The organism is Streptomyces sp. NPDC044064 (assembly GCF_056434245.1).
Map to the genome: position 1 here is coordinate 113978 of NZ_JBWKFN010000013.1, position 57671 is coordinate 171648.

Sequence of the window (57671 nt, forward strand, 5' to 3'; positions counted from 1 at the left end):
ATGACGGCGACGACGTGGCTGTCCCGCTTCTTCAGCTGGTTGGCCTTGGCGATGCCGTCGGCCCAGCCGAGCACGGTGGACGCGTGGCTGTTCTCGATGACGTCGTGCTCGGACTCGGCCTGCGCGGGGTAGCCGGACAGACCGCCCTTCATCTTCAGCCGGGAGAAGTCCTGCCGACCCGTGAGGAGCTTGTGCACGTAGGACTGGTGGCCCGTGTCCCACAGCACCTTGTCCTTCGGGGACTCGAAGACGCGGTGCAGGGCGATGGTGAGCTCGACCACACCGAGGTTGGGGCCGAGGTGGCCGCCTGTCTTGGAGACGGCGTCGACGAGGAAGGTCCGGATCTCCCCTGCCAGCTGGTCCAGCTCCTCCAGGCTGAGCCGGTCCAGATCGCGCGGTCCCCTGATGCGGGTCAGCAGCGGCACCCGTGCCTCCTTGCAAGTAGAGCTGATCGAGCTGTTGCCGGGCTTGACGAGTCTAATGTTCCGGCTTTGTAGGACACGACAGTGCCCGGCACCTTTGAGGCACCGGGCAACTGTCCGACTCTAAGGCGCGCTACGCGCGACCCGCGGTCTTCTGTGTCTTCCGGGTGATGGAGTCGATGACCACGGTGGTCAGCAGAACCGCGGCGGTGATCATGTACTTCACCGGCTCCGCGATGGACTCCAGCTGAAGACCGTACTGGATCGACACGATCACCAGCACACCCAGGAGGGCGTTCCAGGTACGACCCCGGCCACCGAAGAGCGAGGTACCACCGATGACGGCCGCGGCGATCGCGTTCATCAGCAGGTCACCCGTACCGGCGCTCTGGTTGGCGGAGGCGATCTTCGAGGCCAGGAAGAGACCGCCGATCGCCGCGAACCCGCCGGAGATGGCGAACACGGAGATGCGCACCGCGGTGACGTTGATACCGGCACGGCGCGAGGCCTCGACGCTGCCACCGAGCGCGAAGATCTTGCGGCCGTAGGCGGTGCGCCGCAGGAGGAAGTCGGTGGCGACCAGGAACGCGAGGAAGATCACGGTGGCCAGCGGCAGGCCCTTGTACTGGTTGTACATGTAGGCACCGGCGAAGGAGACCACGGCCAGCAGGGCGGTGCGCAGGATCGTGTCGCTGAGCGGCCGGGACGGGACACCCGCGGCCTCCCGGCGGCGGTTGCCCAGGAAGGAGCTGATGAAGAACAGCGCGACCACGACGACCGCGAGCCCGTAGGCGGCGGCCACGTCCTCGAAGGTGTACGTGGTGAGCTTGCCGATCAGACCGTCGCTGTCGAGGTTGATCGTGCCGTCCTCGCCCAGCACCTTGAGCATGAAGCCGAGCCAGAACAGCAGACCGGCCAGGGTCACCGCGAAGGCGGGCGCGCCGAGCACCGCGAAGAAGAAGCCGTGCAGCGAGCCGATGGCGGCACCGACGGCGATGGCGACGAGCACGGCGAGCCACTCGGGCCAGCCCTGGTTGACGGTGAGGACGGCCGCGAGGGCGCTGGCCGCGCCGCTGACCGAGCCGACCGACAGGTCGATCTCACCGAGCAGCAGCACGAAGACGATGCCCACGGAGATCATGCCCGTGCCGACCATCGTGACCGTGATGTTGCTGATGTTCTGCGCCGAGAGGAACTCGGAGTTCAGGACCTGGAAGATGATGCAGATGATCGCGAGGCCCAGGACGACCGGGAGGGAACCCAGCTCACCGGCCTTCATCTTGCGCTTGAACTCGGTCCAGTAGCCGAGCAGTCCCTGCTCGCGGACCAGCAGGCGCGGGTCGACCGCGGTGACCGCGGCGGCCGCGGCCTCGGGGTTCACGACGGGCGCGTCCGCGCCGGCGTCGCTCTTGTCCACGTTCGCGGAGGTCTTGTCGATGCTCACTTGGAAACCTCCCCGGACGTGCGCGCCGCACGGCGGGTCACGGCGTTGTCGGTGGCGCCGGTGATGGCGGAGATGATCTCCTCCTGCGAGGTCGACTTGACCTCGAAGACGCCGTTGTTGCGGCCGAGGCGCAGAACGGCGACCTTGTCGGCCACCGCCTTCACGTCCGCCATGTTGTGGCTGATGAGGATGACGGCGTGACCGCGCTCGCGCAGGCGCTCCACGAGGTCGAGGACCTGGGCGGTCTGCTCGACACCGAGGGCGGCGGTGGGCTCGTCCAGGATGACCAGCTTGGGGTCGCCGAGCATCGAACGGGCGATGGCCACGGTCTGGCGCTGACCGCCGGAGAGCGAGGCGATCGGGATGCGGACGCTCGGGATGCGGATCGAGAGCGTGGTGAGCAGCTCGCGGGCGCGGCGCTCCATCTCCACCTCGTCCAGGACGCCCCACTTCCTCAGCTCGCGGCCGAGGAACAGGTTGCCGACGACGTCGATGTTGTCGCACAGCGCGAGGTCCTGGTACACCGTCGCGATGCCCAGGGCCTGGGCGTCGTGCGGCCTGCTGATCGAAACAGGCTTGCCGTCCCATTCGATGACGCCCTCATCGATGGGGTGCACGCCGGCGATCGTCTTGACCAGCGTGGACTTTCCGGCACCGTTGTCGCCGACAAGGGCGACCACCTCACCGGCGTGGATCTCAAGCTCTACGTCGGTGAGCGCCTGGACGGCACCGAATCGCTTGGAGACCCCGCGCAACGCCAGCACGGGCGTAGCGGACACGTGAACCATCTCCTTCGCCGCCTGACCCGGCGGGAGGTTGTGCAGAAGTTTGGGGGAATTCCGTCCGGCGCCCCGCGCCGAGCTTGCGGGGCTGTCCGATGCGCGGGGCGCCGGAGGAGCCTGAGTCAGTCCGTCCGGTCCCGGACGGGCGCTCGGGGTGCGAACGCCCGTGACCGGGAAGGGACTTGGGGACTGCTTAGTTGATGCCGAGCTTGTCGCAGGCGGACTTGTACTTGCCCGTGCAGATGTCGGCGGCCGTGTAGACGCCGTCCTTGATGACGGTGTCCTTGATGTTGTCCTTGGTCAGCGAGGTGACCGGGACCAGGACCGAAGCGACGTCCTTGGCGGAGCCGGAGGAGACCTTGTCCTTGGCGACCGAGTCGAGCGACTTGCCCTGGGCGAGGTACACGGCCATCGTGGCGGCGGCGTCGGCCTCGGGGGCGTACGGCTTGTAGACGCTCATGTACTGCTCACCGGAGACGATGCGCTGCACACCGGCCAGCTCGGCGTCCTGGCCGGTGACCGGGACGGAGAGGCCCGCGGCCTTCAGGGCGGTGATGATACCGCCGGCCATGCCGTCGTTCGCGGAGTAGACACCCGCGATCTTGCCCTTGCCGACCGCGGAGATCGCCGACTCCATCTCGGAGTTGGCGTTGTCCGGCGACCACTCCTTGGTGTCGTACTCCTTGGCGATGGTCACCTTGCCGTCGAGGACGGAGTGCGCGCCCTTCTTGAACATGGCGGCGTTCGGGTCCGTCACCGAGCCGTTGACCATGACGATCTTGGAGGACTTGGTGGCCTTGCTGCCCAGCGCCTTCAGCAGGGCCGCGCCCTGGGTCTTGCCGACCTCCTCGTTGTCGAACGAGGTGTAGGCGCTGATCGGGCCCTCGGCGAGGCGGTCGTACGCGACGACCTTGATGCCGGCGTCCACGGCCTTCTGGACGGAGTTCTGGATGGCCTTGGCGTCCACCGCGTCCAGGATCAGGACGTCCACCTTGTTGGTGATCATGGTGTCGACCTGCTGCGCCTGCAGGTTCGCGTCCTGACGGGCGTTGTTGTACTGGAAGTCCGCCTTGTTGTTCGTCAGCTCCATGATCTTCTTCTCGATCAGCGGCTTGTCGAACTTCTCGTAGCGGGCGGTCTTGTTCTCCGGAAGCAGGAGACCGACCTTGATGTTGTCGCCCTTCTTGGCGGACGCCGAGGAAGAGCTGTCGCCGCCCTTGGACTCCTTGGCACTGCCACAGGCGGCCAGCGAAACGGCCATGGCACCAGCAGCAACGGCGAAGGCCGCACGACGCATACGCATGTTCACTCTCTGAAACCTCCCTGACGAGGCCGCGTCGTTGCGGCCGAGGTGGCTGGAAGTCAACTCGGCCACACGTGCGACGTCAAGAAGTAAATCCTTAACGAGATGGCAACGGTGCCATCCGTTCTCTAAGTGAAGGCAGGCGCGGCCGCGGACAGCGAGCCGTTCACGGAGCCATCCAAAAGGGTCGAATCGCCCATCTCGCTGAGCGCGAGAGCGAGCGCCCCGAGCACCTCCGCACGGCCTCCAAGTGCCCCCGGGAGAACGGACAGTTGGCGCGCCGCACTGGGGATGGCATAGCGGCCGACAGACTCCCTGATGGGCCCGAGAACGAGCTCCCCGGCCTCGGCGAGATCACCGCCCAGGACCACCCGGCTCGGGTTCAGAAGGTTGCAGAGATTGGCCACTCCACTGCCGATATGGCGGCCGACGTCGGCGATCACCCGACGACAGCCCGGGTCTCCGTCCCTGGCGAGCCGTACGACGCCTTCCATCGTCAGGTCGGTGCCGTGACTGGACTGGAGCAGCGGGAGCACGTACCGCGCGGCCGCAAAGGTCTCCAGGCAGCCGCGGTTGCCGCAGCGGCAGACCGGGCCGGATTCATCGAGTGTAATATGTCCGATTTCACCTGCGGTGCCGCCCGGGCCGCGATAGATCTGCCCGTTGATCACCAGACCGGCGCCGACACCGCTCGCGACCTTGATGTAGGCGAGGTCGCGCACGCCCTTGCCGCTGCCCCAGACCAGCTCGCCCAGGGCGCCGAGGTTGGCGTCGTTGTCCACGTGCACGGGCACGCCGAGGCGCCCGCGCATCTCCTCGGCGGGCTTGGTGCCGCCCCAGCCGGGCAGGATCGCGGTGGACCCCAGAGTCCCCGACTCGACGTCGATCGGGCCGGGCACGCCCAGCCCCACTCCCGCCACCTTGGACCGATCCACGCCGGTTGCCGCGATCAGGCGATTGACCAGCTCTTCCGCACGGTCGAAGCCCTGGGTGGCGGAGGCGTCGACGTCCAGCGGCTCGGACTCCTCGGCCAGCACCTGGTGCGCGAGGTTCCCGATCGCGACGCGCAGGTGTGTGTGCCCGAAGTCGATGCCGATCACGATGCCGGCGTCCCCGCTCAGCGAGACGCTGCGGGCCCGTCGCCCGCCCGCCGACGTGGGCGTGACCTCTACCGTCCCGCCGTCCTTCAGCTCCCGCACGATGTTGGAGACCGTCGCCGCGGACAGGCCGGTCGTACGCGCGATCTCCGCCTGCGTGAGCGACCCGGCCAGCCGTACGGCCCGCACGACTCGTTCCAGGTTGGCTCGGTGCAGCGACGACTGCGACCCCGGAGTCTCCATCGACCCATCCACTCCCGCCATCGGCCGGGCGGCCCCTGTGCCGCCCGTGGCCCAGGTCACATCTGCGGAACCGGGCCACTTACAAGTTATGAACTCCAAGCTCGGCTGTAGGGGTTACCGCAGTCAAGTACTTGACGGAAATCGCTGTCACTTCCGTGGGCCGCCCCGGACACCTCGCGGACACGTGAATGCCACCCTGAGCAGGGCGGGAGACCATCCGCACAGGGTTACGGGACAGGGTGCGAGGCACACCACTCGACCCCCGCACCGAACCGGCCGGGTCGTTCGGCCCCGGAATCCGGAAGCGGTCCGTAACCGAACCGTGACCGTAGCCGGATGGACCACAAGCGAATAGCAACCGCGAACGCACGCTGCCGCCCGGCCCTGCCCGGTCCGGCCCACCGGATGGCTCGGTGGGGCGGCAGGCTCGGCGACACCGGTACCGGCAGCGAGACAGCGAGACTCCTGAGAGCTGCAGCCCGCATCGGCCGCGAGGCCGACAGCAACGTAGGACTCGGGGTCGTGGCGGCGAGACTGAGGCGGCGGCAAGGCGGCAGGGCCGGGAGACCGGGGGTCGAGGCGCAGCGGTGGCAGTCCGCAAGAGCTGAGGGTTGCCGGCACGGCGGTCGCGTAGGGATCGGGGGGGAGCGGGCCGCAGGGCCGTGACGGTGGCGGACTCGAGCTCAGCGGTGGCGAGACTGCGGCCGGCGGCAAGACGGCAGGCCGACGACCCGCACGCCGAGGGCCGGTGGCGGCAGATTGTGAGAGCTCGGGGCCGTCAGGGCAGGGGCCGCGTGGGGATCTGGGCCGAGAGGCCGGGCGGCCCAGGCCGAGGTTCGGTGACGGCGGATCGTGAGAACTCAGGGCCGGCCGTCAAGCCGACGGACGCGTCGGGAGCGCCGCACGGCCGTGGCAGTGGCGGGCTCGAGGTCAGCGGCGGCGAGACAGCCGCCAGGCCACAGGCCGCCAGGCCACAGGCCGCCAGGCCACAGGCCGCCAGGCCACAGGCCGCCAGGCGGAGCGTGAGGGCTCCGGGAGTGGCTCGGGCGGCAGCCCCCGGCGGCAGCCCCTGGCGGCAGCAGCACGGGGTTCGAGGGGTGGGGCCTGTGTGCGGCAGGATGGGGCGGTGCTTCCGGATCGACTGCTGTGGTGCGACCCGCGGCCCCTGCCCCGGTTCAACCGGCAGGTGCCGGTGACCGTGATCGTTCGTGATCCCGGGTTCCACGAGCCGGGGGACGAGGACGACTGTGCGAGGTTCCGGTACGTCTGCCGGGCGCACGGGCGGACTTATCTGCACGAGGCCTGCGGGGAGGGCCCCACCTGATCGCGCTGCACTGCGCGGAGCACGGGCCCGAGAAGCTGTGGCCGGACCCGCGCATGCTGATGTTTCCGGACGGCTTCACTCCCCCCGCTGAGCGAGGCCCGGCTGAGCTGGGCCCGCTCGTGAGGATGCGCCCTACTTCAGCGCGCCCGCGGTCAGGCCCGCGACCACCTGGCGCTGGAAGACGATGTAGGCCGCCAGGACGGGCAGCATCGCCATGACCAGGCCCGCGAAGAGGCCGGACCAGTCGCCCTTGTACCCCTGGCTGACCGCCAGCTGCACCAGCCCCTGGGTGAGGACGCGCTTGTCGGGGTCGGTGTTGAGGACCGTGGGGAGCATGTACTGGTTCCACTGGCCCAGGAAGTTGAAGATCCCCACGCTGATCAGGCCCGGCTTGGCCATCGGCAGCATGATCTGGAAGAACGTACGGGTGTGCGAGGCGCCGTCCACGAAGGCCGCTTCCGCCACCGAGGTCGGCAGCGTGCGGAAGAAGGCGGTCAGGAAGAACACCGTGAACGGCAGCGAGTACGCGATGTAGACCAGGATCAGGCCGTGGATCGTGTTCAGCAGCCCCATGTTGTTCACGACGTAGAACAGCGGGACCAGCGCCAGCATGATCGGGAAGCTCATGCCGCCGACGAAGAGGTAGTAGATGAAGCGGTTCCCGGGGAAGTCGAAACGGGCCAGTACGTAGGCCGCCATCGAGCCGAGCACCAGGGTGCCGATCAGCGAGCCGCCGACCACCAGGATGGTGTTCAGGAAGTAGTCGCTCATGTTGGCCTGGGTCCAGGCACGCGACCAGTTGTCGAAGTGCAGCTTGGTCGGCAGGGACCAGGGCGAGCCGAAGATGGCGCTGTCGTCCTTGAAGGAGGTCATCACCGCCCACAGCAGCGGCAGGACCACCATGATCGCCCACAGGATCAGCATGCCGTGGGAGAAGACGTTGAGGACGCTGCCCTCTTTCTTCCCGGCGGCCGGCTTCGCCGACGGCACGTCGACCTTGGAGACGGTCGCGCCGGACTCGGCCGGCAGCGGAGCGGAGGTCTCGGTCGTCTTCATCGCTTCAGTACTCCAGCCGCTCGCGACGGCCCAGCCGCATCACGATCGCGGCGAACGCGAGCGTGACGACGAGCAGGGCGACGCCGATGGTGGTGGCGTAGGCGGCCTGACCGTCCCGGAACGCCTTCTGGTACACGTACAGGACCATCACGGTGGTCGAGTAGTCGGGACCGCCCGGCCCGGTCGTCATGATCTGCACGACCGCGAACGACTCGGCGCCGAGCGCGAGGATGCCCATGTAGACCCAGCCGGACTGCACCGTGTCCCACAGCAGCGGCAGGGTGACGCGGAAGAACGTGGTGGCGCGGCTCGCGCCGTCCAGCAGCGCCGCCTCGTACAGCTCGGCCGGGATCGACGCCATGCCCGCCGAGAACAGGACCACGAAGAAGCCGACCGTGGACCACACGAGCACCGCCATCACGCACCACAGTGCGAGGCTCGGGTCGCCGAGCCACAGCGGCTGGACGCTGTCGAGGCCGATGCCGCGCAGGAGTGAGTTGATCGCGCCGCTGTCCGGGTTGTACGCGAAGGCGAACAACAGCGACACGATCGCGATCGACAGGACCTGCGGGAAGAAATAGACGATCTTGTAGAAGGAGGAGCCCCGGACACCCGTGATCACGGGGCCGCCCCTTCTCCGCCGTCCGCCCACATTGATCATGAAGGCGAAGAACAGCGCCAGACCGAGTGTCACCAGTGGCAGCACCAGAGCGAAGATCAGGCTGTGCTGCAACGACTTCCAGAAGATGTCGTCGTGGAACATCCTCTCGTAGTTGTCGAAGCCGACCATCTTGAATTCGGGGCTGAGGCCGGTCCAGTCCGTGAACGAGTAGTAGATGGACTGGATGAACGGCCACACCACGAAGAGCGCGTACAGTCCCAGGGGCAGTGCCAGAAACCCCACGATGAACCGGTACTTGCCGTGCTGCATCGCCACTCCGGTGCGGTAAAGGTGCTGGTTACTGGTGCTTGTAGTGCTTGATGGAGCTGTCCTTGGCCGCCTCGTCGGCAAAGCCCTGGATCTTCTTGATGGCCTCCGCCGGGGTGAGCCGGCCGGCCATCATCTCGCCGAGACCGGCCACACCGATCTTCTCCTTCTGCAGCTGCACGTACCAGTCCTGCAGCCGCGGGTTCACCACGTTGGATCCGGCCTTGTCCAGCGCCGCCACACCCGACTTCAGACCCGGGGTGAGGCTGATGCCGCTGGTGCCGCCGTTGTACGCGGTCAGCGACTTCACCTTGGCGGTGAAGTTCTTCGAGGACGCCTCGGAGAGCATGATGCGCAGCTGCTCCATGCCGCCCTCGGCGTTGGCCGCCTTGGCGGGCACGACGAAGGGCTCACCGCCGGAGGCCCAGATGGTGCCGAACGGCATCTTGTCCGAACCGTCGATGCCGGTGGGCGCGGAGACCGCGAGGTTGAAGTCGGACGGGATGACGTTGGCCGACTCGTTCTCCACCCAGGAGCCGTTCGGGATGAACAGCGCCTTGCCCTTGGCCCAGGCGGTCTGCGACTGGATGTGGTCCAGGCCCGGGGTGCCCTTGAGGATGTAGCCCTTCTTGTAGAGCTCGTAGTAGGCCTCGAAGCACGCCTTGACCGCCGGGTGCTTCCAGGCGTTCGGCTCCAGGTTGTCGATGGCGTCGAGCACCTCGCGGCCGCCGACCTTGCCGATCATCGGGTACAGCGAGAAGGGGAGGTAGTACGGGTACTTGCCCGCGTACGTCCAGCCCGCCATGCCCTTCTTCTTGGCCTTCTCGCACACCGCGAGCATCTGGTCCCAGGTCTCGGGGTACTCCGCGTCGAGGGAGTCCAGCGCCTTCTGCGAGTACCAGACGCCGTAGACGGTGTAGGCGTAGTACAGGATCCAGACCGGCTTGCCGTCGAACTGGCCCATCTCCACGATGCCCGGGCGCAGCGTGTCTCGGACCTTCTTGCCCGGGTCGTCGTACGACGGCGCGTCCAGCAGCGGGGTGAGGTCCGCCAGCTGGTTCTTGCCGACGAGGACGCCCATGTCCATCTGCTCGGCGCCGGAGTTGTCGATGAGGTCCGGCGGGTTGCCCTGGTTGAAGCGGGGCTGCAGGGTGGACTGGATCTTCTGGGTGGCGGAGAACTTCACCGTCGCCTTGGGGAAGTCCTTCTGGTAGATCTTCACGGCGTCCTGGGCGTACTCCTTGCCGAAGCCGCCGTCGAACAGGACGAATTCCATCTTCGCCGTCTCGTTGACGCCGAGCGGGTTCTTCGCGGTCTTCTTGCCCGCCTTCGCCTTGTCCTGGCCGTCGCCGCCGCTGCTCGCGCAGGCGGACAGCAGACCCATACCGGGGGCGGCCACCAGACCTAGCGCGGCCGAACGCTTGATCAGATCGCGGCGGCCGACGCCTTCGCCACCGTGGTGCGCAGTGGATCCCATGCTCAAGTCCTCGCCTTCTCCAGGACTCAGGCGGTGAACCGGATCCTCCCCGGCACCGCTGTCGGGTCGTGCAGGGTCATGCGGGAAACGCCGACAGGTATAGTCCACTTCCCGCCAGCAGAGCAAGATCGAATGCAAGGTCGGCGATGGGTCTTTTCCGAGTTGAGACCTCTCGGAAATATGAGCGACCTGTGGGTGACGCGGCGGAAAAATTGGCGACATAGGCCCCTGAATGCCACACCCAACACCCTTGACATCAAGGGCCACTTGACCACCTACTGGTTCCTGCGCATCGAAGTTGACAACGTTGTCCAGAGCGGGCGCAGGAGGGGAATCCGTAGATGCAGCGCAAGAGGCAGCGGAGAACTCGGCACAGATACGGTCCGGCGGTCGTCCTCACGGCCGCCTTTGTCATGGCCGTCGGCGCGCAGGGCGCCGCGGTCGCCCAGCCGGCCAGGGCCGCGGCCGCCGACCAGGAGTTCGCATCCTCGTTCGAGGCCGGTGACCCGGCGCCGGACTGGCTGAACACCGTCGACACAGCGCCGGACGGAAGCAAGCGCTCCGCGGGCGTGGACGGCGGCTACAGCACGGGCATTCCGGGCAATGTCACCGACCATGTGACCGAGGTCCGGGCCAGCGGCGAGAACGACGGCGCGGGCGAGGTGAAGGAGAACCTCGTCGACGGCGAGCCCGGCACCAAGTGGCTGACCTTCCAGCCCACCGGCTGGGTCGAGTTCGACCTGGACAAGCCCATCAAGCTGGTGACGTACGCGCTCACCTCTGCCAACGACTTCGACGAGCGCGACCCGAAGGACTGGACGCTCAGGGGCTCGACGGACGGCAAGGACTGGAAGACCCTCGACACCCGTTCCGGCGAGTCCTTCTCGGAGCGCTTCCAGACGAAGTCGTACGAGCTGGCCGAGCCTGCCGAGTACCAGTTCTTCCGGCTGGACGTGACGAAGAACAACGGCGCCTCGGACATCCTGCAGCTCGCCGACATGCAGTTCTCGACCGGCGGCGGGGGCGGCCCGGTGCCGCAGGACATGCTGTCGCTGGTCGACAAGGGCCCCAGCGGCTCGCCGACGGCCAAGGCCCGGGCCGGCTTCACCGGCAAGCGGGCCCTGCGCTACGCCGGGCGGCACACGGCGGCCGGCCGGGCGTACTCGTACAACAAGGTCTTCGACGTGAACGTGAAGGTCGCGGCCGACACACAGCTGTCGTACCGCATCTTCCCGTCGATGGCCGACGGCGACCGCGACTACGACGCCACCAACGTCTCCGTGGACCTGGCCTTCATCGACGGCACCTACCTGAGCGACCTGGGCGCGCTGGACCAGCACGGCTTCCCGCTGTCGCCGCGCGGACAGGGCACGGCGAAGGCGCTGTACGTCAACCAGTGGAACAACGTGCTCTCGCGGATCGGTTCGGTCGCGGCCGGCAAGACCGTCGACCGGATCCTGGTGGGCTACGACTCCCCGGGCGGCCCGGCGAAATTCCGGGGCTGGATAGACGACGTGGCGCTCAGGCCGGTGGCTCCCGAGAAGCCGAAGGCGCATCTGTCGGACTACGCGCTGACCACGCGTGGCACCAACTCCAGCGGAAGCTTCTCGCGCGGCAACGACTTCCCGGCCACGGCTCTCCCCCACGGCTTCAACTTCTGGACGCCGGTGACCAACGCGTCCTCGCTGAGCTGGCTGTACGAGTACGCACGTGCGAACAACGACGACAACCTGCCGACGATCCAGGCGTTCAGCGCGAGCCACGAACCGAGCCCGTGGATGGGCGACCGGCAGACCTTCCAGCTGATGCCGTCCGCCGTGCCCGGCACCCCGGACACCGGCCGTGAGACGCGGGAGCTGGCCTTCCGGCACGAGAACGAGACCGCGCGGCCGTACTACTACGGCGTCAGGTTCGAGAACGGCCTGAAGGCGGAGATAACGCCGACCGACCACGCGGCCGCGCTGCGCTTCACCTACCCCGGCGACGACGCGAGCGTGCTGTTCGACAACGTCACCGAGCAGGCGGGCCTGACCCTGGACAAGGAACACGGGGTCGTCACCGGCTACTCGGACGTGAAGTCGGGCCTCTCCACCGGCGCCACCCGGCTGTTCGTGTACGGCGTCTTCGACAAGCCGGTGACGGACGGCTCCGCCAGTGGGGTCAAGGGCTATCTGCGCTTCGACGCGGGCGCCGACCGCACGGTCACCCTGCGCCTGGCCACGTCCCTGATCAGCATCGACCAGGCGAAGGACAACCTGCGCCAGGAGATCCCCGACGGCACGTCCTTCGACACCGTGAAGAAGCAGGCCCAGCGGGCCTGGGACGGGCTGCTCGGCAAGGTCGAGGTGGAGGGCGCGACCCCGGACCAGCTGACCACGCTGTACTCCAGCATGTACCGGCTGTACCTGTACCCGAACTCCGGCTTCGAGAAGGTCGGCGGCAAGGACCAGTACGCCTCGCCCTTCTCCCCCATGCCGGGTCCGGACACCCCGACGCACACCGGCGCGAAGATCGTCGACGGCAAGGTGTACGTCAACAACGGCTTCTGGGACACCTACCGGACCACCTGGCCGGCGTACTCCTTCCTGACACCTTCTCAGGCGGGCGAGATGGTCGACGGGTTCGTGCAGCAGTACAAGGACGGCGGCTGGACCTCGCGCTGGTCCTCCCCCGGTTACGCCGACCTCATGACCGGCACCTCCTCGGACGTGGCGTTCGCCGACGCGTACGTCAAGGGCGTGAACTTCGACGCGAAGGCGGCGTACGACGCTGCGGTCAAGAACGCGACGGTCGTCCCGCCGTCCTCGGGCGTGGGCCGCAAGGGCATGAGCACCTCGCCGTTCCTCGGGTACACCAGCACCGACACGCACGAGGGTCTGTCCTGGGCGATGGAGGGCTACGTCAACGACTACGGCATCGCGAAGATGGGCGAGGCCCTCTACAAGAAGACCGGCGAGAAGCGCTACCAGGAGGAGTCGCAGTACTTCCTCAACCGCGCCCGGGACTACGTGAACCTCTTCGACCCCAAGGCGGGCTTCTTCCAGGGCCGGGACGCCAAGGGGGCCTGGCGCGTGGACTCCTCGAAGTACGACCCGCGCGTGTGGGGCTACGACTACACGGAGACCAACGGCTGGGGCTACGCCTTCACCGCCCCGCAGGACAGCCGGGGCCTGGCCAACCTGTACGGCGGCCGCACCGGCCTCGCGGACAAGCTCGACGACTACTTCGGCACCCCGGAGACCGCCTCGCCGGACTTCGTCGGCTCCTACGGCGGTGTCATCCACGAGATGACCGAGGCCCGGGACGTCCGGATGGGCATGTACGGCCACTCCAACCAGGTCGCGCACCACGTGATCTACATGTACGACGCGGCCGCCGAGCCCTGGAAGGCGCAGGCGAACGTCCGCGAGGCGCTGTCCCGGCTCTACACCGGCAGCGAGATCGGGCAGGGCTACCACGGCGACGAGGACAACGGCGAGCAGTCGGCCTGGTACCTGTTCTCCTCGCTGGGCTTCTACCCGCTGGTCATGGGCAGCGGCGAGTACGCCATCGGCTCCCCGCTGTTCACGAAGGCGACCGTGCATCTGGAGAACGGCCGGGACCTGGTGATCAAGGCACCGCGCAACAGCGCGCGGAACGTGTACGTGCAGGGTCTGAAGGTCAACGGCCGTCCCTGGACGTCGACCTCGCTCCCCCATTCGCTGCTGGCCAAGGGCGGCGTGCTGGAGTTCTTCATGGGGTCCAGGCCCTCGACCTGGGGCACGGGCAAGAACGCGGCGCCGGTGTCCATCACCCAGGACGACAAGGTGCCGACGCCCCGCGCGGACGTGCTCAAGGGGGACGGCGCGCTGTTCGACGACACGTCGGCGACGAGCGCCACGGTCACCTCGGTGGAGCTGCCGGTCGGCGCCGCCACCCGGGCCGTCCAGTACACCCTGACCTCGTCGGCCGACCACACCAAGGCACCGACCGGCTGGACCCTGGAGGGGTCCGCGGACGGCACGACCTGGAAGACCCTGGACCACCGCTCGGGCGAGTCGTTCACCTGGGACCGCCAGACCCGGGCGTTCACGGTCGCCGCACCGGGCTCGTACGCGAAGTACCGTCTGGTCCTCGACGGCGAGTCGACGCTGGCGGAGGTGGAGCTGCTGGCCTGACCGCGGCACGGCGAAGGGGGCGGACCCGCTCGGGTCCGCCCCCCTGTCGTGTGTGCGCTCAGCCGGTGGCGAGGGTGAACACGTGCAGGTCCGTGTTCTCCGGCAGCCGGACGCTCCTGACGGTCCGGCCGGCCGGCGCCGCGAACGGCTTGGTGGCGAAGACGTACGTCGCCACCGGGTCCTTGTCGGCGCCCGCGACGTTGCGGTACGCGGTCCTGGCGACGACCTCGTTGCCGTACTGGACGGTGCCGCCTCCGCCGCCGACGGTCCAGTCGGTGAAGGAGAGGTCGACGGTGTCGGTGGTGCCGTCGGTGTAGGTCACGGTCGCCTTGCTCTGCTGGTTGCCGTTGACCGCGCTGCCGATGAACGACAACTGGGTCGCGGGTTTGCCGAGTTCGACGGTCTGGCCGGTGGCCGAGGCGTTGTCCGGGCGGGCAGCGGGCGAGTTCGGCCAGGTGAAGGTCAGGCCGTCGACCGTGCCCTGCCCGCCCGGGGTGAGGCCGGCCGCGGCGAGGGCCTGGCGGGAGTAGCTCCAGCCGCCACCGTCGTAGTCGCCCTCGTCGTGCTCGCCCTCGTCGTCGGAGACGCCGGTGTTGTTGTAGGCGGCGAGAAGGGTGCCCGGTGCGGCCACGGTGAGGGAGACCGGCTGCTCGTAGGAGGTGTCGCCGGAGGTCACCTTCACGTTGACGGCGTAGAAGCCCTGGGTGGCGTCCTCGGCCGCGGCCAGGGTGATCTCCTGGGAGCCGTCCGTGACCGTGCCCTCGGCGGGCGTGGCAGTGACACCGGAGGGGGTCTCGACCCGGAAGCGCACCTGTGGGCCGGTGCCGCCGCCGAGTGCGAGGGCGCGGATGCCGATCTTCGTGCGCTCCCCTGGTGCGACCGTGGCGGCGGTGGGGCCGACGCCGATCTGGTACGGCTGCTCGCCCTCCCGGAAGGACGGCGGCGGGGAGGCCGCACCCCAGGTGCGGTCCGGGGTGGTGGAGAGGGTGTAGTCGAGGCGGCCGCCGTCGCGCACGAAGGAGGCCGGCAGCCAGGGCCGGTCAGCGGCCCGCCCGTCGACCTTCAGGGACCGGATGTACGGTGCGTCCGCCGCCGCCCCGGTCGCGTGCACGGAGATGTCGTTGCCCTGCGGGCGGTCGATCTCGATGCGCTCGAACAGCGGTGAGGCGAGGACGAGTTCGGCCCGGGAGGGCACCTGCGGGTACATGCCGAGCGCGGAGAAGACGTACCAGGACGACATCGCGCCGAGGTCGTCGTTGCCGGGGATGCCGCCGGGCTCGGTCGACCAGAGCTGCCGCATGGCCGCGCGGACGGTCTCCTGCGCCTTGTAGGGGGCGCCCGCGTAGTCGTACAGGTAGGGCACGTTCACGGACGGCTCGTTGTCCAGCTCGGACTTGGTGCCGCCCTGGCCGGTGAAGGCCCAGCCGCCGTCGCTCGTGTGGAAGAAGTCGTCGAGCCGGGCCAGCGCCTTGTCCGTGCCGCCCATCGCCGCGAACAGGCCCGCCGGGTCGTGCTGGACCATCCAGGTGTACTGGGCGGCCGTGCCCTCCACGAAACCGTTGCCGGTGTCGGGGGTGAAGCCGGTGACCCAGCTGCCGTCGGCCTTGCGGTTGGCGATGTAGCCACCGCTCTTGTCCGCCGCGATGTTGAAGTTGTTCTGCCACCACTGGGCGCGGCGGGCGAAGGCCGCCGCCGTGTCCTTCTCCCCGGCCGCCGTGGCGAGTTGGGCGAGGGAGAAGTCCGCGGTGGACATCTCCAGGGTCTCGGCGGCGCCGCCCCAGGCGTTGGAGACGCTGGGCATGTAGTGCAGCTTGAGGTACTTGTCGAGCGACGGGCGCTGGCCCACCGACAGCACCGGCTTGCCGGCCGCGGACAGGTCCTGCTGCGTGGGTACGGTCGCCGCCCGGACCAGCGAGTCCAGGGCGCCCCTCAGGTCGAAGCCGGTGCCGCCGAAGGCGTGGATGCCGGCCAGCGCGGTGGGCGACGGGTCTCCGTTCATGACGTGGGTGCCGCTCGCGCCGTGCAGCCAGCGGTCCCAGACCCCGCCGTTCTGCCCGGCGAGCTCGTACAGCGACTGGGCGATGTCCGACCCGGTGCGCGGGTCGAGGAGGGTGAGCAGCTGCACCTGGTCGCGGTAGACGTCCCAGCCGGAGAAGGTGCCGTACTGCGCGTGATGGCGACGGTCGACGGTGTGCGGCCGGCCGTCCGCACCACGGTATCTGCGGTCGGCGTCGCTGATGACGTTCGGATGCAGCAGGGAGTGGTACAGCGCCGTGTAGAAGGTGGCGCGTTCGGCGTCGGTCCCGCCGCCGACCCGGACCGCGCCCAGCCGGTCGCGCCAGGCCCGGCGCGCCGCGTCCGCGACGGCGTCGAAGGAGCGGCCCGCCGGGTTCTCCGCGGCGAGGTTCGCCTCGGCGCCCGCCTGGCTGACGTAGGAGATGCCGACCTTGACGTTCACCGGGCCGGTGCCCTGCGCGAACTGCACATACGCTCCGGAGCCCTTGCCCGCGACCGGCCGGCCCCCGTGCGAGAAGCCGCCCGTGCCGCCGGAGGCCTGCCGGGAGCCGGGGCTCAGCCTGTCGTCCTGCCAGGTGCCGGTGGCCGTGAAGGCCCGGTCGAAGCGGGCGGTGAAGTACAGGGTGTAGTAGGAGCGCCGGCCCTCGGGGTCGAGGTAGCCGCAGAAGTTCCCGGAGGTGACGGAGCCGGACACGGTGCGGGTGGCCGGGTCGACGGTGACCGTCGAGTCGGCCGAGCCCACCTCGGAGTTGGCGGTGCGCACCAGCAGCGAGGCGGGCTTGTCCGCCGGGTAGGTGAAGCGGGCCGAGCCGGTACGGGTGGTCGCGGTGAGGTCGGCGGTGACGCCGGAGGCGAGGCCCACCTTGTAGTGGCCGGGCTCGGCGGTCTCGTCGGAGTGGCGGAAGTCCGACGCGTAGACGGCGTCCTTGGTGTCGCTCGCCGGGGAGGACGTGACCTCGCCCGCGTACGGGAAGAGCGGGATGTCACCGCTGCCGCCCGCGCAGCCGGTGCCGGACATGTGCGTCAGGCTGAAGCCGCGGATGCGGGTGGCGTCGTACTGGTAGCCGCCGGGCGCGGCGGTGCGGACGGCGTCGCCTCTGGTGTTCTCCGGGCTGAAGGAGAACATGCCGAACGGGACGACGGCGCCCGGGAAGACGTTCCCGCCGTTCCTGGTGCCGATCAGCGGATCTACGTAGGGGGTCGGGTCCTTGACGAGACCGGGGGGAGCTGCGGTCGCCGCGAGGGCGGGGGTGGCGCCGCCGGTCGCGAGCACCGCGGCCAGCAGCAGGGACGTGGGAGTGAATCGCATGACGCGGCCCTTCCTCCAAACGGACGGGTCGCGCACCACAGGTCGCACAAGCCGCAGGGACAGTAACGTGCGCCACCGGTAACACGGAAGACCGCGTACGCCCGGCAGGCACACGCCTGGATCACTCGGTCGGGCTACCTCAAGTACCTTGACATCGTTGTCGGTTGAGGCGGTAAAGTCATGTACAGACCATAAGACAACGTTGTCGCGCCCCACCCGGCAGAGGCCCGCCCACGGTCTCGCCGCCACAAGCCAGCACCACCCGGGCAGGGATCACCCCCCTCGCCTGCCCGGCTCGCGGACCCGGTGTGCACGGCCACCGGGTCCGCCCAGAGCCGTTCAGGAGGGAGGCTCCGCCACGGACGGGTGCGGCGATCGCTCGCACTTCGGGAGGCCGGCATCGATTTGTCGCAGGCGTGCGCATCTACCTATGGGTGGTCTCGGACGTACCGTAGGAAGGCAGGGCGGGAGCGTCCGCGCGATCCGGGCGGGTTTCCGGTCCACCCGGGCCGCGCCAGGGCCTTCGGGACCTATGGGAGCGCTCCCACCCCTGTGCGTGAAGCAACCGCGCACGGCGTCGGGTGCAGCTGCCCGCCGCCGGCGCCGTGACACACGGACCGGCATACCGGCCGGAATGTGACGTCCATCGCTTGGACCAGCCGTAGTCACCCGGAAAGGCCGGTGCTAGAAATATCGCATGTGGGACCTTTTGGCCCGATTCAGGCACCTCTCAAGGCGTGCGGTGGTCGGCAAGAGCCCCCGTAGCGTCGCCGGGCAGGTCTTCGTCCTCCAGGTGGCGCTGGTGGTGGTGCTTGTGGTCTGTGCCGTCTTCGCCCTTGTCCTGCAGTCGGAGCGTGACACCAGCACGGAGGCCAAGCGGCGGTCCATCGCCGTCGCGCAGACCTTCGCGCACTCGCCTGGCGTCCTCCAGGCCCTGCAGACCACCGATCCGTCGAAGGTGCTCCAGCCGCTCACCGAGGCGGGGCGCAAGAGCGCGGGCGTCGACTTCATCGTCGTCATGGACACCAAGGGAATCCGCTACACACATCCGATTCCGAGCAAGATCGGCCATCGGTTCGTGGGCGAGATCGCACCGTCCCTGGCCGGGAAGGTCTACACCGAGAGCGTCCACGGCCCGCTCGGCCACGAGGTGCAGGCGACCGTGCCGATAAAGGACGACCACGGCAAGGTGGTCGCCCTCGTCTCCGCCGGTCTGAAGGTCAAGAACGTGACCAGCGAGGTGAACCGGCAGCTGCCGATCATCCTGGCCGCCGGGGCCGGAGCACTTCTGGTGTCGACCGGCGGGACGGCCCTGGTGGGCAGACGGCTGCGGCGGCAGACCCACGCCCTGGCTCCGGCCGAGATGACCCGGATGTACGAGCACCACGACACGGTGCTGCACTCGGTGCGGGAAGGCGTGCTCATCGTCGCCGAGGGCGGGCATCTGCTGCTGGCCAACGACGAGGCCAGGCGGCTGCTGGAGCTGCCCCCCGAGGCCGAGGGGCGCAATGTGCGGGAGCTGTCGGTCCTCGACCCGGAAATGGTGGAGCTGCTGGTCTCCGGGCGCGAGGCCACCGACGAGGTGCACTTCGCCGGGGGGCGGCTGCTGGCGGTCAACCAGCGCCCGACGGACCGCGCGGGAGGCCCCGGGGGAACCGTGGTGACGCTCCGGGACTCCACCGAGCTGCAGGCGGTGTCCGGCCGGGCGGAGGCCGCCCGGGAGCGGCTGGAGCTGCTGTACGACGCGGGACTGGGCGTCGGCACCACCCTCGACGTGGTCCGCACGGCCGAGGAGCTGGCGCAGCTCGCCGTCCCGCGCTTCGCCGACTTCGTCACCGTGGACGTGGCCGACGCCGTGCTGCACGGAGAGGAGCCGGCCCGCACGGCGACGGACATGCGGCGCGTCGCCGTGAACGGCATCCGGGACGACCACCCGCTCTACGAGAAGGGCCGGCTGATCGACTTCCTGCCCTCCACCCCGCAGGCGCGCGGCTACGGCGCCGGCCGCTCCGAGCTGGTGACCGACCTGTCGTCCGCGGTGGGCTGGCAGGCGCAGGACCCGCAACGGGCCCAGAAGATCATCGACTTCGGCATCCACACGCTCATCGCCGCCCCGATCAAGGCCCGCGGTTCCGTGCTGGGCATGGTCAACTTCTGGCGGTCCAAGCGGGACGCCTTCGACGAGGAGGAGCTGTCGCTCGCCGAGGAGCTGGTGGCTCGGGCCGCGGTCAGCATCGACAACGCCCGCCGGTACACCCGCGAGCACGCGCTGGCGGTCACGCTCCAGCGCAGCCTGCTGCCGCGGGCGCTGCCCGAGCAGAGCGCCCTGGAGGTCGGCTACCGCTACCTCCCGGCCCAGTCGGGTGTGAGCGGCGACTGGTTCGACGTGATCCCGCTGCCGGGGAGCCGGGTGGCGCTGGCCGTCGGAGACGTGGTCGGGCACGGTCTGCACGCGGCCGCGACGATGGGCCGGCTGCGGACCGCGGTGCACAACTTCTCCACGCTCGACCTGCCGCCCGACGAGCTGCTCAGCCATCTGGACGACCTGGTGGGCCGCATCGACCAGGACGAGTCGTCGTGCGCGGAGTCGGCCGGGGAGATCGTCGGCGCCACCTGTCTGTACGCGATCTACGACCCGGTGACACGCCGCTGTGTCATGTCGCGGGCCGGGCACCCGGCGCCCGCGCTGGTCCACCCCGACGGCAGCGTCACCTACCCCGACCTGCCGGGCGGTCCGCCGCTGGGCCTGGGCGGCATGCCGTTCCGGACGGCCGAGCTGGAGCTGGCCGAGGGCACCGAGCTCGTCCTCTACACCGACGGGCTCATCGAGGACCGCAGGCGCGACCTGGATGTGGGTATGGAGCTGCTGCGCCAGGCGCTGGCGGGGCATCCCGACCGGACGCCGGAGGACAGCTGCCAGGCGGTGCTGGACGAGCTGCTGCCCGAGCGACCCAAGGACGACGTCGCCCTGCTCATCGCCCGCACCCGGGCGCTGCCGCCCGAGAACGTGGCCGACTGGGACGTGCCGCGCGATCCGGCCGCCGTCTCGGGGATGCGTGGCGCCGTGTCCGAGAAGCTGGAGGAGTGGGGCCTGGCCGAGCTGGGCTTCGGCATGGAACTGGTGCTGAGCGAGCTGATCACCAACGCCATCCGCTACGGCTCCGACCCGATCCACGTCCGGCTGATCCGTGACCGCACCCTGGTCTGCGAGGTGGCCGACGGCAGCAGCACCTCGCCGCATCTGCGCTATGCCGCGACCACCGACGAGGGCGGCCGGGGCCTGTTCCTGGTCTCGCAGATGACCGAGCGCTGGGGCACCCGGTACACGCCCCAGGGCAAGGTGATCTGGGCCGAGGTGGCGCTGCCGGACTTCACTGAGCTCTTTGCGGAGTGAGGGGCTCTCGGCGCAGCGGCCGAGCGGCCGCGGGGAGATCGACCGTGAACTCGGTCCGGCCCGGGGCGCTGGTCACGCCGATGCCGCCGCCGTGTGCCGCCGTGATCCCCGCGGCGATCGCGAGCCCGAGGCCGGAACCGCCCTGGGAACCCGGCGCCCGGGAGCGTGAGGTGTCGGCGCGGGTGAAGCGTTCGAAGACGGTCGGCAGCAGGTCGGGCGGGATTCCGGGGCCGTCGTCGCGCACGCGGATCCGGTGGCGGCCCGCGGTGGACTCGACGGCGGCGGTGACCGTCGTACCGGGCGGGGTGTGCGTGCGCGCGTTGGCCAGCAGGTGGGCCACCGCCTGGTGCAGCCGGGCCGCGTCCCCGGTGACCGGTGCCGGGGTGTCCGGGCGCAGTTCCAGCCGCCAGATGTGATCGGCGCCGGCCGCCCGGGCGTCCCACACGGCCTCGGCGACGACTGCGGCGAGGTCCACCTCGGCGCTCTGCAGTGGGCGTCCCTCGTCGAGGCGGGCGAGCAGCAGCAGGTTCTCGACCAGGTCCGTCATGCGGGCCGACTCGGCGAGGACGCGGCGCCAGGCGAGGTCGGGGGCGACGCGGTTCATCAGCTCCGCGTACCCGGCGATGGAGGTGAGCGGGGTGCGCAGTTCGTGCCCGGCGTCGGCGACGAAGCGGCGCATGCGTTCCTCGCCGCGTCGGCGCTCGGCGAGCGAGCCCTCGACGTGGTCGATCATCCGGTTGAGGGCGGCGCCGACCTGGCCGGCCTCGCTGCCGGGGTCGGTGTCGCGTTCGGGCACCCGCGGCAGCGCGGTGACGTGGCCGTGTCCGAGCGTGACCCGGGAGACCTCCACGGCGGTGGCGGCGACCCGGTCGAGCGGGCGCAGCTGCCTGCGGATGACGGCCGCGCAGACGCCGCCGGCGAGCACGAGTCCGGCGGCCCCGACGATCGCCTCGATCTCGACCAGCCGGCCCAGCGTGGCCCGGACGTCGTCCATGGGCAGGCCGGTGAGGACGCGGATGCCGCTCGCGTCGAGGGTGGTGACGCGGTAGGTGCCGAGTCCGGGCACCGTCCGGGTGTGCACCGAGCCATCGGCCCGGATGCCGCTGAGGGCGGCGCGCTGGGCGGGGGTGAGGGTGCGCGGGGCCGCGTCCCGGGTGACGACCGCTGCGGAGACGAGGTGGCCGGCGGCGTCCGGCCGGGCGGCGAGCAGCCCCTCGGTGTGGCCGCCCTCACGGAGGAAGGCGAGGCCGGCGGGGAGTTCGGGGTGGAGTGCGGCCCCGTCCACGCTGTGTTCGGCCGCGGCGTTCACGCGGTCGTCCAGGGTGGCCATGAGATAGGCGCGCTGGGCGAGGACGGTGGTGAGGGCGAGCGCGGCGCACACACCCACGAGGGTGACGGTGACGAGGACCAGCAGGCGTGTGCGCAGCGAGCGGGCCCACGGGCGGCGGCTCATGTATCGATCCTGTCCCGGTCCGCTGGGGGAAGCCTGTGTTCCGTCTGAGGGTGGGTGATGACCTTCGCGACGCCCTTCGTGACGCCTCGCGCGATGCCCTTCGCCGTGCCCGGCCCGGACACGGCGAAGGGCCGCACCCCCGTCACCGGGGATGCGGCCCTGTACCGCTGTGCGCTGCCGCTTACTTGCGGATCAGGTTGCGCAGCACGTACTGCATGATGCCGCCGTTGCGGTAGTAGTCGGCCTCACCGGGGGTGTCGATGCGGACGACCGCGTCGAACTCGACGCCCGTGTCGGTGGTGACCTTGACCGTGCGCGGGGTGGTGCCGTTGTTGAGCTCCTCGACACCGGTGAAGGAGAAGGACTCCTCGCCGGTCAGGCCGAGGGACTCGGCGGACTGGCCCTCCGGGAACTGCAGCGGGAGGACGCCCATGCCGATGAGGTTCGAGCGGTGGATGCGCTCGTACGACTCGGCGATGACGGCCTTGACGCCGAGCAGCGCGGTGCCCTTGGCGGCCCAGTCGCGGGACGAGCCGGAGCCGTACTCCTTGCCGGCCAGGATGGCCAGCGGGATGCCCTGCTCGATGTAGTTGCGGGAGGCGTCGTAGATGAACGACACCGGAGCCCCTCCTTCACCTTCGGCGGACCGGGTGAAGTCGCGGGTGTAGCCGCCCTCGGTGCCCGGCGCGATCTGGTTGCGCAGGCGGATGTTGGCGAACGTACCGCGGATCATGACCTCGTGGTTGCCTCGGCGGGAGCCGTAGGAGTTGAAGTCACGACGCTCGACACCGTGCTCGGTCAGGTACTTGCCCGCCGGGGTGTCGGCCTTGATGGCGCCGGCCGGGGAGATGTGGTCGGTGGTGACCGAGTCGCCCAGCTTGGCGAGCACGCGGGCACCGGTGATGTCGGTGACCGGGGCCGGCTCCATGCCCATGCCCTCGAAGTACGGGGGCTTGCGGACGTAGGTCGACTCGGCGTCCCACTCGAAGGTGTTGCCGGTCGGGACCGGGAGGGACTGCCACTGGGCGTCGCCCGCGAACACGTCCTGGTAGGACTTGTTGAACATGTCCTCGCCGATGGCGTTGGCCACGACGTCGTTGACCTCGGCCTCGGTCGGCCAGATGTCGGTCAGGTAGACCGGGTTGCCGTCCTGGTCGGTGCCGAGGGCGTCCTTGGTGATGTCCACCTTCATGGAGCCCGCGATGGCGTACGCGACGACCAGCGGCGGGGAGGCCAGGTAGTTCATCTTGACGTCGGGGTTGATCCGGCCCTCGAAGTTCCGGTTGCCGGAGAGGACCGAGGTGACCGCGAGGTCGTGGTCGTTGACGGCCTTGGAGACCTCCTCCGGCAGCGGGCCGGAGTTGCCGATGCAGGTGGTGCAGCCGTAGCCGACGAGGTTGAAGCCGACCTTGTCGAGGTACGGGGTGAGGCCCGCCTTGTCGAAGTAGTCGGTGACGACCTTCGAGCCCGGGGCGAGGGTGGTCTTGACCCAGGGCTTGCGGGTCAGGCCCTTCTCGACCGCCTTCTTGGCCACCAGGGCGGCGGCGACCATGACGTACGGGTTCGAGGTGTTGGTGCAGGAGGTGATGGCCGCGACCGTCACCGCACCGTGGTCGATGGTGTAGGTCGTGCCGTCGGGGGCGGTGACCTGGACCGGGTTGGACGGCGCGCCGTTCGGGTGGACGGCCGGGGCGTCGGAGGCCGGGAAGGACTCCTGGCCCGCCTCGTCGGCGGTAGAGACGTAGTTGAGGACGTCCGTCTTGAACTGCTCGGCGGCGTTCGCGAGGACGATGCGGTCCTGCGGGCGCTTCGGGCCGGCGATCGACGGGACGACCGTCGAGAGGTCCAGCTCCAGCTTCTCGGAGAAGTCCGGCTCGGCCGTCGGGTCCAGCCAGAGGCCCTGCTCCTTGGCGTACGCCTCGACGAGCGCGACCTGCTGCTCGGAGCGGCCGGTCAGCTTGAGGTAGTTCAGGGTCTCGCCGTCGATCGGGAAGATGGCGGCGGTGGAGCCGAACTCCGGCGACATGTTGCCGATGGTGGCGCGGTTGGCGAGCGAGGTGGCGGCGACGCCCTCGCCGTAGAACTCGACGAACTTGCCGACGACACCGTGCTTGCGGAGCATCTCGGTGATGGTGAGCACGAGGTCGGTGGCGGTGGTGCCGGGCTTGAGCTCACCGGTCAGCTTGAAGCCGACGACGCGCGGGATGAGCATGGAGACCGGCTGGCCGAGCATGGCGGCCTCGGCCTCGATGCCGCCGACGCCCCAGCCCAGCACACCGAGGCCGTTGACCATCGTGGTGTGCGAGTCGGTGCCGACCAGGGTGTCCGGGTAGGCCTGGCCGCCTCGGACCATCACCGTGCGGGCCAGGTGCTCGATGTTCACCTGGTGGACGATGCCGGTGCCCGGGGGGACGACCTTGAAGTCGTCGAACGCGGTCTGGCCCCAGCGCAGGAACTGGTAGCGCTCCTTGTTGCGGCCGTACTCCAGCTCGACGTTCTGCTTGAAGGCGTCGTTCGTGCCGAACTTGTCCGCGATGACGGAGTGGTCGATGACCATCTCGGCCGGGGAGAGCGGGTTGATCTTCGCCGGGTCGCCGCCGAGCGCCGCGACGGCCTCACGCATGGTCGCGAGGTCCACGACACAGGGAACGCCGGTGAAGTCCTGCATGATCACGCGGGCCGGCGTGAACTGGATCTCCTGCGAGGGCTGGGCCTGCGAGTCCCAGCCGCCGAGGGCGCGGATGTGGTCGGCGGTGATGTTCGCGCCGTCCTCCGTGCGGAGCAGGTTCTCCAGCAGGACCTTCAGGCTGTAGGGAAGGCGGGCGGAGCCCTCGACCTTGTCCAGCCGGAAGATCTCGTACGACTCGTCGCCCACCTGCAGCGTGCTGCGGGCGTCGAAGCTGTTCGCCGACACGACAGTCTCCTTCATTGATGTGCGCGTACCACCGCAATCCTGCCGCCACGTCGTCTTGGCCGATCCGCTAAGGTAAGGCTAAGTTAGGTAACCCTTACTTGGGTGGCGGCTGCGGTGCGCCTCGGCAGATATCTCGATGTCGAGATAACTCTAGTACATGGGGGCTGAGAGGTCATGTCCGGCCGGGCCCGGCCCTGCCGTTTTTCGGTGGCGTCGGCCACAGGGCGATGGGCGAAGATCGCCACATGCCACTCGATACCGCACTGATCGGCCACTGGGACAGCTCCCCCTTCGACTACGGAGTGATGGAGGCGTCGGAGCTGGCGTTCCTCGACGACGGGCGGGGCACCGGCACACTGGCCAACGCCCTGGGCGAGGACGTCACGGAGTTCGCGTGGCACTGCCCCGAGCCGGGAGTGCTGGAGGTGCGCGACGAGCACGGCGGCGTCGAACGGGTCCGCTACACCGTCGCGCCCGCCCTGCCGGCGTACGCGACGGATCCCATGCCGGCGGTCCGCTTCGAGCCGGCACTCTTCTTCGCCCACGAGTACGCGAGGATTTGCACTGCAACCGTGTGATTGTTTGCGAAACCGGAACAGTGGACGAGTATCGGGCAAATCCTCTGCATCATCCCATATCGCGCCCATCTTCGCTGGTCATTGACGTCCCGTCACCCGAATGGACCCCCCAACAGGCGCCATCTCATATCTGAGATAACCTCAACCTCATGGCAGACGACTACCTCGTACGCATCGGCAAGCTCATCCGTGACGCCCGGCAACACCGTGGCTGGACACAGACGCAGCTCGCGGAGGCGCTCGGCACCAGCCAGAGCGCCGTCAATCGCATCGAGCGCGGGAACCAGAACATCAGCCTTGAGATGATCGCCCGCATCGGTGAGGCCCTCGACAGCGAGATCGTGTCCCTGGGCTACGCGGGTCCGATGCATCTGCGGGTGGTCGGCGGCCGTCGGCTCTCCGGCGCCATCGACGTGAAGACCAGCAAGAACGCGTGCGTCGCCCTGCTGTGCGCCTCGCTGCTGAACAAGGGGCGCACGGTGCTGCGCCGGGTGGCCCGGATCGAGGAGGTCTACCGCCTGCTGGAGGTGCTCAACTCCATCGGCGTGCGCACCCGCTGGATCAACGACGGGGTCGACCTGGAACTGGTGCCGCCGGCCGAGCTGGAGATGGCGGCGATCGACGCGGAGGCGGCCGTCCGCACCCGCTCGATCATCATGTTCCTGGGCCCGCTGCTGCACCGCATGGACGCCTTCAAGCTGCCGTACGCCGGTGGTTGCGACCTCGGCACGCGGACCATCGAGCCGCACATGATCGCGCTGCGCCGGTTCGGGCTGGACATCGCGGCGACCGAGGGCCAGTACCACGCGCAGGTCGACCGGACGGTCCGCCCCGACCGTCCGATCGTGCTGACCGAGCGCGGCGACACCGTGACCGAGAACGCGCTGCTGGCCGCCGCCCGGCACGACGGTGTGACGGTCATCCGCAACGCCTCCTCCAACTACATGGTCCAGGACCTCTGCTTCTTCCTGGAGGCGCTGGGCGTCAAGGTCGAGGGCATCGGCACCACCACGCTCACCGTCCACGGCGTGCCGAACATCGACGTCGACGTCGACTACTCCCCCTCCGAGGACCCGGTCGAGGCGATGAGCCTGCTGGCCGCCGCGGTCGTCACGGAGTCGGAACTGACCGTCCGCCGCGTCCCCATCGAGTTCCTGGAGATCGAGCTGGCGGTCCTGGAGGAGATGGGCCTCGACCACGACCGCAGCCCCGAGTACTTCGCGGACAACGGCCGTACGCGCCTGGTGGACCTCACGGTCCGGCCCTCCAAGCTGGAGGCGCCCATCGACAAGATCCACCCCATGCCCTTCCCGGGCCTGAACATCGACAACGTCCCCTTCTTCGCGGCCATCGCCGCGGTCGCGCAGGGCCAGACGCTGATCCACGACTGGGTCTACGACAACCGCGCGATCTACCTGACCGACCTCAACCGCCTCGGCGGCCGCCTCCAGCTCCTGGACCCGCACCGCGTCCTGGTCGAGGGCCCGACCCGCTGGCGCGCCGCCGAGATGATGTGCCCGCCCGCGCTGCGCCCCGCCGTGGTCGTCCTGCTGGCGATGATGGCGGCCGAGGGCACGTCGGTGCTGCGCAACGTGTATGTCATCAACCGGGGTTACGAGGACCTCGCGGAGCGTCTGAACTCGATCGGGGCGCAGATCGAGATCTTCCGGGACATCTGAGTTCGCTTCGACGGAACGTCGCATCGCGCCTCCCGGCCATCATGAATTCGGGTCGGGAGGCGGTGCGACGCTCGGCGCGACCATCGCCGAGGGCCTGGGCCACGTACACAAGCAGGGGCTGCTGCACCGTGACCTGGAGTGGCTCCGCAGGTGGTGGTGCGCCGTCCCCGCGGTGCCGGCACTCGCCGCGCTGCTGCGGCTGACCCTGTTGGGGCCCGGTCTCTGACTGATCATCATGGCCGCTCCCCGGCGGACTCCGCTGTTCAGCCGAATCACGCAGCGGAGTCCAGCGGAGCTTCAAGGGGCCTGCGCCTGCACCGGGCACCTTGCCGCGCACCAGGACCCGTCGTGAGCGCGACGGGCCCCGGAGCGCGTCGCGCAGCGATCCGGGGCCCGGGTGCTCACGGACTTTCAGATGACGTACGTGCCAGCCGCAGGACGGCCCGGTGGATGTCGAGGGCCGCTGTCGACCTGTTGAGCGTGATGTAGTGCAGGCCCGGTGCGCCCTCCGCGAGCAGGCGTTCGGCCATGGTGGTGGCGTACTCGACGCCGATCCGGTGGCCCGCCGCCGGGGTGTCGCGGGCCGCTTCCAGGTGGCGGGCCAGGCTCTCCGGGAAGGCGGCGCCGCTCAGTTCGGCGAAACGGCGGATCTGGCGTACGTCGGTCGCGGGCATGATCGCCGGGATGACGGGGGTGTGGCAGCCGAGCGCCGTGACCCGGTCCCGCAGTCGCAGGTAGTCCTCCACGTGGAAGAACATCTGGGTGACGGCGTAGTCCGCGCCGGCCCGGCACTTGGCCACGAAGTGCCGGATGTCGCTGTCCGGGTCGGGCGAGCGCGGATGTCCTTCGGGGAAGGCGGCCACGCCCACGCTGAAGTCGCCCGTCCGCCGCACCAGAGAGACCAGCTCGTGGGCGTACCGTAAGCCCTCCGGATGCGGGGTCCAGGGGCCGCCGGGGTCGCCGGGCGGGTCGCCGCGCAGCGCGAGGACGTCGCGCACCCCGGCGTCCGCGTAGCGGCCGATGATGTTCCGCAGTTCGGCCCTGGAGTGGCCGACCGCGGTGAGGTGGGCGACGGGCCGCAGTGTCGTCTCGGTGGCGATGCGCTGCGTCAGCTCGACGGTGCGGTCGCGGGACGAACCGCCGGCGCCGTAGGTGACCGACACGAACGTCGGCGACAGCGCCTCGATCCGGCGGACGGTGTTCCACAGGGTGCGCAGGCCCGCCTCGTTCTTCGGCGGGAAGAACTCGAACGAGTATGTGGGTGAGCCGCCGGCGAGGGCGGACCGGAGGGTGGTCGCGGGCGCCGGGGCCAAGGCGGCGGGTGCGGTCATGCGCCCTCCCCCAGGTACCCGGAGATCTCGTCCGTCGCCGTGCTGCCGTAGGCCTCGCCGATCGAAGTGAGCAGCTCGGCGGGCACGAGCTTGTACTCCTGGGTGCCGACGGAGCCCAGGACGACGGTGGCCAGGGCACAGCCGAGTTGGGCGGCGCGTTCGTACGACAGCCCCCAGCTCCACGCCGCGAGGAATCCGGCGCGGAAGGCGTCACCCACGCCGGTCGGGTCGGCGACGGCGCCGGCCGGTACGGCGGGGACGGCCAGCCGGGTGCCGCCGGCCGTGAGCAGGACGACTCCGTCGGCGCCCCGGGTCACGATCCACGTTCCGACGCGGGCCAGCACCTCCTCCTGCGTCCAGCCCGTCCGCTCCAGGAGCAGGGCGCTCTCGTACTCGTTGGTGAAGAGCAGGGCCGCGCGGTCCACCAGGTCGCGGGTCTGCGGCGAGGTGAGCCGGGCCAGTTGCTGGGAGGGATCGGCGGCGACCGGGATGCCGAGGCGGTGGGCGGTCGCGGTGTGCCGCAGCATCGCGGCGGGGTCGTCCGCGCCGACGAGGACCAGGTCGAGGCCGCCGCCCCGGTCCTGGGCCCCGGCGAGATCGGTCAGGGACGCCTCGGCCATGGCACCCGCGTAGAAGGTGGCGATCTGGTTCTGGTCGAGGTCCGTCGTGCACACGAACCGGGCCGTGTGCAGCGACTCGCTGACGCGGACGGACGCCGTGTCGACGCCTGCCTGCTCCAGGCGGTCCCGGTGGTCCGCGAAGTCGGCGCCCGCCGCGCCGACCAGGACCGGCCGCAGGCCCAGCCGGCCCAGGCCGAAGGCGATGTTGGCCCCGACCCCGCCCTCGCGGACCTCCAGTCGGTCGGCGAGGAAGGACAGCGAGACCCGGTCGAGCCGTTCGCTCAGCAACTGCTCCGAGAAGCGGCCCGGGAAGACCATCAGGTGGTCGGTCGCGATGGAACCGGTCACGGCGATCCGCATGTCACAGCCCGGCAGCGCTGCGGAGCGCGTCGACCCGGTCGGTCCGCTCCCAGGTGAAGTCGGGCAGCTCGCGGCCGAAGTGGCCGTACGCCGCAGTCTGGGAGTAGATCGGGCGCAGCAGGTCGAGGTCGCGGATGATGGCGGCCGGGCGGAGGTCGAAGACCTCGTCGATCGCCTTCTCGATCTTCTCGGCCTCGATCTTGGCGGTGCCGAAGGTCTCCACGAACAGACCGACCGGCTCCGCCTTGCCGATCGCGTAGGCGACCTGGACCTCGCAACGGGAGGCCAGGCCCGCCGCCACCACGTTCTTCGCCACCCAGCGCATCGCGTAGGCGGCCGAACGGTCCGCCTTGGAGGGGTCCTTGCCCGAGAAGGCACCACCGCCGTGGCGGGCCATGCCGCCGTACGTGTCGATGATGATCTTGCGGCCGGTCAGACCCGCGTCACCCATCGGGCCGCCGATCTCGAAGCGGCCGGTCGGGTTGACCAGCAGGCGGTAGCCCTCGGTGTCCAGCTTGATGCCGTCGTCCAGCAGCGCCTTCAGCTCCGGCTCCACCACGAACTCGCGGATGTCCGGGGCCAGCAGCGACTCCAGGTCGATGTCCGACGCATGCTGCGAGGAGACGACCACCGTGTCCAGACGCACCGCCTTGTCACCGTCGTACTCGATGGTGACCTGCGTCTTGCCGTCCGGGCGCAGGTAGGGGATGGTGCCGTTCTTGCGGACCTCCGACAGACGCTTGGACAGACGGTGCGCCAGGAAGATCGGCAGCGGCATCAGGGTCGGCGTCTCGTCCGAGGCATAGCCGAACATCAGGCCCTGGTCGCCCGCGCCCTGCCGGTCCAGCTCGTCGGTCTCTCCGTCTGTGGCGGAGCCCTCCACCCGGGACTCGTAGGCGGTGTCCACGCCCTGCGCGATGTCCGGGGACTGCGCGCCGATCGACACCGACACACCGCAGGAAGCGCCGTCGAAGCCCTTCTTCGAGGAGTCGTAGCCGATCTCGAGGATCTTGTTGCGGACCAGGGTCGCGATGTCCGCGCAGGCCTTGGTCGTGACCTCGCCGGCCACATGCACGAGGCCGGTGGTGATCAGGGTCTCGACCGCGACCCGGGAGGTCGGGTCGCCCCGCAGGAGCGCGTCGAGAATGGTGTCGCTGATCTGGTCAGCGATCTTGTCGGGGTGGCCCTCGGTCACGGACTCCGAGGTGAAGTAGCGGCTGGCCATCGGTGAACCCCTCCGAACGATGCCGCGGTCAGGAACGGAACTGATCGTGCGCATCGTGGGCGGGGGCGCTAATGCAGCGCTTGTGTCCGCCTCGCACCGGCGAGCCGCGCGCCGACGCCGGGTGCCTGCCGCGTGTGCTCGGGGCCGTCGCCGGACAGGATCGTCTGGTGCAGTCTGCGCAGCCGGGAGGAGGGTTCCAGCCCCAGCTCCTCGACCAGGGTGTCGCGCAGGCGCCGGTACGCCTCAAGGGCGCGCCAGCGGTGGCCGGTGCGGTGAAGTGCGGTCATGAGGTGCGCCCAGAGGTTCTCGTTGAGGGGGTAGGCCGCGGTGAGGGCCGTCAGCTCGCCGAGCAGGTCGCCGTGCAGTCCCCGCTCCAGGTCGGTCTCGATCCGGGCGTCCAGCAGGGAGAGCCGTACCTCGTTCAGCCGGACCACCTCCCGGCGCAGGACGGGGCCGGTCCGCACGTCCGCCAACGGTGCTCCGCGCCACAGCCCCAGTGCGCGTGCCAGGGTCCGGGAGGCGGCCTCGGTGTCGCCGCGGTCGGCGGCGGCCCGCCCCGCCTCCGCGAGCTGCTCGAAGGCGTGCACGTCGACGTGGTCCAGGGGCACGTCGAGCGAGTATCCGCCGTAGCGGGTGGCCAGCACGCTCTTGCCCGCGCCCGGCTCGCCGAGGGCCGCGTCCAGGCCCTTGCGGATCTGGAGCACGTACGTCTGCACCGTGGTGGCGGCGCTCGGCGGCGGGGCGTCCTTCCAGAGTTCGGTCATCAGGGTGGAGACGGTCACCATGCGCCCGGCTCCGAGAGCGAGCAGGGCGAGGATCTGACGCGGTTTGGCCGCGGTGGGTACGAAGGTGCCGCCGCCTGCCTGGGCTTGTAGAGGTCCGAGTAGCGCGATGTCCATCTGCATGAACTCCCTCTCCAATCGGCGTGCCGTGCAACAGCCCGCATTCCCAGGAGGCTTGCACCCGGGCGTCGTCGGGCCCAGTGCGCGCTTCATACCGCACCCCGTGAAAAACGCATGGTGCGCAAGTGACGAATGCACTGTCGTGTACTCGCCATGCGGAGCAACAATCCCTCGCGTCACCCCCCCTCTTGACGCGGTTTGCGAACCGCCGGCTGCCCTTCGGAGGAAATGTGGACGCCCTGTGCCCCGCCTCGCCCCTGCCCGCTGCCGTCCGGCCCGTGGCCGACCCGGCACCCGCTCCGGCCGGCTCCGAGGAGCTGACCGTCGTGAGTCTGCGGCATCCGTCCTCGGAGACGACCGCCCTGTTCACCATCTGCCTGCGTGACGAGTACTCGGTCGGAGCGTGAACACCGGGGAGCCGTCCGCCGTCGACCCGCTCGTGGGCTTCAGGAGCCACCTGCGGGTCGACGTGCTGCCCGGCCAGGCCGTCTATCTGTCGTCGTCCCGCGACGTCCTCGCGGTGCGCGGCGCCGGAGCGGAGACACTGGCTCCGCTCCTGGACGGTACGCGGACCGTGGCGGACGTGGTCACGGCGGCGCGCCCCGCCCTCGGGCCCGCGGACACCCGGCGCGGCCTGGAGCAGCTGGACCGGGCCGGACTGCTCAGTGCGACCGTGCCCGGCGCACCGGGTCCGGGCCGGGCGGAGCGGGCGTACTGGGATCTGGCGGGAGTACCCGGCACCGACGCGGACCACGCGCCGGTGGCCGTGACGGTGTGCGGCGGGGCCGACGCCGAGGAGATCCGGGCGCAGTGCCGGGCGGCCGGTCCGACCGTCGCGGCGGCGGAGCCGGAGGCCGCGCTCGGCCTGGTCTTCTGTGACGACTACCTCGACCCGGCGCTGACGGACGTACAGGCCCGGCAGCGCTCGGCCGGCCGGCCCTGGCTCCTCGTCTCCCCGAACGGCCCGGACCTGTGGATCGGGCCGTTCTTCGGCACGGACGGCGGCGCCTGTCACTCGTGTCTCGCTCATCGGCTGCAGGCGCACCGGCGAGGTGAGCTGCCGGTCCGTGACGCGCTGGGCCTCACCGGTCCGGTCTCGGTACCGCGGGCCTCGGTGCCGGCGAGCCGGGGGGCGGGGGTGCAGCTCGCCCTGCTGGAGGCGCACAAGTGGCTGGCGGGGCTGCGCCATCCGGGGCAGCAGGCCGTGCTCGTCCTGGACACGCTCACCCTGGAGTCCCGGCACCACCCGGTCCGGCGCCGGCCGCAGTGCCCCGACTGCGGGGATCCCGGCCTGGTCGCGGCGCACACCCGGCGACCGGTGCGCCTCGGGTCCCGGCCGAAGACCACGACCGGGGGCACCGGGCACCGGACGGCTTCCGCCGAACGGATGCTGGCGGAGTACGGCCATCTGGTCGGCCCGGTCACCGGGATCGTCCCGGAGCTGCGGCGCGACGACCGGGCACCGGAGTTCCTGCACTGCTACCTGTCCGGGCAGAACCTGGCCATGCCCGCGGCGAGCCTGGCGGCGCTCACCTCCAACCTGCGCGCGCTGAGCGGCGGCAAGGGCGTCACGGACGCCCAGGCCAGGATGAGCGCGCTCGGTGAGGCGGTGGAACGTTACTGCGGCACTCTGCAGGGCGATGAGGAGGTCGTCCTCGACAGCTTCGGCGCCCTCGGCGAGAACGCGGTCCACCCGAACGACTGCCAGCTGATCGATGCCAGGCAGTTCCGGGACCGCGCCCGCTGGAACGCGGGGCACTCCCCCTTCCACCATGTGCCGGCGCCCTTCGACGAGCGTGCCGAGACAGCCTGGACCCCCGTGTGGTCCCTGGTCGACGGCCGCCACAAGCTCCTGCCGACCTCGCTGCTCTACTACGGCGGCGGCACCGGGGCGGGCGGCACCGGCGGTCTCCTGGCCGACTCCAACGGCTGTGCCGCGGGCAGTTCGCCGCAGGACGCCCTGCTCCAGGGTTTCCTGGAGCTGGTGGAGCGCGACGCCGTCGCCGTCTGGTGGTACAACCGGCTCCGCCGGCCCGCCGTCGATCTGGACGCCTTCGACGACCCGTGGAGTGCCCGGCTGCGCACGGGACTCGAGGCCCTGCACCGGGAGGTCTGGGCCCTCGACCTCACGTCGGACCTCGGCATCCCGTGCGTCGCGGCCCTGTCCCGGCGCACCGACGGCCCGCGCGAGGACATCGTGTTCGGGTTCGGGGCGCACTACGACCCCCGGGTGGCGCTGTTCCGCGCGCTCAGCGAGATGGGGCAGCTGCTCCCGGCGGTGCTCGGCGCGCGCGAGGACGGGACCGGGTACGCGGTCGACGACCCGACGGCCGTGGCCTGGTGGTCGGGGGCGACGACGGCGAACCAGCCCTACCTGCTTCCGGATCCCGGACACGCGCCCAAGTCCCCGGCCGGCTACGGTTACCGGCCGCGGCAGGACCTGGCCGACGACATCGACGCCATGGTGGGTCTGATGCGCGACACCGGGCACGATCTGCTGGTCCTCGACCAGACCAGGCCCGACGTCGGCCTGCCCGTGGTGCGCGTACTGGCCCCGGGACTGCGCCACTTCTGGGCCCGCTTCGCGCCGGGCCGGCTCTTCGACGTACCGGTCCGGCTGGGCCTTCAGGAGCGTCCCACCGCGTACGAGAACCTCAATCCGATCCCGATGTTCGTCTGACCGCCCACCGGACGCCGTCCCCCTCGACCCCTTGAGTGGCAACCGTGACCCTGCGCCTGACTCCCTGCAGCGACTGGCCCGAACTGTGGTCCCTGAGGGAAGACATCTCCCTGTCGGTGCCGCCCACGGGACAGGCGGTCGAACTGCACAGCCCCGGGGTCGCCGTGCGCCTGGCGGATCCGACGGGTGTCATCGGCATGGCCCTGTACCGGCTCTGCCTGGGGCCAATCCGGCTCGGGAACGTGCTGGCGGGGCTCACCGACCTCCAACGCAGCGAGATCCAGCGGCTGTTCATCACCGTCGAGGGCCTGCTCATACGTTCGCTGGCCACACAGACCGGCCGCCCCCTGCTCTCGGTGGTTCCGCTTTCGCCGCAGGCGCAGTTCCGGCCGGCGCTGCTGCCCGCCCACCGGACCGTGATGCTGTCCCGCTCCGCGGCGCTACGACGCCAGGGGCACACGCACGTTCTGCAGGCGCCGCCGGGCCTGCACCAGGTGGTGCTGCACCTCGCCGACACGCTGCGGATCATCGAGTCGCTCAGGGCCCCGACGCGGGTCGGGGACATCACGGGTGCCGTCGGGGCGCCACCGTCCGCGGCGGCGGTCCTCGCGTTTCTCACCGCCAGCGGCACGGTCACCACGGGCTCCGTCGACGGGGCGCCGGCGGCCGGGTTCGGCGAGCGGCACGGCACCGCACCGGCCCACCCCCCGCCCGGGACGGACCAGGGCCAGGGCCACGGCGGCCGGGGGTGGGACGACGGTCCCCCGGTGCGGCCCGAGCCCGGCGGGCGCTCCGCGCTGCGCCGCCCGGACCGGCAGGCGACCGCAGGATCCACCGGTACGGAGAATCCCTTCCTTGCCCGCGGTGCCACCGGCACGAATCGCCCGCTTACTCACTAACCCGCTTACCTTCGCCTACCTTCGCTTACCGCCACGAGCCGTTCGCCGCTTCTGCGAGGCTTACCGAATTCTCATCCCGACTCGCCCCGAGCGCCCCGGCCCTGCCTGCGGGGACGCCGCAAGTCGCGGGGTCCTCGGCGTCCAGCCGGAGGCCGATCGGGGCCGTCGAGACGATCGCCGTCCGGATGCCGTGGTCGTCGAGCATCCGGACGGTGCGGGGCACGCTCCACGGCACGGGCCGCGCCTTGTACAGGCCCTTCTCGATCAGCCAGTTCCGGTAGGCGGGCGGCAGCACGTGGTGGTGGGTGTCGACGCGGCCTTCAGCCATCGGTTCTACCTCGCTTCGGTGACGGAGACGCTGACTCTGTGGGCCCGCGGCAGCAAGCCGAAGCGAGATTGACAACGGGGACTAGCGGCGGATTGGAGGATGGGTGGGACGGCCGGGGCGGGCGTGCGGGGCACCCCCGTGGTCCCGCACCCCCGCGTCGGCCGAGCGCCTTCTCGTCCCCGCCGGCCGGTCCGCCGGACAGGCACTAGCTCAGTGCGGACGCCGACGGTACGACCACCCCGTAGAGGTCCTCGATCGTGGCGAGGGCGCTGTGGTGGACCTGCTCGGCAGAGACCTCCGCCACCGCCGTCCGCAGCGGCCGGGTCGCGCAGGAGTCGGCCACGACCGTGGGCCGGTTGCCGCGCAGGAATGCGCCCTGGGCGGTGAAGGTCACGCACATGTGGGTCATGAAACCGGCGATGACGACGTCCTTGTGGCCGGCCGCGTCGACCAGATCGCCCAGGTCGGTGCCGAGGAATGCGTCGGGCAGCTGCTTGACGACGACCGGCTCACCGTCGGCCGGGGCGACGCGGGGGTGGATCTGCCCGATCTCGGCCCGGATGTCGTACGGGGTTCCCTCGCCGCCGTCGTTGATGACGTGCACGATGCGCGCACCGGCGGCGCGGGCCCGGGCGAGGAGGCCGGCGGCGGCGTCGAGGGCCTCCTGCCAGCCCTCCAGCTCCATCACACCGCGCGTGTAGGTGTTCTGGTAGTCGATCAGGATCAGTGTGGCCTCGGCCGGCGAGGCCGGGGTCTGGTCGAGTCCGTTGAGTTCACGAAGAGTTGTCGTAGTCACGGCTCCACGCTAGGAGCCGCCCGACATGGCAACAATGTCATGTAACTTGCAGATCCGGACATCACGGGGGGGGGCGGAGTTCATGGGCGGCATCAACCGGCTGATCGTCGTCATGCTCTTCACCGGTGTCGACCTGCTCGACGTCACCGGCCCGCCGGAGGTCTTCTCACTGCTCCGGCGGGAGACGGACGACGAGACCGGGTACGAGGTCGTCCTGGCCGCCGAGACCATGGACCCGGTCACCACCGGTGCCGGGGTGCGCGTCCTGCCCGACACCACCTTCCGGGGGGTGTCCGGGCGCGCGATCGACACCCTGCTGGTTCCCGGGTCGGTGGAGGTCGACGACGAGCGGCGGGTGCACGCCCTCGCCGATCCGTCCGTCGTCGCCCGGGTGCGGGAACTCGCCGGCCGGGCGCGGCGCGTCGCCTCCGTCTGTGTCGGCGCCCATCTCCTCGCCGCCGCCGGGCTGCTGGACGGCAAGCGCGCCACCACGCACTGGTCGACGGCGCAGCAGCTGGCCGCCGATCATCCGGCGGTCGAGGTCGACGCCGACCCGATCTTCGTCCGGGAGGGCGCCGTGTGGACCGGCGCGGGCATCACCGCCTGCCTCGATCTGTCGCTGGCCCTGGTCGCCGAGGACTTCGGCGAGGCCGTCGCCCTGCGAGTGGCCCGGCAGCTGGTGATGTACCTCAAACGGCCCGGCGGGCAGAGCCAGTTCAGCGTCCCCATCGAGCCTGCGTCGACCACGCGCCGCATGGACGGCCTGCGGCACCACATCGCCCGGCACCTCGCCGCTCCGCTGACCCTCCCCGACCTCGCGGAGCACGCGCACGTCAGCGAGCGGCAGCTGAGCCGGATCTTCCGGACCGAACTCGGCATGACCCCCGCGGCCTACGTCGAGTCCGCCCGCGTCGAGGCGGCGCGCAACCGGCTCGAGACGACGGACGACACTCTCGAACGCGTCGCGTCCGCCTGCGGTTTCCACACCGTCGACACGCTCATCCGGGCGTTCCGCCGCAGGCTCGACACGACGCCGACGGAGTACCGGAGCCGGTTCCGGCACTCCGTCTAGTCCCCCGGTACGTCAGCCGGCCGGCACCGGGACCCGGTCCCGCCACGGGATGCGGGCGGCGGCCAGGGTGACGATCAGGGCCGAGGCCGCGACCGTGGCCATGCCCAGGGTCAGGCCGCCCGCGCCCGCGACGAAGCCGATCACGGCAGGTCCGGCCAGCAGTCCCGTCGTCCCCATCGCGGCGACCAGGGACAGCGCGTCCGAGCCGCGTTCGGCGGCGGCGACGTACACGCACGGGGTCACGGCGGCCGCGCCGAGTCCCACGCAGGCGAACCCCAGCAGGGTGGGCACCACCCCGCCGGCCGGCAGGGCCAGGGCGAGGCCGATGCCCGCCACGGCGCTGCCGGTGCGCACCACGCGTCCGTCGCCCCAGCGGCTGCGCCAGCGGTCCGCGCGCACCCGGGCGAGCAGCATCATGACCGAGACGACCGCGATGCCCAGTGGCGCCACCGTCGAGGAGGCCTTGACGACGTCCCGCATGTAGAGCGTCGACCAGTCGTTCATGGCGCCCTCGGTGATGGTGCCGAAGGCCATGGCGCAACCCATCAGCAGGGTCTTCCCGGACGGCAGGGCCGGGCGCCCCCGCTGCTTCGGTGCCGCCTTCGGACCGGCGGGCCCGGCATCCGTACGCGGGAGGAGGCCGGGGCGCGCGTAGCCCAGCAGAAGCAGCAACAGGGCCGCGGCCACCGCGAAGTGGGCCGGGACGGACGCCGTCACGGCGGTGATGCCGGAGGCCAGCAGGGCGGCGGCGAGCAGACCCGCGCTGAACGTGGCGTGCAGCTGGGACATGGCGGTGCGGCCGTACGCCGCCTCCAGGGCGGCGCCCTGGGCGTTCATGGCGACGTTCAGGCAGCCGACGGCGACACCGTCCGCGCAGATGACCAGCAGGGCGAGCGGATAGTTCGGCACCACCGAGAGGGCCGCCAGCAGCGCCACCAGGCACAGGGCCGAGGCGAGGGAGAGCCGCCGTGAGCCGAGCCTGCGCATCAGGACGGCGACGAGCGGGAAGGAGGCCGCCGCGCCCGCGCCGCAGGCCATCAGCAGCAGCCCAAGTTCCCCGGCGCCCAGGTCCAGCCTGGTCCTCAGCGCGGGCAGCCGGGCGGCCCAGGTGGCGTACTGGAGCCCGAGGAAGCAGAACAGCGCCGCGATCGCCCACTTGGCACGGCGGAAGTCGGAGTTCTCCATCAGCTCGCCTCCCGGTACGCGGCCACCCGGGCCGACATGTAGACCGCGTCGCTGCCGTAGCTCGACGGCAGCCGGGCCTCGTGGTGCGCCCGGTAGCCGTTGGCCCGCCAGAAGGGCTCCTTGCCGCCGACCGCGATCAGCGACATGGTCCGGAAGCCGCGGGTACCCGCCGCGTCCGTCAGGTGGCGCACCAGCCGGCTGCCCAGCCCCCTGCGGCGCAGGGGCGCGCCGATGACGAGGTCGTGCAGGTGGAGGTTGGCCGAGTGGTGGGCCGTGCGCTCGGCCCTGGTCAGGTCCGGGTAGCGGAACATGGGGTACGGCAGGGCCAGGACGTAGCCCGCGATGCGGCCGTCGAGGTCCAGCACGAAGCAGGTGCCCGCCGCGGCCCGGGACCGCAGCGCGGCCTCGCCCTCCGTCAGCGCGGTGTCCGCGTACGCCCCGGCCTCCAGGGCGGCGACCTGGGGCCAGTCGGCCTCGGTGATGCCCCGTACGAGGTCTGTCATCTCAGTGTTGTCCTTCCGGGCCGCGGGTGCAGACGCACGGCAGCGGGCGGATGCCGTTGAAGCCCTGGGTCGTGTAGCTGGTGGCGTAGGCGCCGGCGGACAGGATCCAGACCGGGTCGCCGGAGGCGAGGGTCCCAGGGACGCGCACCGGGTGCCGGCCGCCGCCGTAGGCGTCGTCGCTGTCGCAGGTCGGCCCCGCGACGACGGCGGAGACATGGTCACCGTCGTCCTCGCCGGCCCGGGCCGGGAAGACCAGTCGGTAGCTCAACTGGTCCATCTCATAGAGGCCGTTGAACTTGCCGACGCTCAGGTACAGCCAGCGGGCGTGCGTCCCGTCGGGCTGTGCCCGCCCGGTCAGCCGGTACACATGGGCGCGGACCGCTCCGTGGTCGGCGACCAGGTGCCGCCCCGGTTCCACGACGAAGCCGAGCGGGGCGGCGGTGAGGCCGTTCAGGCGCTCCATGCCCTCCCGGATCACGGTGAAGATCTTGTCCAGGGGCGGGTCGAGCGGGTTGCCGTGGCGGTCGAGGTAGCCGAGCGCGGGCAGGCCGCCGCCCAGATTGACGTGGTCCGGTACGACCCCCAGCCCCTCCAGCCTCACCAGTACCTCGGCGACGGAGTCGAGGGCCTGCTGCCAGGCCTCGCCGGTCAGCTGCTGGGAGCCGACGTGCACGGACAGGCCGGCCGGGACGAGTCCGGACGAGCGAGCCGTGGTGAGGACCTGGACGGCGTCCTCGGCCGAGCAGCCGAACTTGCGGCTCAGGCCCCACAGGGCGCCGTCCCCGCTGGTGGCGAGCCGGCAGAACACCCGGGCGCCCGGGGCGTGTTCGGCGACGGCCAGCACGTCCTGCACGCTGTCGGTGGCGAAGGTGCGCACGCCGAGCCGGTTGGCCGCGGCGATGTCCGTGTCGGACTTGACGGTGTTGCCGTAGTGGATCCGGTCCACGGGCACGCCGGTGTGCAGGGCCTGGACGATCTCGGCGGGGCCGGCCGCGTCGAAGCCGGCGCCCCGGTCGGCGAGGCACCGCAGCACCTCGTCCACCGGGCAGGCCTTCAGCGCGAAACGGACCTGGACGCCGGGCAGCTCGGCCAGCAGCCGGTCGTACTGGGCCTCGATGCCGTCGAGGTCGTAGACGATGCGGTCCGCCGGGGCTGCGGCCAGGGCGGCGGCCAGCCGCGGGCTGATCTCCACGCTCACCAGCCCTCGTGTCCGGCCGCCTCGACCAGCTGCGGCCAGGCCTCGGTCAGCACGGCGAAGTCCTCGATGTCCGAGCAGGCCTCGGCCAGCAGCTGCAGGCGGCGCCCGGCCAGCAGCTCGGCGAACTCCTCGTAGCGGCCGCCCAGTTTGCGGTAGGCGACGTCGAGACGGTCCAGGCGCCACACGTTCTCGGCGCGGTCCAGGGCGGTGCTCTCGCGCAGGAACTCCACGATCCGGCCGGCGCGTACGTGCTGCCGGTCGTCGAGGAGCCGGGCGCCCTCGGCGGCCATCCGGCCGTAGACGTGGTGGAAGTAGTGCATCGACAGCAGGAACTTCACGAACCGGGTCTGGTAGGCCAGGAAGCCCGCGTCGGTGCGGCGTTCGGGGGTGTAGAAGTTCTCGATGTGCCGGTTGTGCAGGATGCCGGGGAGCGTGGCGTCGTGGACGAGGTGGATGAGGAAGTAGTCGCTGCCGATGGTGTCGGTGGCCGGGGGCAGCGGGATCCGTTCGTACACGTCGCGGTGGAGGGCGATGTTGCACATGTCGACGCGCATCGGGTCCACCAGGGTCAGGGTGGCGTGGTCGCCGGTGAAGGGGGCCGTGCCCGCTCCGGTGAAGGACTCCTCGACCAGCTGCCGCCGATCCTGCGGTGACGAGCCGGCGGGCGCCCACAGGCCGACCACGTCGTGGTAGACGCCCTCGTCCAGGCGCCTCATCCCGGCTATGTCGACGGAGAGTTCACCGATGAAGGAGGCCCCGGCGAGCGACACCGGACGCTCCGCGTGGGCCGGGTCGAGGTCCGTGCGGGTGACGGAGGACGCGGCCTGCGCGGCGGGCCTGCCCAGCCACGGGAGTTCGTGGTGGACGGGGAAGACCGGCTCACCGTCAAGGAGTTGGTAGGTGCTGTCGGAGTCCCTGCGGTGCACCGAGTGGCAGCCGAGGGCGGCGGCCAGCAGGAAGGCCCGGTCGGTGCAGGAGCCGTAGGAGACTCCGGCGGGGAGCAGCAGACCGAGCAGCCGGTCCGGGTCGCGCAGGCCGGCCCGCCGGATCACGCGGCGCAGGAAGTCGCGCTGCGGGCCCTCGCCGAGGTGGTGCACGGTGACGTTCGCCGCCGGGGGCAGTGCCGCGACGACGCGGGCATGCTCGGCGCGGGTGCGGTCGTCGGCGGAGTCGAGGACGAGCAGCTGGACCTCCGCGCCGAACCGCCGGGCGGCGTAGTCGGCTTCCCGGTGGATCGCGGTGATGGTGGCGGAGCAGGCCCGGTTGGTGGGCAGGCACAGGCAGATCCGGTTCACCGCGCCGCCCAGGAGTCGAGGCCGAGCAGCTTGCGGCCCAGGTCGTCCAGTTCGGCAGGGCCGTACCGGAGCGCCTCCGGCCTGCGCGCGTCGCCGAGCAGGGTGCCGTTCCAGTCGGGGGTGCCGAGGGTGCGCCAGGACTCGACGCGTGACCTCCGCAGATCGGTGTGTTCCTCCAGGGCGGGCATCATCGACAGGTACTGGACGGCCCGGACGGCGCCCGCGGAGTGGTTCGGTGCCACGCCGTGCGCCAGCAGGCCGTTGAAGATCAGCAGGTCGCCGGCCTGGAGGTCGGGGCGGACCACGGGGAACTCGGTGCGGTCGGCCGCGGGCCGGATCGGGTCACGGCCGGCCGGCTGGGCGACGCGCCACTCCTCGAAGCGGCGGAACAGCTCGGGCGCGCACTGGAAGCCGCCGAGTTCGGGCCGGGTGTCGTTGAGGGCGATGATGCCCTGGACCCGCTGCGGCAACACGGCGAGCGTGGTGTCGACGTCCCAGTGCAGCTCGATGTCGAAGCCCTCGTCGGTCGGCTCGATCAGGGAGCGCGAACGGGTGCGGACGTTGGGCGGGTTGAGGTTGAGCCGGTCCAGGGTGACCCACAGCTCCTCGCAGTCCCACACGTCCACGAAGGCGTCGTACACGCGCTGTGCCTGGCGGCTGTCCCAGATCAGCTGGTGGTGGTACGCCTCCACGAAGCCGTAGATGAACAGGTGCTGGTCGAGTTCGGAGCGGAACTCCGGTTCCTCGTACCAGGTTTCGGGTCGGTCGGGGTCGAGGCCCTGGAAGTCCCAGGCGAACTCGAGCAGGCTCTTCGCCTCGCCGGGGGTGATGGCCTCCCGGACGACGACATAGCCGTACGTCTGCCAGAAGGCGAAGTCCTCCTCGGACAGCACCCGCAGGGGGCGGGACTTCTCGAGGTCGCGCAGGGGGGTCGGGGCGAGGTACGTCTCGCCGTCCGCACTGAAGTAGGGGCGGCCGGACGCCGCTCGGTGGAGGTAGGGGGTGGGCTTGTGCATGCCGTCACTCCGTGGTGATCGAACTGAAGCGCCCTCCCAAGCTGGACTAGACCAATTGAGGTGTCAACGATTACCGGTCGGTACCCCCGTCAAAGTGCCGCCCAACTGCCGCCCAATTGCCTCCGGTTGGACAACGCAAAGGCCGACACCGGTGAGGCTTCCGGTGTCGGCCTGAGCGGGTGACAGGTGAGGTTCAGCCCCTGACGACCGCCTCCGCCGCCGCGATCCCGCAGACGCGGGCCGCGCCATGGGTGGCGATGTGCAGGGCGCCCCGCGGCGGGGCCTGCGGTACACCCATCTCGACCACGACGGTGTCCGGCCGGGCGGCGAGCAGCGTGTCGAGGGCGGAGCCCATCCAGGCGTGCCGGTGCTCGTCGCGGACCACGGCGACGACCCGCCGCCCGGCCGCTGCCACGAGGGCCTCGGAGCCCGCGTCGGGCCCGCCGAAGGAGCCGGCGGTGCTGCCCGGCAGCAGCCTCAGCAACTCGGCGGCCACGCCCCAGGGGGTCTCGTCACCGACGGCGATGTTCGGCGCGGGATTGAACTGGGCGACGTGGACCGATTCCGTGACCGGCGCCGCGGAGCCCTCGCGGGTCACCGCGAGGGCGCGGCGGGCCGCGGTCAGGCCGATCTCCGGTTCGGGTACGGCGGCGCCGGCGTCGTTCTTCGCTCCGGCGGTCCACCGCGCCAGCGCCCGCACCCGGGCGGCCGCGTCGGCCAGACGCTCCTCGGGCAGTTCGCCGGAGCGTACGGCGGCCACGAGCCCGTCCCGCAGCTTGAGCACGGTCGCCTCGTCGCACAGGCCGCCGCCGACGCAGATCGCGTCCGCGCCTGCCGCGATCGCGAGGACCACGCCGTGCTCCAGGCCGTACGTCCCGGAGATGGCGCGCATCTCCATGCCGTCCGTGACGATCAGGCCCTGGTAGCCGAGTTCGCCGCGCAGCAGCTCGGTCAGGATGCGCCGGGAGAGGGTGCCGGGGCGCTCCGGGTCGAGGGCGGGGACGAGGATGTGCGCGCTCATCACGGCCCGGGTGCCGGCCGCGATGGCGGCGCGGAAGGGCGGCAGTTCACGGGCGTACAGCGTCTCCGCGTCCACGTCGATGCGCGGGACCGCGTGGTGGGAGTCGACGTTGGTGTCGCCGTGCCCGGGGAAGTGCTTGGTGCAGGCGGCGACGCCGGTGGACTGCAGGCCCTCGACCCAGGCGGCGGTGTGCCGGGCCACCAGCGCGGTGTCCGAACCGAAGGCGCGCACCCCGATGACGGGGTTGTCGGGGTTGGCGTTGACGTCGGCGGACGGCGCCCAGTCGAAGTTGACACCGCAGGCGGCCAGCCGCCGGCCCAGCTCGCGGGCCACGCCCCGGGTGAGGCCCGGGTCGTCGACGGCGCCGAGGGCGTGGTTGCCGGGGAAGGAGGAGCCGGTGCGCACGTCCAGACGGGTGACGTCGCCGCTCTCCTCGTCGATGGCCACCAGCAGGTCGTCCCGCTCGGCGCGCAGCTCGGCGGTCAGTGCGGTGACCTGCTTCTCGGTGACGACGTTGCGGCCGAACAGGGCGACGGAGGCGAGGCCTTCGCCGAGGCGGCGGCGCACCCAGTCCGGCGCGGTGGTGCCGTCGAATCCCGGCTGCAGCACCGCGAGGGCGTCCCTGGTGAGGGTGTCTGAGCCAGTGGCGAGCGTTGTCATCGGCGGTGTCATCCCTTCACGGCGCCGTCGGTCAGACCGCTGACGGCCTTGCGTTGCAGGAAGATGAAGAGGATCAGGATGGGCAGCGCGAACAGGGACGAGGCGGCCATCGTGGCGCCCCAGTCGTCGCCGAAGGCGGTCTGGAACTGGGAGAGCCAGAGCGGCAGGGTCTGCTTCTCGATGTCCTTGTTGAGAATCAGGACCAGCGGGAACTCGTTCCAGGCGGTGATGAAGCCGAACAGCGAGGTGGCCATCAGACCGGGCGCCAGCAGCGGGAAGATGACCTTGACGAAGGCCTGGGTGCGGGTGCAGCCGTCGACCATCGCCGACTCCTCGAGCTCCTTCGGCACGGCGGCCACGTAGCCGCGCAGCGTCAGGATGGTCAGCGGCAGCACCATGATCGCGTAGAAGACGGTGAGCGGGACCAGGCTGTCGAGCATGTCGTTGTCGCGGACCAGCATGTAGATGGCGATGACCATGACCTCCCAGGGCGCCATCTGCGCCAGCATGAAGGTCACGATGAAGCCGCGCCGGCCTCTGAACCGCATCCGGGCGAGCGCGAACGCGGCGAACAGGGCGATGACGAGCGACAGCAGCACCGCGCTGACCGTGACGGTGACGGAGTTGAGGACCAGCGTCCAGAAGTGGTCGGCGTCGACGGCCTTGGCGAAGTGGCCGGCCGTGAGGTTCGTCGGGAACCACACCGGGTTCTCGGAGATGATGTCGCCGGTCGGCTTGAAGGCCGTCGCGAACATCCAGTAGACGGGGAACACGAAGCCGACGAAGAGGATGACGGCGGTCGCGTTGGGCCAGATACGGCCGAAGACCGAGCGCTTCACAGCTCGTCCTCCTCTTGCTTGAGCACCATGCGCAGGTAGTACGAGGTGATGACGAGCAGCACCAGGACGGTCAGGAAGGAGATCGCCGCGCCGACGCCGAAGTGCTGGTTGCCGACGCCCTCGACGAAGGCGTAGATCGGCAGGGTCTCGGTGAGGTGGTCGGGACCGCCCTCGTTGATCGCGAAGATCTGCGGGAACGCCTTGAAGACCCAGATGACTTCGAGGAACGTCGTGGCGTAGAGGAAGGGCCGCAGGAACGGGAAGGTCACCGAGGTGAAGCTCTTCCAGGCGCCCGCGCCGTCCAGGGACGCGGCCTCGAACAGCTCCCTGGGGATCGTGGTGGTGGCGGCGTACAGGTTGATCGCCACGAACGGGATCGACTGCCAGACGATGAGCAGCGTGATCACGGAGAAGGTGGAGAGCTGGGAGCCGAACCAGTTGTAGTCGGCCATCGAGTGCCAGCCGAGTTTGTCCAGGCACCAGTTGACGACGCCGAAGCGCTGGGCGAACAGCCACTGGTAGACGGTGGTGGCCGCGATGACGGGCATGGCCCAGGCGAGCACGAGGCCCAGCATGAGCAGCAGCCGCATCTTCTTGCCGAGCCGTGCCAGCAGCAGCCCGATCAGGGTGCCGACCAGCATGATCAGGACGACGTTGACCGCGGTGAAGACCACCGACCGCTCGACGACGTGCCAGAAGTCCGAACCGCTCAGGACCTCTTTGTAGTTGTCGCCGCCGTTCCACTCGGTGAGGTGCTGGATGAGCTGCCGCGGGTTGAGGTTCTGGAACGACAGCATGCCGTTCTTCACCAGGGGCCAGCCGAGCAGGATCAGTGTGGCCAGCAGCGCGGGCAGCAGGAGCAGATAGGGGGCGGCGGCACCGCGCCGGGACGGGGACCCGGAGCCGTGGTCCTCGCTCCTCGGCGGCCCTGGTGTCCGGGCCTTGCGGACAGCGGGCTCCCCGGCCGTGTCCGTGCCTTCGGTCTGCACTGACATGAGTTGCCATCTCTTCCGTGGCGGTACCGGCCTTGCCGGCCGTACGAACGACTGAGCCGGGGGCGTCCGCCGACGCCCCCGGCGCGGGTCATCAGTTCTGCTGGGCCAGGCGCTTGTTGATCTCACCCTCGACCTGCTTGGCGGCGTCCGCCGGGGACTTACCGTTCAGCACCGCGGTCATGTAGGACTTGATCGGGTTCGGGGTGTTCTCCACCGCGGCCCACTCGGGGATCAGCGGGGTGGTGCCACCGACCGAGGCACCGGGCGCGGCGGCCTCGGCGACGGCGTTGCCCTTGAGGTTGGTCTCCAGGGACTGCTTGTTCGGGATGACGCCGTTGAGCTTGGCCAGCTCGCCCTCGAACTCGTCGGACAGGGCGACCTTCAGGAACTCCTTGGCCAGTGCCTGCTTCTTGCTGCCCTCGGCGACGGCGAGGTTGGAGCCGCCGAGGAAGACGCCCTCGGGCTTGCCGGCCGTGGCGCCCGGGATGGTGAAGTACCCGAGGTCCTTCTCGATGGCCTTGTTGGCCTGGACCGCGGTGCCGGCCTCCCAGCCCATGCCGATGAAGGCGCCGGTCTTGCCCTTGGCGAACACCTGGGCCTGCTGCGGGGTGGCCTCGTCCTTGTCCTTGGGGGCCTTGGAGTAGGAGGCGTACTTCTTGTAGGTCGCCATGGCCGCGGCGACCTTCGGGTCGCCCAGGTTGGAGACGTACTTGTCGCCGTCCTTCTTCACCAGGTCGGCGCCCTCGCCGATGGTCAGGCCGTCGAAGAAGTACCAGTTCTGGCCCGGCATGTAGAGCGGCTCGGCGTCGGTCTTCTTGCCGATGGTGTCCAGGTCCTTGAAGAACTCGTCCCGGGTCTTCGGGGTGTCCTTGATGCCGGCCTTGGCCCAGATCTTCTTGTTGTAGATGACGACGCGGTTCGCGAAGTACCACGGCGCGGCGTACTGCTTGCCGTCGTACACGGAGGACGCGGAGACGGACGGAGTCCAGTCCGAGCCGATCCCCTGCTTGAGGTCGCCCAGTTCGGCGAGGCCGCCGGTGGCCGCGTAGGCCGGGGTCTGGGTGTTGCCGACCTCGATCACGTCCGGCGGGTTGGACTCGGAGAGGGCGGTGGTGATCTTCTGCTGGATCCCGTCCCACTTCTGGATCTCGAACTTCAGCTTGGCGCCGGTCTTCTTCTCGAAGGCGGCCTGTACGTCCTTGGACCACTGCGGCGGAGCCGAGCCGTCCATCGTCCAGACCGTCAGGGTCTGGCCCTTGAAGCTGTCAGGACCCGCGTTCTTGCCCGTGTCCTTGCCGTCGTCGCCGCCGCACGCCGAGACGGAGACCATCATGCCCGCGATCACGATCGCGGCAGCCAGCTTGCGCTTCACGCCACCCTCCTCAGGGATGCCACTAATCCCCCCACGCCCTCGGCGGTGACCTGCGTACGACGCTGTTGCACGTAGGGCTCGGGACCTGGCCACTAATGGTGTAGACCAGTACGGTGGAGCTTGGCCTAGACCTTTTGAGGTGTCAAGGGTGGTTCAGGAAGGCGATCCGGCCGTTACGAGAAAGTCACCGGAGCGCGTCCGTCCCCTTTTGCACGGACCGCCGGCGGCGCGCCTACTGGACTAGACCTCACGCACTGGTTGGACTAGACCATAGGGCAGTTGGTCGCTATAACGGGAGCCCACCCACACAGCCGGGAAGGCAGGCATGGCCACCGACGTCAGCAGCGCCCAGCACCCCACGGGGGCGCCCGGCCGCACCGCGCGCGTGCCGAAGTACTACCGGATCAAGCAGCAGGTGCTGGAGATGACGCAGGCGCTGGAGCCCGGCTCCGCCATGCCCGCCGAGCGCCTGCTCGCCGTCCGGCTCGGCACCTCGCGCACCACCGTCCGGCAGGCGCTGCAGGAACTGGTCGGGGAGGGCCGGCTCGACCGCATCCAGGGCAAGGGCACCTTCGTCGCCCAGCCCAAGCTGTACCGGACGCTCCAGCTCACCTCGCACACGGAGGACATGCGCGCCCAGGGTCTGGAACCCGCCTCGCACATGCTGGACATCGGCGAGGTCGCGGCGGACGCCGAACTGTCCGGCCTCCTCGGCATCGAGGTCGGCGAGCGCGTCCTGCGCATCGAGCGGCTGCGGCTCGCCAGCGGTGACCCCATGGCGATCGAGACGACGCATCTGTCGGCGCGGCGCTTCCCCGGACTGCGGCAGTCGCTGGCCACGTACCCGTCGCTGTACACGGCCCTCGCCGAGGTGTTCGGCGTCCACCTCGCCGAGGCCGACGAGACGATCGAGACCTCGCTGTCGACCCCCCGCGAGGCCCAGTTGCTCGCCACCGACGTGGGCCTGCCGATGCTGCTGCTGTCCCGGCACTCCCGGGACGCCGAGGGCAGACCGGTGGAGTGGGTGCGCTCGGTGTACCGGGGCTCCCGCTACAAGTTCGTGGCGGCCCTGCGCCGGCCGGCACGCTGATGAGCCCGCCGCACACCGCGGCCGCCCCGGACAGCCTGGGCGCCGCGCTGGTCCGGGCCCGTGAGGAGGCCTGCCTCACCCAGGGGGAGCTGGCCGAGCGGTCGGGGCTGAGCGTGCGGGCCATCCGCAACCTGGAGACCGGTCACACCGCCCGCCCCCGCAGGCAGTCGCTGCAGCTCCTCGCCGAGGCGCTCGGGCTCCCGTCCCGCGAGGCAGGTCGGTTACTCCGGCTGCCCCGCGCCGGGTCCTCGGCCGCTCCCCCGGGCGCGGCCGTACCGGCGGAACTGCCCGCCTCCCCCCGCCACCGGCTCGTCGGACGGGATGCGCTGACGGCGGAGCTGACGGCCCGGCTCGCCCTGACCGAGCCCGGTCACGGCCGGCCCTCCGTGGTCGTCGGACCGCCCGGAGCCGGCAAGACCTCGCTGGTCCTGCGGGCCGCCCACGAGGTGCGCGGCCGGTTCCCGGACGGACAGGTCTTCGTCGACCTGCACCGCGCCGCCTCCCTCCCCTTCACCCCGGACGTGCTCGTGCGCCGGATACTGCGCTCCCTCGGCGACGCCCGCGCCCCCGAGAACCCGGAGGAGGCGCGCGCCCGGCTGCGGGACACACTCAGCCGGCGGCGGGTGCTCGTGGTCCTCGACAACGTCGACAGCGAGGCCCAGGTACGGCCGCTGCTCGTGGACGACGGCAGGAGCGCGGTCCTGGTGGCCGCGCGGCGCGAACTGTCCGCACTGCCCGACGGGTTCCACCGCCGGATCGGCGCCCTGGACCGGCAGGACGCCCACCGGATGCTGGCGGACCTGGTGGGCACCGCCCGCATCCGCGCCGGGCGCCAGGCGGCACGGAGCGTCGTGGAGTCCTGCGCGGGGCTGCCGCTGGCCCTGCACATCGCCGGCCTGTGGCTCACAGCACGCCCGCACCGGTCCCTCGGCGACCTCGCGGACCGGCTGGCGGACGAGCGCGAGCGGCTGCGCTCGCTGCACGTCGGCGACCTGTCCCTGCACACCAGCGTGACCGCCTACTACCGCCTGCTGCCGCCCCCGCTGCGCGACTCGCTGCACCGGCTGGAGTCGGTGGGCGACGACTTCGGGGTGGACCAGCTGCTGTCCCGGGTGGCCCCGTCCCGCCGGCTCGCCGTGGACCTGCTGGAGGAGCTGCTGCACCGCCAGCTGGTCGAGGCCGGCGAGCCGGACCGCCGCGGACAGATCCGCTACCGCCTGCACGACGCGGTGCGCCTGTACGTGGCGCACGGCGCCTGACCACATCCGCCGGCGGTGGGCTCAGTCCAGGAACGCCGTCTCGATCCAGCGGCGCACCGCCCGTGGACGCATCCGGTGCAGGCCGTCGACGGTGTCGGCCACCTGCTGGGAGCCGCCGAGCGACAGGAACTTCTCCCGCACCAGGTCGGCGTGGCCCGTCCGGGTCTCCGGACCGGCGGCTCCCACCGGGATCAGCCGGGTGCGGGAGACCGTACGGCCGTCCGTCAGCCGTACGGTGACGCGTGCGCCGGTGGCCTTGGTGGACCGGGAGAAGTCCCGATCGTCGGCCTGCAGCGCGCCGATCAGGTCCACGAGTTCGTCGCCGCCGAAACCGCGCAGCCACGGCACGGCCAGCTCGCCCGCCTCCCGCACGGCCTCGCCGAACGGCGCGTCGGACAGGAACAGTTCGCGGGTCATCTCCGTGTCGTGCTCCAGCCGGATCCGCTTCGCGAGCGCCCAGCGGTCGGGGTCGTCCAGATACGGCGCGGAGAAGTCGTCCACCGAGAACTCGCCGGTGAGCAGGGTGGTGGCCACCGGATAGGGCACGTCGAGGACCAGCGCGCCCAGGGGTGAGCCGGGCCCGGTGACGTACTGGGCGGCCCGCTCCCCCGCGAACAGCGTGTACAGGGAGGCCTCGACGACCACTTCGGCCACGTCCTGCGGCCTGAGCGGGCCGAGTTCCCGGTGGATCTCGGCGGCGCAGTCCACCGCCGCGTCGATGCCGGGCCCGCCGGGGTGCATCTTGAACGACAGTGTGTCGGTGTGCCAGCGGCGGCCCAGCCCCTTCGCCACCGCCTGCGGCAGCGGCACGGTCGCGAACCGGGCCAGGAAGCCGTCGCTGTGCTCCATGATGTCGGGCGCCCCGCGCAGCCCCGCGTACGCGGCGTCGCAGGCGTCCATCGCGGTGCGCACCGGCGTGAAGGTGTTGAAGAGCCGGGCGTCACTGGCGAGGAAGGCCCGCATCAGCGGCCAGTTGGGCATCGCGAAGGCCAGCCCGAAGGAGTTCTCGAAGAGGGAGGCGGAAGCCCGGTCGCAGTGCAGACGGCCCGCGACCGCGCCGGCCAGATGGGTGTGCACGGCGCTCTGGCCGCGCAGCGGTCCGAGGGTCGCGGAGGCGGTGATGCGGGCCGCGCACTCGTTGGCCGCGACCACAGCGGTGAGCAGCGAGAGCCCGTCCAGCCGGCGGGCGTAGGCGAAGGCGAGCGGGACCGCGACCGTGGAGTTGGACAGGTGCCCGGCGTAAGCGGTGTCGTCCAGGTTCAGCCAGGAGCCGAGCGCGGCGAAGACGCCGGCGGCCTGCCGCGGGTCGCGCTGCATGGGGTGCCCGAAGGCGGCCACCAGCTTTCTGCCGAGGGGGTGCTGGAGACCGGCCCGGATGGAGGCGATCTGCGACAGCACCTGGCTCGCGGCGAGCTTCAGCACCCGGCACGGTATGTGCTGCGGGCGCAGGGTCGCGGCCCAGTGCGAGAGTTCGCGCAACGGGGTGTCGGCGGGCGCGCGGCCGCGGCCGGTCCGGGGCAGGGTCTGTGCCTGCTCGGCCCAGTCGGCGCACAGTGCCCGGGCGACGCTCTCCCCGAGGACAGCGGTCATGAGGCGGCTACCTTCCTTGCCGTGCGTACGTCACGGGTGGGAACGCAACCGCGGGAGCACCGTCGCCCCGGTGCTCCCGCGGTGTTGGGGGTGGTGCTCAGGCGGCCGGGACCTTGTCGAGGAAGCCGTAGACAGCCTTGATCTTGCCCTCGGCGTCGGTGACGATGACGTCGAAGCCGATCGCGATCGGCTCGGCACCCGGCTCGGTCACCAGGCCCCACTGGAAGCGGGCCTGGTCGTGGTGGGCGTCGACGGTGCCGTGCAGCTCGAAGGCGAGGCCCTTGAACTGGTCGCGGGCACCGGCCACCACGGCCCCGAAGCCCTCGTGACCCTCGACCGCCGCGAGCGGGTCGATGTACGGGGCGTCGGCGGTGAACAGCTCGGCGATGGCCGCGGCGCGCTTGTCGGCGTCCGCCTCGTTCCAGATGTCGAGGTAACGGGAGACGGTGGTGGTCAGGTCGCTCATGCGGGCGTTCTCCTCTGTGACTTGCTTGACTTGTTCTTCTGACAGGTGGCTTCGTACGGGCTTCAGGGGGTGGCCGGCGCCCAGACCGGGAGGGCTCCCGGGAGCACCTCGAAGGTGGCCGAGGCGCCGATGCCGTGCTGGTACTCGCCGTCGTGCTCCAGTGGCAGCCGGAGGCCGTCGGTGCGCTCGACGGTGATCGTGCGGCCACGTGCGTACACGGTCGCCGGGTGGTCCATGTGCGCGGCGTTCAGGGTCAGTCCGGGCACGTCGACCGCGGCGATCCCGCTGCCGATGACACAGACGTCGAGCAGTCCGTCGTCGAGCAGCGAGTCCGGCAGCACCTGGAACCGGCCGCCGCGGTACCGGCCGCCGCCGACGTTCGCGAGGACCGTGGGGCCCTCGTGCACGACCCGGCCGTCGACGGTGACCCGGCCCGGGTACGGCGGGTAGCCGTCTGCCGTGTCCGCGAAGGCGCGGGCGTACCGCTCCCGTCCGGTCAGGGGCAGCCCCCGGGCGGTGATCAGCGCGTCGGCGATCACGCCCGAACAGGCGCCCAGATAGACGTAGTTGCGGGTCTGGGCGAGGCGGGCCAGGTCCAGGCGGCGGAGCCGGGCGCTGCCGCCGATGCCGTTGTCGGTCAGGACCGCCTTCAGGGACTCGCTCCAGGGCCGCTCGCCCCAGAGCATCTTGTAGCCGGAGTTGCCGGTGCCGCCGGGCACCACCGCGAGGGTGGCGTTCCCGGTGACGGGCACCAGTCCCTGTACGGCCTCCCGGACGGTGCCGTCGCCGCCGATGACGACGATCAGGTCGGGCGCCCCGGCGGGCCGCTGCAGCGCCCGGCGCACGGCGACGGTGGCGTCGCCCGGTCCGGTGGTGAGGTGCACCTCCGTGCGCTCCAGGCAGGAGGCGCACAACTGGCGTACTTCTTCGACCAGTTCGGGCGAGTGACTGCCGGAAGCGGGGTTGCCCAGGACGAGTGCCCGGGTGGGAGCCGGGGCTGCGGTGTCTGCCATGAGGGGCGTACTCCTTCGTCGGACGGCACCCGCGGACCGGGCCGGCTGTGCGCCCGGCGTCGCGGCGATCCCCACTCTGCCGGGGCGCGCTGTCACCGGGCTGATGCGTCGCTGACGCGGTGCGCGGGGGCGGGAACGCGAACGTCCGGCCCCTTGCCGAGAGGGGCCGGACGCGGTGGGAACGACGGGTGTCACTCCTTGACGAACGCCAGCAGGTCGGCGTTGAGCCGGTCCGCGTGGGTCGCGAACATGCCGTGCGCCGCGCCCTCGTAGGTGATCAGCCTGCTGCCGGGTATCAGTTCGGCGGTCCGCGGGCCGCACAGCGGGTACGGCGCCGCCAGGTCGGCGGTCCCGTGGATCACCAGGGTGGGCACCGGGACCGCGGCCGTCTCCGTGCGCTGGTCGGTGGTGAACAGCGTGCGGTAGATCTCGATCCCGGCTCTCGGCGAGGTGTTCAGGCACATGCCGATCAGCCAGCCGGCGAGCTGCCCGGAGAGTGGCAGGTTGTCCGGGTCCGGCTCCGGGCCCGCGAAGAACGGCCAGGTCAGGGCGTGCAGCCAGGCGGCACGGTCGGTCCGGATGGCCTGTTCCACCTGGTCGAAGAGAGCGGGTTCCAGTCCGCCGGGGTTGTCCGGGGCGCGCAGCAGGAACGGCGTCGTCGAGGCGACCAGGGCGAGCCCGGCCACCCGTTGCGTGCCGTACCGGGACAGGTAGCGCACGCACTCCCCGCCGCCCACCGCGTAGCCGACCAGCACGGCGTCCCTCAGGTCGAGGTGGTCGAGCAGGTCGGCGAGGTCGCCGGCCAGGGTGTCGTAGTCGTATCCGGTCCAGGGGATGTCCGAACGGCCGCTGCCGCGCCGGTCGTAGGTGATGCAGCGCAGCCCGTTCCCGGCGAGGAACGCCGCCTGGAACTCCCACATGCGCGAGTCCGCCATGGCCGCGCCGAGCAGGACGACGGGCCGTCCGTCGCCCCAGTCGCTGTAGTGCAGCCCGGTCCCGTCCCGGGTGGTGAGGTACGGCATCCCTTCTTGCCTCCTTCCTTCGTACGGCCGGGGTGCCGGTCGCTCACTTCCGGGCGGCGCGGCCCGGGGCCGCGAGCACCAGCAGAGAGGCGACGAGGCCCAGGCAGACGAGCGGGATCAGGGTGACGGCGAACGCGTGCGGATAGGCGCCGGCCTTGCCGCCGGCGTCCGCGAGCGCCGGGAAGAAGACCGTGCCGGCGATCGCCACGCCGACGGCGGCCCCGCCCTCCTGAGCGGTGTTGAGCAGCCCCGAGGCGGCGGCCGCGTGTTCGGGGACCGCACCGCCCAGCACCAGGTTGGTCAGCGGACCGGTGGTCAGGCCCATGCCGAGGCCGGCGACCAGCAGCACGGGCAGCAGCCACAGCACATGGCCGCTCGTGTCCAGACCGCGTGCCGTCAGCGCGATCGCGGTGTAGCCGACCGCCAGGACGAGCGGGCCGACGGCGACCCGGCGGGCGGTCACCGAGGCGGCGAACCGGGCCGAGACGATGGAGGCGCCGAAGTAGCCCGCGCCCAGCGCCAGGAACATCAGCCCGGACTGCAACGGGGTCAGGCCGCGGCCCAGTTGCAGATAGAGGGCGAGGGTGAAGAAGAAGGAGCCCATGGCAAGGAAGTAGACGACCGTCGCGACCAGGCCGACCGAGAACAGCCGGGAGCGGAACATCCCCGGCTCGATCAGCGGACCGCGCCCGGCGGCCGACCTGCGGCGCAGGTGCCAGACGGTCACGGCCAGCAGCACGGCCGCCCCGGCGAGCGACTCCCACACCCACACCGGCCAGTCGCGCTCCTGTCCTTCGAGCAGCGCGAACACCAGCAGGCCCAGGGTGGCCGTGACCAGCAGGGCGCCGGCCAGGTCGAGCCGAGTGCCGCCCTGGCCGCGGGACTCGGGGATCGTACGGCGGACGAAGGCGAGGGAGAGCAGGCACAGCGGAACGTTGATCAGGAAGATCGTGCGCCAGCTCAGGCCGGCCACGTCCACCGAGATCAGCGCGCCGCCGATGAACTGGCCGAAGACTCCGGCGAGTCCGATGACCAGGCCGTAGATGTTGAAGGCGCGGTCGCGGGCCTCGCCCGTGTACACCGTGCCGATGATGCCCAGCACCTGCGGCACCATGAGCGCGGCGGCGGCGCCCTGGGCGATCCGGGCCACCACGAGCACGGTCACCGAGGGCGCGAAGCTGCACGCGGCCGAGGCCGCCATGAACAGCACCATACCGAGGGCGAACATCCGCCGGCGGCCGTAGAGGTCGCCGAGCCGGCCGCCGGTGATCAGGCCCGAGGTGAAGGCCACGCCGTAGCCGACGACGATCATCTGGGCCTGTGCGGCGGTGGCGTCGAGGTCGGCCTTGATGGCGGGGACGGCCACGTTGGCGATGAAGAAGTCCAGCACCGTGATGAACGTCCCGACGAGGACCACCAGAAGGGCACCGGCGGAGGGGGCGGCAGCCGGTGTGCCCACGGGGTTCGTCCTCGCACGCCCCTCGACCGCGACTTCCGGGCTTGCTTCAGAAGTCATGACGACTCCGTTTCCTTTCCTTGATCTTTCACTGTGGGTTGTCCGGTGCACCGGCGGATTCCTCCGGTCACCAGGTCACGGGAAGTCGGTTCACCCCGTAAAAGACCGCCTCGCGGCGGAACAGCGTGCGCGGGTCGGCCGCGAGGCGGAGGTCCGGGAAGCGGCGCAGCAGGGAGCGCAGGGCCAGCTCCATCTCCAGGCGGGCCAGCGGGGCGCCCTGGCAGTAGTGCGATCCGAAGCCCCACTGCAGATGGCCGCTGGTGTCGCGGTGCGGGTCGATGCGGTGCGGGCAGGCGAAGACGGACTCGTCGTGGTTGCCTGCGGGCACCGAGATGACGACGGCGTCGCCCTTCTCGACGGCCACGCCGCCGAGTTCCATGTCCTCGACGGCGAGGCGCACCATGGCGTCCTGGGAGATCGACCAGTAACGCATCGACTCCTCGATGAAGTTGGGGATCAGCGCGCCGTCGTCGGCGGCGATCTGGGCCCTCAGCTCGTCGTCACGCAGCAGGGCGAGGACGTTCAGGGCGATCTGGTTGGTGGTGGTCTCGTGGCCCGCGACCAGGACGAGGCGGGCGATGCCGACGAGTTCGTCCAGGGTGAGGGCGCCGGTCGCGTGGTGGTTGACGGCGAGCCTGCTGATCAGGTCGTCCCCGGGGTCGGCGAGCTTGCGCAGCGCCAGCTTGGCGAGGTACTCGGACATATCGACGAACGCGGCCAGGGAGACGGCCGGGTCCTCCTGGGACATGATGAAGCGGGTCTTCTCGATGAAGAACGGGGAGTCCTCCTCCGGGACCCCCAGTAATCGCGCGATGACGAGGGTCGGCAGCGCCCGGGAGAAGACGGCGTGCAGGTCGGCGGGCTGGGGCTGGGCGGCCAGTTCGTCCAGCAGCTCGTCCACCAGCCGCTGGACCGGCTCGCGCAGCCGCTTGACGCGGCGGTAGGTGAACTCGGTCTGGATCATGCCGCGCAGCCGTGCGTGCTCGGGGTCGTCCTGGCGAAGGAACGAGCTGGGGTTGCTCCCGGGCGGCAGCTGGATGCGCACGGGGGCGCCGGGTAACGTCTCGTCGGCGCTCAGCCGCGGGTCGGACAGAGCCTGGCGCACATCGTCGTACCTGGTCACCAGCCAGGCCAGTCGTGAATCGGCTGCTCCCGCCGGGATGCGCACCACGCAGGGGGGTGCCTGGCGCAACTCGGCCAGCACGGGCGGCGGGTTGCCGTCCTCGGTGCGGGCGAAGGGCCAGTCCAGGATGTCGGTGTGGTCCGCGAGTGACATGTTCGTCCTCCGTGCTCGGGGGGCAAAGGTGATCCTCGGCACCGACTCTCTTTCTGCGTGGGGCACGTGAAGGGGCCCGGGCGGCGCACGGAAGAGGAATCTTTACCTCCGAGCTGTGCGCGGACGCCGGACGCCACCTTCGCGCAGTGCCCTGACGCGGCGCTGACACAGCGCTGACACGGGTCCCCACGGGGCCCGTGCGAGTCGGTGGTGAGTAATGACTTTGCCAAGGAGGACTGACCCGAAGCTGATCAGGGACTGACGAGGGCGGGCCGCGGGCGCGGGCCGGCGGTGTGGGGGGCGGGGCCGTGGTGGGGGCACGGCCCTCCTGTCACCCGGGTGAGCGGCCGTCACCAGGTGACGGGGAGTTCCTCCAGGCCGTACACGAGGGTGTTCTCGCGGAAGCGCACGTCGTCGGCGGGGACGGCCAGGCGGAGTCCGGGGAGGCGGGCGAAGAGGAGGCTCAGGCAGACCTCCAGTTCCATGCGGGCCAGCGAGGCGCCGGGGCACAGGTGCGCGCCGAAGCCGAACGCGAGGTGACCTGAGGCGTTGCGGTGGATGTCGAG

The 57671-nt window shown here is 70.7% G+C and carries 44 protein-coding genes (2 of these 44 running past the window's edge); 11 read left to right on the forward strand and 33 right to left on the reverse strand.

From position 1 onward, the window contains the following. The 5 genes from dxs to AC07DS_RS22140 form a co-directional block, all read right to left on the reverse strand. Positions 1-425 carry the start of a 1-deoxy-D-xylulose-5-phosphate synthase gene (dxs, locus tag AC07DS_RS22120; protein WP_479147701.1) on the reverse strand. The gene continues 1504 nt to the left of window position 1, outside the view, so only the first 425 of its 1929 coding nucleotides appear in the window; it begins with the start codon at positions 423-425; the stop codon falls past the left edge of the window. Positions 426-555: 130 nt separating this feature from the next. Beyond that, positions 556-1866 carry a sugar ABC transporter permease gene (locus AC07DS_RS22125; RefSeq protein ID WP_479147703.1) on the reverse strand — a complete coding sequence of 437 codons (1311 nt, stop codon included), beginning with the start codon at positions 1864-1866 and terminating at the stop codon, positions 556-558. After that, positions 1863-2654 carry an ATP-binding cassette domain-containing protein gene (locus AC07DS_RS22130; RefSeq protein WP_186581785.1) on the reverse strand — a complete coding sequence of 264 codons (792 nt, stop codon included), beginning with the start codon at positions 2652-2654 and terminating at the stop codon, positions 1863-1865. The genes AC07DS_RS22125 and AC07DS_RS22130 overlap by 4 nt, the downstream gene beginning before the upstream one ends. Before the next feature lie 187 nt (positions 2655-2841). Then, complete coding sequence (locus AC07DS_RS22135; RefSeq protein ID WP_479147889.1) at positions 2842-3945, reverse strand: sugar ABC transporter substrate-binding protein; 1104 nt, start codon at positions 3943-3945, stop codon at positions 2842-2844. A gap of 134 nt (positions 3946-4079) precedes the next feature. Beyond that, the gene (locus tag AC07DS_RS22140) at positions 4080-5291 is read right to left on the reverse strand and encodes an ROK family transcriptional regulator (protein ID WP_479147706.1); all 1212 of its coding nucleotides are present in this window, start codon (positions 5289-5291) and stop codon (positions 4080-4082) included. Between the two features lie 1126 nt (positions 5292-6417). Here AC07DS_RS22140 and AC07DS_RS22145 point away from each other — a divergent pair. Further along, the gene (locus tag AC07DS_RS22145) at positions 6418-6615 is read left to right on the forward strand and encodes a hypothetical protein (protein ID WP_479147707.1); all 198 of its coding nucleotides are present in this window, start codon (positions 6418-6420) and stop codon (positions 6613-6615) included. 132 nt (positions 6616-6747) lie between these two features. Here AC07DS_RS22145 and AC07DS_RS22150 read toward each other — a convergent pair whose 3' ends face one another. From AC07DS_RS22150 to ngcE, 3 genes are read right to left on the reverse strand one after another with little or no spacing between them, the layout of a single operon-like run. Further along, entirely contained in the window at positions 6748-7671 is a 924-nt protein-coding gene (locus tag AC07DS_RS22150) for a carbohydrate ABC transporter permease (protein WP_479147709.1), read from the reverse strand. A gap of 4 nt (positions 7672-7675) precedes the next feature. After that, the gene (locus AC07DS_RS22155; RefSeq protein WP_479147890.1) at positions 7676-8602 is read right to left on the reverse strand and encodes a carbohydrate ABC transporter permease; all 927 of its coding nucleotides are present in this window, start codon (positions 8600-8602) and stop codon (positions 7676-7678) included. Between the two features lie 28 nt (positions 8603-8630). Then, entirely contained in the window at positions 8631-10076 is a 1446-nt protein-coding gene (gene ngcE / locus AC07DS_RS22160) for an N-acetylglucosamine/diacetylchitobiose ABC transporter substrate-binding protein (RefSeq protein WP_479147710.1), read from the reverse strand. A gap of 413 nt (positions 10077-10489) precedes the next feature. Between ngcE and AC07DS_RS22165 the strand changes: the two genes are divergently transcribed. Continuing rightward, the gene (locus AC07DS_RS22165) at positions 10490-14233 is read left to right on the forward strand and encodes a GH92 family glycosyl hydrolase (protein WP_479147893.1); all 3744 of its coding nucleotides are present in this window, start codon (positions 10490-10492) and stop codon (positions 14231-14233) included. A gap of 58 nt (positions 14234-14291) precedes the next feature. On the opposite strand, the gene AC07DS_RS22170 is transcribed toward AC07DS_RS22165, so the two are convergent. Beyond that, on the reverse strand, positions 14292-17558 hold the full coding sequence (locus tag AC07DS_RS22170; protein ID WP_479147712.1) for a GH92 family glycosyl hydrolase: 3267 nt from the start codon (positions 17556-17558) through the stop codon (positions 14292-14294). Between the two features lie 697 nt (positions 17559-18255). On the opposite strand from AC07DS_RS22170, the gene AC07DS_RS22175 reads away from it, so the two are divergent. Next, positions 18256-20952 carry a SpoIIE family protein phosphatase gene (locus tag AC07DS_RS22175; RefSeq protein WP_479147714.1) on the forward strand — a complete coding sequence of 899 codons (2697 nt, stop codon included), beginning with the start codon at positions 18256-18258 and terminating at the stop codon, positions 20950-20952. Here the strand turns inward: AC07DS_RS22175 and AC07DS_RS22180 are convergent. Beyond that, a complete protein-coding gene (locus AC07DS_RS22180; protein WP_479147716.1) occupies positions 20930-22405 on the reverse strand; it encodes a sensor histidine kinase in 1476 nt (491 codons plus the stop codon). The two genes, AC07DS_RS22175 and AC07DS_RS22180, sit on opposite strands and share 23 nt — an antisense overlap. Positions 22406-22586: 181 nt before the next feature. Continuing rightward, the gene (acnA, locus tag AC07DS_RS22185) at positions 22587-25319 is read right to left on the reverse strand and encodes an aconitate hydratase AcnA (RefSeq protein ID WP_479147717.1); all 2733 of its coding nucleotides are present in this window, start codon (positions 25317-25319) and stop codon (positions 22587-22589) included. A gap of 245 nt (positions 25320-25564) precedes the next feature. Between acnA and AC07DS_RS22190 the strand changes: the two genes are divergently transcribed. Both AC07DS_RS22190 and AC07DS_RS22195 read left to right on the forward strand, forming a co-directional pair. After that, positions 25565-25897 carry a hypothetical protein gene (locus AC07DS_RS22190; RefSeq protein ID WP_479147719.1) on the forward strand — a complete coding sequence of 111 codons (333 nt, stop codon included), beginning with the start codon at positions 25565-25567 and terminating at the stop codon, positions 25895-25897. Positions 25898-26046: 149 nt separating this feature from the next. After that, positions 26047-27576 carry a helix-turn-helix domain-containing protein gene (locus tag AC07DS_RS22195; RefSeq protein ID WP_145884138.1) on the forward strand — a complete coding sequence of 510 codons (1530 nt, stop codon included), beginning with the start codon at positions 26047-26049 and terminating at the stop codon, positions 27574-27576. Between the two features lie 401 nt (positions 27577-27977). Here AC07DS_RS22195 and metF read toward each other — a convergent pair whose 3' ends face one another. The 4 genes from metF to AC07DS_RS22215 form a co-directional block, all read right to left on the reverse strand. Then, positions 27978-28907 (reverse strand): methylenetetrahydrofolate reductase [NAD(P)H], encoded by a 930-nt coding sequence (metF, locus tag AC07DS_RS22200; protein WP_479147722.1) that lies wholly within the window; start codon positions 28905-28907, stop codon positions 27978-27980. Beyond that, complete coding sequence (locus AC07DS_RS22205) at positions 28904-29887, reverse strand: carbohydrate kinase family protein (protein ID WP_479147723.1); 984 nt, start codon at positions 29885-29887, stop codon at positions 28904-28906. The genes metF and AC07DS_RS22205 overlap by 4 nt, the downstream gene beginning before the upstream one ends. Position 29888: 1 nt before the next feature. Beyond that, on the reverse strand, positions 29889-31112 hold the full coding sequence (metK, locus tag AC07DS_RS22210; protein ID WP_479147725.1) for a methionine adenosyltransferase: 1224 nt from the start codon (positions 31110-31112) through the stop codon (positions 29889-29891). A 68-nt stretch (positions 31113-31180) separates the two neighbouring features. Then, the gene (locus AC07DS_RS22215) at positions 31181-32011 is read right to left on the reverse strand and encodes an AfsR/SARP family transcriptional regulator (protein WP_479147727.1); all 831 of its coding nucleotides are present in this window, start codon (positions 32009-32011) and stop codon (positions 31181-31183) included. Between the two features lie 233 nt (positions 32012-32244). Here AC07DS_RS22215 and AC07DS_RS22220 point away from each other — a divergent pair, with 233 nt between their 5' ends. From AC07DS_RS22220 to AC07DS_RS22230, 3 genes are read left to right on the forward strand one after another with little or no spacing between them, the layout of a single operon-like run. Then, entirely contained in the window at positions 32245-32421 is a 177-nt protein-coding gene (locus AC07DS_RS22220) for a hypothetical protein (RefSeq protein ID WP_479147729.1), read from the forward strand. Further along, on the forward strand, positions 32418-34694 hold the full coding sequence (locus AC07DS_RS22225; protein WP_479147730.1) for a TOMM precursor leader peptide-binding protein: 2277 nt from the start codon (positions 32418-32420) through the stop codon (positions 34692-34694). Before AC07DS_RS22220 ends, AC07DS_RS22225 begins: the two co-directional genes overlap by 4 nt. 44 nt (positions 34695-34738) lie before the next feature. After that, the gene (locus tag AC07DS_RS22230; RefSeq protein ID WP_479147732.1) at positions 34739-35593 is read left to right on the forward strand and encodes a hypothetical protein; all 855 of its coding nucleotides are present in this window, start codon (positions 34739-34741) and stop codon (positions 35591-35593) included. 25 nt (positions 35594-35618) lie between these two features. Here AC07DS_RS22230 and AC07DS_RS22235 read toward each other — a convergent pair whose 3' ends face one another. Together AC07DS_RS22235 and AC07DS_RS22240 are read right to left on the reverse strand one after the other, a co-directional pair. Further along, complete coding sequence (locus tag AC07DS_RS22235; protein ID WP_479147734.1) at positions 35619-35921, reverse strand: hypothetical protein; 303 nt, start codon at positions 35919-35921, stop codon at positions 35619-35621. A gap of 205 nt (positions 35922-36126) precedes the next feature. Beyond that, positions 36127-36717, reverse strand: coding sequence for an isochorismatase family protein (locus AC07DS_RS22240; protein WP_479147736.1), 591 nt, complete (start codon positions 36715-36717; stop codon positions 36127-36129). Between the two features lie 82 nt (positions 36718-36799). Here AC07DS_RS22240 and AC07DS_RS22245 point away from each other — a divergent pair, with 82 nt between their 5' ends. After that, positions 36800-37789 (forward strand): GlxA family transcriptional regulator, encoded by a 990-nt coding sequence (locus AC07DS_RS22245; RefSeq protein ID WP_479147738.1) that lies wholly within the window; start codon positions 36800-36802, stop codon positions 37787-37789. A 12-nt stretch (positions 37790-37801) separates the two neighbouring features. On the opposite strand, the gene AC07DS_RS22250 is transcribed toward AC07DS_RS22245, so the two are convergent. From AC07DS_RS22250 to AC07DS_RS22290, 9 genes are all read right to left on the reverse strand, one after another. Beyond that, on the reverse strand, positions 37802-38974 hold the full coding sequence (locus AC07DS_RS22250) for an MFS transporter (protein WP_479147739.1): 1173 nt from the start codon (positions 38972-38974) through the stop codon (positions 37802-37804). Next, on the reverse strand, positions 38974-39477 hold the full coding sequence (locus AC07DS_RS22255; RefSeq protein ID WP_479147741.1) for a GNAT family N-acetyltransferase: 504 nt from the start codon (positions 39475-39477) through the stop codon (positions 38974-38976). Before AC07DS_RS22255 ends, AC07DS_RS22250 begins: the two co-directional genes overlap by 1 nt. Before the next feature lies 1 nt (position 39478). Continuing rightward, on the reverse strand, positions 39479-40675 hold the full coding sequence (locus AC07DS_RS22260; protein ID WP_479147743.1) for a type III PLP-dependent enzyme: 1197 nt from the start codon (positions 40673-40675) through the stop codon (positions 39479-39481). Continuing rightward, positions 40672-41970, reverse strand: coding sequence for a DUF6271 family protein (locus tag AC07DS_RS22265; RefSeq protein ID WP_479147745.1), 1299 nt, complete (start codon positions 41968-41970; stop codon positions 40672-40674). The genes AC07DS_RS22260 and AC07DS_RS22265 overlap by 4 nt, the downstream gene beginning before the upstream one ends. Continuing rightward, entirely contained in the window at positions 41967-42986 is a 1020-nt protein-coding gene (locus AC07DS_RS22270; protein WP_479147746.1) for a phytanoyl-CoA dioxygenase family protein, read from the reverse strand. Before AC07DS_RS22270 ends, AC07DS_RS22265 begins: the two co-directional genes overlap by 4 nt. A gap of 193 nt (positions 42987-43179) precedes the next feature. Next, a complete protein-coding gene (locus AC07DS_RS22275) occupies positions 43180-44667 on the reverse strand; it encodes a glycoside hydrolase family 3 protein (protein WP_479147747.1) in 1488 nt (495 codons plus the stop codon). 8 nt (positions 44668-44675) lie between these two features. Continuing rightward, positions 44676-45506: a carbohydrate ABC transporter permease gene (locus tag AC07DS_RS22280; protein ID WP_479147749.1), complete on the reverse strand. Its 831-nt coding sequence runs from the start codon at positions 45504-45506 to the stop codon at positions 44676-44678. After that, a complete protein-coding gene (locus AC07DS_RS22285) occupies positions 45503-46501 on the reverse strand; it encodes a carbohydrate ABC transporter permease (protein ID WP_479147750.1) in 999 nt (332 codons plus the stop codon). Before AC07DS_RS22285 ends, AC07DS_RS22280 begins: the two co-directional genes overlap by 4 nt. 91 nt (positions 46502-46592) lie before the next feature. Beyond that, a complete protein-coding gene (locus tag AC07DS_RS22290; protein ID WP_479147752.1) occupies positions 46593-47873 on the reverse strand; it encodes an extracellular solute-binding protein in 1281 nt (426 codons plus the stop codon). A 325-nt stretch (positions 47874-48198) separates the two neighbouring features. Between AC07DS_RS22290 and AC07DS_RS22295 the strand changes: the two genes are divergently transcribed. Beyond that, complete coding sequence (locus tag AC07DS_RS22295; RefSeq protein WP_479147753.1) at positions 48199-48963, forward strand: GntR family transcriptional regulator; 765 nt, start codon at positions 48199-48201, stop codon at positions 48961-48963. Then, positions 48963-50222 (forward strand): AAA family ATPase, encoded by a 1260-nt coding sequence (locus tag AC07DS_RS22300; protein WP_479147755.1) that lies wholly within the window; start codon positions 48963-48965, stop codon positions 50220-50222. Before AC07DS_RS22295 ends, AC07DS_RS22300 begins: the two co-directional genes overlap by 1 nt. A 21-nt stretch (positions 50223-50243) precedes the next feature. Here AC07DS_RS22300 and AC07DS_RS22305 read toward each other — a convergent pair whose 3' ends face one another. From AC07DS_RS22305 to AC07DS_RS22335, 7 genes are all read right to left on the reverse strand, one after another. Beyond that, complete coding sequence (locus tag AC07DS_RS22305; RefSeq protein WP_479147757.1) at positions 50244-51812, reverse strand: MmgE/PrpD family protein; 1569 nt, start codon at positions 51810-51812, stop codon at positions 50244-50246. 97 nt (positions 51813-51909) lie between these two features. Then, positions 51910-52278, reverse strand: a complete 369-nt coding sequence (locus AC07DS_RS22310) for a nuclear transport factor 2 family protein (protein ID WP_145884124.1) — start codon at positions 52276-52278, stop codon at positions 51910-51912. A gap of 62 nt (positions 52279-52340) precedes the next feature. Next, positions 52341-53291, reverse strand: coding sequence for a diacylglycerol/lipid kinase family protein (locus AC07DS_RS22315; protein ID WP_479147759.1), 951 nt, complete (start codon positions 53289-53291; stop codon positions 52341-52343). A 191-nt stretch (positions 53292-53482) separates the two neighbouring features. Further along, the gene (locus AC07DS_RS22320) at positions 53483-54313 is read right to left on the reverse strand and encodes an alpha/beta fold hydrolase (RefSeq protein ID WP_479147761.1); all 831 of its coding nucleotides are present in this window, start codon (positions 54311-54313) and stop codon (positions 53483-53485) included. A 43-nt stretch (positions 54314-54356) separates the two neighbouring features. Beyond that, positions 54357-55829 carry an MFS transporter gene (locus tag AC07DS_RS22325; protein WP_479147763.1) on the reverse strand — a complete coding sequence of 491 codons (1473 nt, stop codon included), beginning with the start codon at positions 55827-55829 and terminating at the stop codon, positions 54357-54359. A 67-nt stretch (positions 55830-55896) separates the two neighbouring features. After that, positions 55897-57105, reverse strand: coding sequence for a cytochrome P450 (locus AC07DS_RS22330; RefSeq protein WP_479147765.1), 1209 nt, complete (start codon positions 57103-57105; stop codon positions 55897-55899). A 350-nt stretch (positions 57106-57455) separates the two neighbouring features. Beyond that, positions 57456-57671, reverse strand: the end of a protein-coding gene (locus AC07DS_RS22335) for a cytochrome P450 (protein WP_479147766.1). 978 nt of this gene lie beyond the right edge of the window; the window shows 216 of its 1194 coding nt (coding positions 979-1194); its start codon lies off the right edge, out of view — the gene reads right to left on this strand; its stop codon occupies positions 57456-57458.

Bases quoted from the DNA above. Each gene is read 5' to 3' on its own strand.
- AC07DS_RS22130 (WP_186581785.1), bottom strand. From the start codon at position 2,654: ATGGTTCACGTGTCCGCTACGCCCGTGCTGGCGTTGCGCGGGGTCTCC.
- AC07DS_RS22135 (WP_479147889.1), bottom strand. From the start codon at position 3,945: ATGCGTCGTGCGGCCTTCGCCGTTGCTGCTGGTGCCATGGCCGTTTCG.
- AC07DS_RS22140 (WP_479147706.1), bottom strand. From the start codon at position 5,291: ATGGAGACTCCGGGGTCGCAGTCGTCGCTGCACCGAGCCAACCTGGAA.
- AC07DS_RS22150 (WP_479147709.1), bottom strand. From the start codon at position 7,671: ATGAAGACGACCGAGACCTCCGCTCCGCTGCCGGCCGAGTCCGGCGCG.
- AC07DS_RS22155 (WP_479147890.1), bottom strand. From the start codon at position 8,602: ATGCAGCACGGCAAGTACCGGTTCATCGTGGGGTTTCTGGCACTGCCC.
- ngcE (WP_479147710.1), bottom strand. From the start codon at position 10,076: ATGGGATCCACTGCGCACCACGGTGGCGAAGGCGTCGGCCGCCGCGAT.
- AC07DS_RS22165 (WP_479147893.1), top strand. From the start codon at position 10,490: ATGGCCGTCGGCGCGCAGGGCGCCGCGGTCGCCCAGCCGGCCAGGGCC.
- AC07DS_RS22170 (WP_479147712.1), bottom strand. From the start codon at position 17,558: ATGCGATTCACTCCCACGTCCCTGCTGCTGGCCGCGGTGCTCGCGACC.
- AC07DS_RS22175 (WP_479147714.1), top strand. From the start codon at position 18,256: ATGTGGGACCTTTTGGCCCGATTCAGGCACCTCTCAAGGCGTGCGGTG.
- AC07DS_RS22180 (WP_479147716.1), bottom strand. From the start codon at position 22,405: ATGAGCCGCCGCCCGTGGGCCCGCTCGCTGCGCACACGCCTGCTGGTC.
- AC07DS_RS22190 (WP_479147719.1), top strand. From the start codon at position 25,565: ATGCCACTCGATACCGCACTGATCGGCCACTGGGACAGCTCCCCCTTC.
- AC07DS_RS22195 (WP_145884138.1), top strand. From the start codon at position 26,047: ATGGCAGACGACTACCTCGTACGCATCGGCAAGCTCATCCGTGACGCC.
- metF (WP_479147722.1), bottom strand. From the start codon at position 28,907: ATGACCGCACCCGCCGCCTTGGCCCCGGCGCCCGCGACCACCCTCCGG.
- AC07DS_RS22205 (WP_479147723.1), bottom strand. From the start codon at position 29,887: ATGCGGATCGCCGTGACCGGTTCCATCGCGACCGACCACCTGATGGTC.
- metK (WP_479147725.1), bottom strand. From the start codon at position 31,112: ATGGCCAGCCGCTACTTCACCTCGGAGTCCGTGACCGAGGGCCACCCC.
- AC07DS_RS22215 (WP_479147727.1), bottom strand. From the start codon at position 32,011: ATGGACATCGCGCTACTCGGACCTCTACAAGCCCAGGCAGGCGGCGGC.
- AC07DS_RS22235 (WP_479147734.1), bottom strand. From the start codon at position 35,921: ATGGCTGAAGGCCGCGTCGACACCCACCACCACGTGCTGCCGCCCGCC.
- AC07DS_RS22245 (WP_479147738.1), top strand. From the start codon at position 36,800: ATGGGCGGCATCAACCGGCTGATCGTCGTCATGCTCTTCACCGGTGTC.
- AC07DS_RS22250 (WP_479147739.1), bottom strand. From the start codon at position 38,974: ATGGAGAACTCCGACTTCCGCCGTGCCAAGTGGGCGATCGCGGCGCTG.
- AC07DS_RS22255 (WP_479147741.1), bottom strand. From the start codon at position 39,477: ATGACAGACCTCGTACGGGGCATCACCGAGGCCGACTGGCCCCAGGTC.
- AC07DS_RS22270 (WP_479147746.1), bottom strand. From the start codon at position 42,986: ATGCACAAGCCCACCCCCTACCTCCACCGAGCGGCGTCCGGCCGCCCC.
- AC07DS_RS22275 (WP_479147747.1), bottom strand. From the start codon at position 44,667: ATGACAACGCTCGCCACTGGCTCAGACACCCTCACCAGGGACGCCCTC.
- AC07DS_RS22285 (WP_479147750.1), bottom strand. From the start codon at position 46,501: ATGTCAGTGCAGACCGAAGGCACGGACACGGCCGGGGAGCCCGCTGTC.
- AC07DS_RS22295 (WP_479147753.1), top strand. From the start codon at position 48,199: ATGGCCACCGACGTCAGCAGCGCCCAGCACCCCACGGGGGCGCCCGGC.
- AC07DS_RS22300 (WP_479147755.1), top strand. From the start codon at position 48,963: ATGAGCCCGCCGCACACCGCGGCCGCCCCGGACAGCCTGGGCGCCGCG.
- AC07DS_RS22305 (WP_479147757.1), bottom strand. From the start codon at position 51,812: ATGACCGCTGTCCTCGGGGAGAGCGTCGCCCGGGCACTGTGCGCCGAC.
- AC07DS_RS22310 (WP_145884124.1), bottom strand. From the start codon at position 52,278: ATGAGCGACCTGACCACCACCGTCTCCCGTTACCTCGACATCTGGAAC.
- AC07DS_RS22315 (WP_479147759.1), bottom strand. From the start codon at position 53,291: ATGGCAGACACCGCAGCCCCGGCTCCCACCCGGGCACTCGTCCTGGGC.
- AC07DS_RS22320 (WP_479147761.1), bottom strand. From the start codon at position 54,313: ATGCCGTACCTCACCACCCGGGACGGGACCGGGCTGCACTACAGCGAC.
- AC07DS_RS22325 (WP_479147763.1), bottom strand. From the start codon at position 55,829: ATGACTTCTGAAGCAAGCCCGGAAGTCGCGGTCGAGGGGCGTGCGAGG.
- AC07DS_RS22330 (WP_479147765.1), bottom strand. From the start codon at position 57,105: ATGTCACTCGCGGACCACACCGACATCCTGGACTGGCCCTTCGCCCGC.